50 protein-coding genes and 2 pseudogenes (1 of these 52 only partly in view) are annotated in these 57,671 nt (G+C 61.1%); 11 read left to right on the top strand and 41 right to left on the bottom strand.

Features of this window, described 5'->3' with window-relative positions; all coding sequences use genetic code 11:
• The 3 genes in view from trbB to CQ14_RS11005 are tightly spaced (at most 11 nt apart) and all read right to left on the bottom strand, a layout consistent with a single transcriptional unit that may run on beyond the window.
• A protein-coding gene (gene trbB, locus CQ14_RS11015; RefSeq protein WP_057857929.1) for a P-type conjugative transfer ATPase TrbB crosses the window boundary here: on the bottom strand, window positions 1-469 show its start. 539 nt of this gene lie to the left of the window's left edge; the window shows 469 of its 1,008 coding nt (coding positions 1-469); it begins with the start codon at window positions 467-469; its stop codon lies off the left edge, out of view.
• Window positions 462-1,016 (bottom strand): CopG family transcriptional regulator, encoded by a 555-nt coding sequence (locus CQ14_RS11010; RefSeq protein ID WP_156434881.1) that lies wholly within the window; start codon window positions 1,014-1,016, stop codon window positions 462-464. The genes trbB and CQ14_RS11010 overlap by 8 nt, the downstream gene beginning before the upstream one ends.
• A gap of 11 nt (window positions 1,017-1,027) precedes the next feature.
• Complete coding sequence (locus CQ14_RS11005; RefSeq protein WP_057857927.1) at window positions 1,028-3,055, bottom strand: conjugal transfer protein TraG; 2,028 nt, start codon at window positions 3,053-3,055, stop codon at window positions 1,028-1,030.
• 531 nt (window positions 3,056-3,586) lie between these two features.
• Here CQ14_RS11005 and CQ14_RS11000 point away from each other — a divergent pair.
• The 4 genes and pseudogenes from CQ14_RS11000 to CQ14_RS48205 form a co-directional block, all read left to right on the top strand.
• Window positions 3,587-4,273 (top strand): hypothetical protein, encoded by a 687-nt coding sequence (locus tag CQ14_RS11000; protein WP_245320292.1) that lies wholly within the window; start codon window positions 3,587-3,589, stop codon window positions 4,271-4,273.
• Window positions 4,270-4,860, top strand: a complete 591-nt coding sequence (locus tag CQ14_RS10995; protein WP_057857926.1) for an RES family NAD+ phosphorylase — start codon at window positions 4,270-4,272, stop codon at window positions 4,858-4,860. The genes CQ14_RS11000 and CQ14_RS10995 overlap by 4 nt, the downstream gene beginning before the upstream one ends.
• 239 nt (window positions 4,861-5,099) lie before the next feature.
• Complete coding sequence (locus CQ14_RS10990; protein ID WP_057857925.1) at window positions 5,100-5,654, top strand: hypothetical protein; 555 nt, start codon at window positions 5,100-5,102, stop codon at window positions 5,652-5,654.
• 113 nt (window positions 5,655-5,767) lie between these two features.
• Window positions 5,768-7,814: pseudogene (locus tag CQ14_RS48205) on the top strand (T6SS phospholipase effector Tle1-like catalytic domain-containing protein); the annotation flags it as partial.
• 590 nt (window positions 7,815-8,404) lie between these two features.
• Here the strand turns inward: CQ14_RS48205 and rlxS are convergent.
• Together rlxS and CQ14_RS43490 are read right to left on the bottom strand one after the other, a co-directional pair.
• Window positions 8,405-10,372, bottom strand: coding sequence for a relaxase/mobilization nuclease RlxS (gene rlxS / locus CQ14_RS10975; RefSeq protein ID WP_057857922.1), 1,968 nt, complete (start codon window positions 10,370-10,372; stop codon window positions 8,405-8,407).
• A 718-nt stretch (window positions 10,373-11,090) separates the two neighbouring features.
• Window positions 11,091-11,363: a hypothetical protein gene (locus CQ14_RS43490; RefSeq protein ID WP_156434879.1), complete on the bottom strand. Its 273-nt coding sequence runs from the start codon at window positions 11,361-11,363 to the stop codon at window positions 11,091-11,093.
• A gap of 170 nt (window positions 11,364-11,533) precedes the next feature.
• Between CQ14_RS43490 and CQ14_RS10970 the strand changes: the two genes are divergently transcribed.
• Window positions 11,534-12,397, top strand: coding sequence for a hypothetical protein (locus CQ14_RS10970; protein ID WP_057857921.1), 864 nt, complete (start codon window positions 11,534-11,536; stop codon window positions 12,395-12,397).
• A 1-nt stretch (window position 12,398) separates the two neighbouring features.
• Entirely contained in the window at window positions 12,399-13,559 is a 1,161-nt protein-coding gene (locus CQ14_RS10965; RefSeq protein ID WP_057857920.1) for a hypothetical protein, read from the top strand.
• Window positions 13,560-13,571: 12 nt separating this feature from the next.
• Here the strand turns inward: CQ14_RS10965 and CQ14_RS10960 are convergent, their stop codons facing one another.
• The 13 genes from CQ14_RS10960 to ku form a co-directional block, all read right to left on the bottom strand.
• A complete protein-coding gene (locus CQ14_RS10960; RefSeq protein ID WP_199805505.1) occupies window positions 13,572-14,075 on the bottom strand; it encodes a S26 family signal peptidase in 504 nt (167 codons plus the stop codon).
• A gap of 22 nt (window positions 14,076-14,097) precedes the next feature.
• Entirely contained in the window at window positions 14,098-14,316 is a 219-nt protein-coding gene (locus CQ14_RS10955) for a helix-turn-helix domain-containing protein (RefSeq protein ID WP_057857918.1), read from the bottom strand.
• A 132-nt stretch (window positions 14,317-14,448) separates the two neighbouring features.
• Window positions 14,449-15,300: a DUF2285 domain-containing protein gene (locus CQ14_RS42135; protein ID WP_082649815.1), complete on the bottom strand. Its 852-nt coding sequence runs from the start codon at window positions 15,298-15,300 to the stop codon at window positions 14,449-14,451.
• A gap of 375 nt (window positions 15,301-15,675) precedes the next feature.
• Entirely contained in the window at window positions 15,676-16,020 is a 345-nt protein-coding gene (locus CQ14_RS10945; RefSeq protein WP_057857916.1) for a hypothetical protein, read from the bottom strand.
• Between the two features lie 569 nt (window positions 16,021-16,589).
• The gene (locus CQ14_RS10940; RefSeq protein WP_057857915.1) at window positions 16,590-16,910 is read right to left on the bottom strand and encodes a DUF736 domain-containing protein; all 321 of its coding nucleotides are present in this window, start codon (window positions 16,908-16,910) and stop codon (window positions 16,590-16,592) included.
• A gap of 531 nt (window positions 16,911-17,441) precedes the next feature.
• Window positions 17,442-17,918, bottom strand: a complete 477-nt coding sequence (locus CQ14_RS10935; protein ID WP_057858104.1) for a hypothetical protein — start codon at window positions 17,916-17,918, stop codon at window positions 17,442-17,444.
• Window positions 17,919-18,149: 231 nt separating this feature from the next.
• Window positions 18,150-19,082 (bottom strand): DUF2493 domain-containing protein, encoded by a 933-nt coding sequence (locus CQ14_RS10930; protein WP_057857914.1) that lies wholly within the window; start codon window positions 19,080-19,082, stop codon window positions 18,150-18,152.
• A 333-nt stretch (window positions 19,083-19,415) separates the two neighbouring features.
• Window positions 19,416-20,441, bottom strand: a complete 1,026-nt coding sequence (locus CQ14_RS10920; protein WP_057857912.1) for a DUF7146 domain-containing protein — start codon at window positions 20,439-20,441, stop codon at window positions 19,416-19,418.
• Window positions 20,441-24,733: a strawberry notch-like NTP hydrolase domain-containing protein gene (locus CQ14_RS10915; RefSeq protein WP_057857911.1), complete on the bottom strand. Its 4,293-nt coding sequence runs from the start codon at window positions 24,731-24,733 to the stop codon at window positions 20,441-20,443. The genes CQ14_RS10920 and CQ14_RS10915 overlap by 1 nt, the downstream gene beginning before the upstream one ends.
• Before the next feature lie 236 nt (window positions 24,734-24,969).
• Complete coding sequence (locus CQ14_RS10910) at window positions 24,970-27,093, bottom strand: ParB/RepB/Spo0J family partition protein (RefSeq protein WP_057857910.1); 2,124 nt, start codon at window positions 27,091-27,093, stop codon at window positions 24,970-24,972.
• Between the two features lie 103 nt (window positions 27,094-27,196).
• On the bottom strand, window positions 27,197-28,159 hold the full coding sequence (locus tag CQ14_RS10905) for an ArdC family protein (protein ID WP_057857909.1): 963 nt from the start codon (window positions 28,157-28,159) through the stop codon (window positions 27,197-27,199).
• Between the two features lie 503 nt (window positions 28,160-28,662).
• Window positions 28,663-29,280 carry a hypothetical protein gene (locus CQ14_RS10900; RefSeq protein WP_057857908.1) on the bottom strand — a complete coding sequence of 206 codons (618 nt, stop codon included), beginning with the start codon at window positions 29,278-29,280 and terminating at the stop codon, window positions 28,663-28,665.
• A gap of 46 nt (window positions 29,281-29,326) precedes the next feature.
• Window positions 29,327-30,256 carry a non-homologous end joining protein Ku gene (gene ku / locus CQ14_RS10895; RefSeq protein WP_057857907.1) on the bottom strand — a complete coding sequence of 310 codons (930 nt, stop codon included), beginning with the start codon at window positions 30,254-30,256 and terminating at the stop codon, window positions 29,327-29,329.
• 156 nt (window positions 30,257-30,412) lie between these two features.
• On the opposite strand from ku, the gene CQ14_RS10890 reads away from it, so the two are divergent.
• From CQ14_RS10890 to CQ14_RS43485, 4 genes are all read left to right on the top strand, one after another.
• Window positions 30,413-30,811, top strand: coding sequence for a hypothetical protein (locus tag CQ14_RS10890; protein WP_199805504.1), 399 nt, complete (start codon window positions 30,413-30,415; stop codon window positions 30,809-30,811).
• A gap of 46 nt (window positions 30,812-30,857) precedes the next feature.
• Window positions 30,858-31,307, top strand: coding sequence for a hypothetical protein (locus tag CQ14_RS10885; RefSeq protein WP_057857905.1), 450 nt, complete (start codon window positions 30,858-30,860; stop codon window positions 31,305-31,307).
• A 2-nt stretch (window positions 31,308-31,309) separates the two neighbouring features.
• Window positions 31,310-31,972, top strand: a complete 663-nt coding sequence (locus CQ14_RS10880; RefSeq protein WP_057857904.1) for an SOS response-associated peptidase — start codon at window positions 31,310-31,312, stop codon at window positions 31,970-31,972.
• A 72-nt stretch (window positions 31,973-32,044) separates the two neighbouring features.
• Window positions 32,045-32,437: a hypothetical protein gene (locus tag CQ14_RS43485; RefSeq protein WP_156434872.1), complete on the top strand. Its 393-nt coding sequence runs from the start codon at window positions 32,045-32,047 to the stop codon at window positions 32,435-32,437.
• A 343-nt stretch (window positions 32,438-32,780) separates the two neighbouring features.
• Here CQ14_RS43485 and CQ14_RS10875 read toward each other — a convergent pair whose 3' ends face one another.
• The 18 genes from CQ14_RS10875 to CQ14_RS10785 all read right to left on the bottom strand — a co-directional run bounded on the left by CQ14_RS10875 (window position 32,781) and on the right by CQ14_RS10785 (window position 50,519).
• Window positions 32,781-32,978 (bottom strand): hypothetical protein, encoded by a 198-nt coding sequence (locus CQ14_RS10875; protein ID WP_057857903.1) that lies wholly within the window; start codon window positions 32,976-32,978, stop codon window positions 32,781-32,783.
• Window positions 32,979-33,113: 135 nt separating this feature from the next.
• Window positions 33,114-33,599: a thermonuclease family protein gene (locus CQ14_RS10870; RefSeq protein ID WP_057858103.1), complete on the bottom strand. Its 486-nt coding sequence runs from the start codon at window positions 33,597-33,599 to the stop codon at window positions 33,114-33,116.
• A gap of 419 nt (window positions 33,600-34,018) precedes the next feature.
• Window positions 34,019-34,555 carry a cysteine hydrolase family protein gene (locus CQ14_RS10865; RefSeq protein WP_156434870.1) on the bottom strand — a complete coding sequence of 179 codons (537 nt, stop codon included), beginning with the start codon at window positions 34,553-34,555 and terminating at the stop codon, window positions 34,019-34,021.
• Between the two features lie 40 nt (window positions 34,556-34,595).
• Window positions 34,596-35,234, bottom strand: a complete 639-nt coding sequence (locus tag CQ14_RS10860) for an acyl-homoserine-lactone synthase (protein ID WP_057857901.1) — start codon at window positions 35,232-35,234, stop codon at window positions 34,596-34,598.
• A gap of 77 nt (window positions 35,235-35,311) precedes the next feature.
• Window positions 35,312-36,097 (bottom strand): MFS transporter, encoded by a 786-nt coding sequence (locus tag CQ14_RS44580; RefSeq protein WP_199805503.1) that lies wholly within the window; start codon window positions 36,095-36,097, stop codon window positions 35,312-35,314.
• Window positions 36,070-36,546 carry an MFS transporter gene (locus tag CQ14_RS44575; RefSeq protein ID WP_057857899.1) on the bottom strand — a complete coding sequence of 159 codons (477 nt, stop codon included), beginning with the start codon at window positions 36,544-36,546 and terminating at the stop codon, window positions 36,070-36,072. The genes CQ14_RS44580 and CQ14_RS44575 overlap by 28 nt, the downstream gene beginning before the upstream one ends.
• 73 nt (window positions 36,547-36,619) lie before the next feature.
• Window positions 36,620-37,222, bottom strand: a complete 603-nt coding sequence (locus tag CQ14_RS43475; RefSeq protein ID WP_057857898.1) for a hypothetical protein — start codon at window positions 37,220-37,222, stop codon at window positions 36,620-36,622.
• Window positions 37,223-38,316: 1,094 nt separating this feature from the next.
• A complete protein-coding gene (locus CQ14_RS10840; protein ID WP_057857897.1) occupies window positions 38,317-38,622 on the bottom strand; it encodes a hypothetical protein in 306 nt (101 codons plus the stop codon).
• Window positions 38,623-39,861: 1,239 nt separating this feature from the next.
• Window positions 39,862-40,401 carry a hypothetical protein gene (locus tag CQ14_RS10830; RefSeq protein WP_057857895.1) on the bottom strand — a complete coding sequence of 180 codons (540 nt, stop codon included), beginning with the start codon at window positions 40,399-40,401 and terminating at the stop codon, window positions 39,862-39,864.
• A 116-nt stretch (window positions 40,402-40,517) separates the two neighbouring features.
• Window positions 40,518-41,156, bottom strand: a complete 639-nt coding sequence (locus tag CQ14_RS10825) for an acyl-homoserine-lactone synthase (protein ID WP_057857894.1) — start codon at window positions 41,154-41,156, stop codon at window positions 40,518-40,520.
• A gap of 233 nt (window positions 41,157-41,389) precedes the next feature.
• Window positions 41,390-42,112, bottom strand: coding sequence for an autoinducer binding domain-containing protein (locus CQ14_RS10820; RefSeq protein ID WP_057857893.1), 723 nt, complete (start codon window positions 42,110-42,112; stop codon window positions 41,390-41,392).
• A gap of 270 nt (window positions 42,113-42,382) precedes the next feature.
• Entirely contained in the window at window positions 42,383-43,378 is a 996-nt protein-coding gene (locus CQ14_RS10815; protein WP_063800336.1) for a Bug family tripartite tricarboxylate transporter substrate binding protein, read from the bottom strand.
• A gap of 60 nt (window positions 43,379-43,438) precedes the next feature.
• Window positions 43,439-44,941: a tripartite tricarboxylate transporter permease gene (locus tag CQ14_RS10810; RefSeq protein WP_057857891.1), complete on the bottom strand. Its 1,503-nt coding sequence runs from the start codon at window positions 44,939-44,941 to the stop codon at window positions 43,439-43,441.
• On the bottom strand, window positions 44,941-45,393 hold the full coding sequence (locus CQ14_RS10805; RefSeq protein WP_199805502.1) for a tripartite tricarboxylate transporter TctB family protein: 453 nt from the start codon (window positions 45,391-45,393) through the stop codon (window positions 44,941-44,943). The genes CQ14_RS10810 and CQ14_RS10805 overlap by 1 nt, the downstream gene beginning before the upstream one ends.
• Window positions 45,394-45,421: 28 nt before the next feature.
• Window positions 45,422-46,606 (bottom strand): M24 family metallopeptidase, encoded by a 1,185-nt coding sequence (locus CQ14_RS10800; RefSeq protein ID WP_057857889.1) that lies wholly within the window; start codon window positions 46,604-46,606, stop codon window positions 45,422-45,424.
• A 13-nt stretch (window positions 46,607-46,619) separates the two neighbouring features.
• A complete protein-coding gene (locus CQ14_RS10795; protein WP_199805501.1) occupies window positions 46,620-48,065 on the bottom strand; it encodes an MFS transporter in 1,446 nt (481 codons plus the stop codon).
• Between the two features lie 25 nt (window positions 48,066-48,090).
• A complete protein-coding gene (locus CQ14_RS10790; protein ID WP_156434868.1) occupies window positions 48,091-48,879 on the bottom strand; it encodes an alpha/beta fold hydrolase in 789 nt (262 codons plus the stop codon).
• A 17-nt stretch (window positions 48,880-48,896) separates the two neighbouring features.
• Window positions 48,897-50,519: an FAD-dependent monooxygenase gene (locus CQ14_RS10785; RefSeq protein WP_057857886.1), complete on the bottom strand. Its 1,623-nt coding sequence runs from the start codon at window positions 50,517-50,519 to the stop codon at window positions 48,897-48,899.
• 107 nt (window positions 50,520-50,626) lie between these two features.
• Here CQ14_RS10785 and CQ14_RS10780 point away from each other — a divergent pair, with 107 nt between their 5' ends.
• Complete coding sequence (locus tag CQ14_RS10780) at window positions 50,627-51,529, top strand: LysR family transcriptional regulator (RefSeq protein ID WP_199805500.1); 903 nt, start codon at window positions 50,627-50,629, stop codon at window positions 51,527-51,529.
• 352 nt (window positions 51,530-51,881) lie between these two features.
• Here the strand turns inward: CQ14_RS10780 and CQ14_RS43470 are convergent, their stop codons facing one another.
• The 5 genes and pseudogenes from CQ14_RS43470 to CQ14_RS10760 form a co-directional block, all read right to left on the bottom strand.
• A complete protein-coding gene (locus CQ14_RS43470) occupies window positions 51,882-52,031 on the bottom strand; it encodes a hypothetical protein (RefSeq protein ID WP_156434866.1) in 150 nt (49 codons plus the stop codon).
• Window positions 52,032-52,289: 258 nt separating this feature from the next.
• The gene (locus CQ14_RS10775; protein ID WP_057857884.1) at window positions 52,290-52,607 is read right to left on the bottom strand and encodes a DUF736 domain-containing protein; all 318 of its coding nucleotides are present in this window, start codon (window positions 52,605-52,607) and stop codon (window positions 52,290-52,292) included.
• A 1,132-nt stretch (window positions 52,608-53,739) separates the two neighbouring features.
• On the bottom strand, window positions 53,740-54,678 hold the full coding sequence (locus CQ14_RS10770) for a DUF2493 domain-containing protein (protein ID WP_057857883.1): 939 nt from the start codon (window positions 54,676-54,678) through the stop codon (window positions 53,740-53,742).
• Window positions 54,679-55,009: 331 nt separating this feature from the next.
• Window positions 55,010-56,061 (bottom strand): annotated as a pseudogene (locus CQ14_RS10765) (DUF7146 domain-containing protein).
• Window positions 56,062-56,196: 135 nt separating this feature from the next.
• Window positions 56,197-57,019 (bottom strand): ArdC family protein (locus CQ14_RS10760; RefSeq protein ID WP_245320291.1); only part of this gene is annotated, 823 nt, incomplete at its 3' end.
• Between the last annotated feature and the right edge of the window lie 652 nt (window positions 57,020-57,671).

Raw genomic sequence — 57,671 nt, 5'->3', positions numbered from 1 at the left:
TCCCACCAGCGACCAGAATGTTGCGCCCCTCCGCAACCGCTTCGCTGAGGATCTTTGCCATGGCGGGCGAGGCGATCTGCGCTCTGACATAGTCCGACAAACGGAACGTGGTTGTTGCGGGCTTGCGAATGGCAAAGCAGGCCGCGAGCGCCACCGGTGGCAACAGCCCCTCGAAACGCTCGCCGGTTTCGGGGAGTTCGGCGGAAACGATGGGAGACGACCCGCTGGCCTCGGCGCGGACGTGGCTTGCAACGAGACGGATGATCCGCTCCGCTTCGTGCGGCGTCAGGATCACGCCGGTGTCGGCCCGCCCGGAACCGTGGCGATCAAGCCATAGCCGGCCGTCGGGATTGACCAGAATTTCCACAACGTCCGGTTCATCGAGCGCCAATGCGATAGCCGGGCCCATGGCGGTGCGCAGCATGTTGCGGCGGCGCTCACGGGTCTCGGGCGAGAGGAGATCAGACATTGCCGACCTCCTCTCGTCCTTCCGGAGGATGCTCCGGCGGCTCACCCGTTGCGTCAGTTGCACGGGAATTGGTTTGGTCTCCTGCCGTCGGCTGGCCCAACGGTGTTCCCTCCTCGAGATTCCGGAGGAACAGATCCGGATTGGACGAACTGACGCGCTCCATCACGTCGGCGACGAGCTTTCCGCCCGAAGCGACACGTTTGCCGATCTGGGCAACGAACATCTCGAAGCGTTCGCGCCCCAAGGCGCGCGCGGCGTTCTGGTCACCTGACGGCAATGGCGGCGTGATGGTGAGGTAGTAGCGGACAAATAGAGCAATGGTTTCCGCCGTGATCGAAAGATCGCGATCCATCCGATCGAGCTGCCGGCTCATACGATCGAGGCGCCGCACCAGGGCTGCATCGCCGCTCTGATCGCGCTCCGGGTTGAGAAAGCGATCGAGCGCTGCGTCAACAATTGCTGACTTGTTGGTTCCTGGCCGGTCGGCTGCCTGCGTGAGCCGCTTGGCGACATGATCGGAGAGATAGACGGACAGTTTCGGTTTCATGGCTCGGTCCATCAAAAAGCTGGAAGCAGGTCATCGTCGTCGCGCGTCACCGCATGGGCGCGGCGAACCGTTGCCGACTGGCTGGCGGCCTGCTGCATCTGGCTGCGATCGGAGGCCGCGTCGGAATCGTCATCAAAGAGGCGTTCCTCTCCTAGCGGCCCCTCGCCGACGCTATGCGCAGGCTCGTCGAATAAGGTCAGTTGCTGCTTGAGCCCGCCCTGTTCTTCGGAGTCCTGCATCAGATCGCGGAACGGAAGCGTCGCCAGCCGGATATCCAGCTGCCGGAGCTGGTCCCGCCAATCATGGGTTCTCGCGGGTGGGCGATCGGCGTATAGGCCGCTATCAAGCCGTGGCGTCGGAAGCAGCCGCCAGATGAAGTTTGCGTCCTCATAGTGCCGCAGCTTTTTGGCGCGGACAGGTGCAAGGCCAGACACGAGAACGATTGCCTCATCCTGGGGGAGCTGCATCACCTCGCCCGGCGTCAGTAGCGGCCGCGCCGTCTCCTGCCGGCTGACCATAACGTGCCCGAGCCAAGGCGCGAGCCGATGGCCGGCGTAGTTGCGTTGCGCCCGCAGTTCCGTGGCGGTGCCGAGTGCATCCGAGATGCGCTTGGCCGTACGCTCATCATTGGCGGCGAACGCAATCCGCACGTGGCAATTGTCGAGGATGGCGTTGTTCTCGCCATAGGCCTTGACGATCTGATTGAGCGACTGCGCGATCAGGTAGGCGCGGATGCCGTAGCCCGCCATGAACGCCAGCGCGCTCTCGAAGAAATCCAGCCGCCCCAGTGCAGGAAACTCGTCGAGCATCATCAGGAGCTGTCGCTGCCTCGGCGCCCCGTCATTCGTGTTCAGCGTTTCGGTAAGGCGGCGGCCGATCTGATTGAGGACCAGCCTGATCAAGGGTTTGGTGCGGCTGATGTCGGAAGGCGGCACCACGAGGTAGAGCGTGACCGGCCTGTCGGCGGCAACGAGGTCAGCGATCCGCCAGTCGCAGGCCTCGGTGTTGCGGCCGATGGTCGGATCTCGATAAAGCCCAAGAAAACTTACCGCGGTCGACAGCACGCCGGAGCGTTCATTCTCGGACTTGTTGAGCAGTTCCCGCGCGGTCGCCGCGACCACGGGATGAACCTTCGGTGCGTCCGCCGTGCCAATATGGTTGGTCGCCATCATGATCCGCAATGTCTTCTCGAACGACTGGGCGGGGTCGGCGAGGATTTCGGTGACGCGGGTGAGAGTCTTATTCTCTTCGGCGTAGAGAACGTGAAGGATCACGCCGACCAGCAGTGCGTGGCTGGTCTTTTCCCAATGGGTACGGCGTTCGAGCGCTCCTTCAGGATCAACCAGGATGTCGGCGATGTTCTGAACGTCCCGGACTTCGGCAGCGCCCTTGCGCACCTCAAGCAGCGGATTGTACCGGGCGCTCCGGGTGTCGGTCGGATCGAACAACAAGCAATGCGAGAAGCGCGACCGCCAACCGGCTGTCAGGTGCCAGTTCTCGCCCTTGATGTCGTGAACCACGGCCGACGAGGTCCAGGAGAGCAAGGTCGGCAGCACAAGACCGACACCTTTGCCCGAGCGCGTCGGCGCAAAGCACATCACATGTTCTGGGCCTTCATGTCGGAGGTAGTCGCCGTCGACGCGACCGAGCAAAACGCCTTTGGCCTGGAACAGGCCGGCGTCAGCGATCTCCTTCTGTGTCGCCCAACGCGCCGAGCCGTAGGTCGTGACCAACTGATTTTGTCGGGCGCGCCAGACCGAATTGACGACCGCAAACAGCGCGCCCGCAATTCCCCCGCCGGCAGAAATAGCGCCGGCGCGCTCGAATATCTCGGGTGCGTACGCTTCGTAGGCGTACCACCACTCGAACAGCCGCCATGGCAGATAGACCGGATAGCCCGACAGCGTGAACCAGGGCGAGCCAAGACCGTCCTGATAGCCGAGCGCGCTGGCCGTCCACTGCGTCGCGCCCCACGTCGAGGTGACGACAATGCCGAAGACGACGGCGATCTGTCCCAGGTAGATTTTTGCCGGAAACATTCTCTGCCCCACTCACATCGCGACGTGAACGGGGCGATGAAAAGGACGAGAACGATGCGCATTCAATCGAAATAAAAAATGCGCTCCGCCACGAAATCTTCGTTGATCAAAACTGCTGAGAGGAGAACAGTCGTAGTCCGATTTCGGCGTAGATGGGCAAACGGCTCAATAGAATGTGAGCGGTTTGACGAATTTGGAGCTAGCTGCAGAGCGGCACGAAGCAGGACAAACCGGCGCGCGGCTGCCCCAGGCTGACCGCGATTCGGTGCATTACGACGTCAAGCGATCACTTGATCTGGGCTCGCCACAGGTGCGAATGCTTCCGATCCGTCGCTGCAACGCGACGTTATACTATTTCCGCGAAATTAGTATAAATCGGCAGCCTGACGCTCTCCGCGCCGCCCCCAGTGCCCTGCAGAGTCAGCAAAATCTCTATCAAGGACATCTGTTCACGGTATAAAAATACCGAGGCGCGTGTTGTCCAAGTTGACAAAGTTGCCTAGGATACCCACATTGCGGACGGAGGATATGATGGCACACAAGGTCCAATCCAAGCCGCCCTCCCTTGCGGCCAAAAAACCAGTCGAGCCAACCGGCACGATGACGATGCTCATGCTGTCGGGCGCGGTGCTGAAGGGCGCTCAGCTTCCTGCCGGAGCCGAGGTCGCAATCGTATCGCAAAAGCCCGGAACGGTAAGAAAGATCCGGGATCGATTTAAGGGCAACCTGCGCACCGTTTGGAAGATCCACGCGGCTGCCCTTTCCGCGACTTCCAGCAAGCGGGAAGCTGTAATCAATCAGGCAGCGTATGAGCCGGATGCCCGATCGCTCGCAATCCTCGAGGGTGTCCGTATTGCGCAGGAAGATTTGCGCGAGGCCGGTGGCGCTTACGATCTCGATCAGGTCAGAACCTTGATGCACGGCGTATCGCGTCAGGCGATCGACAAGCGCGTGCAGGAAGGCAGCCTGCTCGCCGTCCCTGGACCGAGCAACCGGCGCAGCTATCCTACCTTGCAATTCAATTCGGACGGGACCGTGGTTGACGGTCTCAAAGCGGTCAGCGAGGCACTTCCAACCCGCAATCCCTGGACGGTCCTGAACTTCCTTGCACAGCCCGACGATCGGCTATCTGGCCGGAAGCCGATCGATGTCCTTAAGGAGGGTAACGTCAACCAGGTCGTTGAGGCCGCTCAACGTATTGGCCAGCAGGGAGCGTGAGCGCGCCGCTTCCGCCATCGGATCTGGCCTCACGCAAACCGGAACTGATCAAACTGCCAGCCGGCACAATCATTCACCGGTTTTACACCAGCGGATATGAGCCGATTTTTTTCGATCCCGGCCTGTCCGGCCGCCTGAATGCGCCCGACGGCAGCTACGGGGTGCTGTACTGCGCCAAAGAGCCTTCCGGTGCATTTGCTGAGACGTTTTTGCGCACACCAGGCCGGAGATTAATTGATGCTGACATGCTACGTCGCAAGGCCTATGTCCGCTTGAGCATCCGAGCAGAACTCAACCTGATCAGGCTTGCCGGTCCTGGCCTCGCAATCGTCGGCGCAACAGCCGAGGTCGTCCATGGTGGCCTCCCCTATGATGCTCCGCAGGCTTGGTCAAAAGCCCTGTTCAGCCACCCCGTCGGTGCGGATGGCATCGCCTATCATGCACGACATGACGACGAGGCACTCTGCTACGCGGTATTCGACCGTGCCGGAGCGGCCATTAGCGAAACTGGAAGAGAAACGGATCTTGATCAGGACTGGTTCTGGCGGCTTGCGCTAAAATACCGTGTCGGAATGGCGCCTCCCTAGCAAAATACTCGCCATCAATTCTGCAGCACTCCGGGCAAACCCAGCTCCACCAGGAAGACCCTTGTCCCGGCGCCGATGAGCTGGCCGCACATACCCGACCGAGCTTTGGGTTCACGCACGCCAAAAGTATTCCACAGGTCTGTAGCCGCGTGCGCTGCACACCAATGGCCAAACAACCTATAAGTGTGACATAGTCCTGCATTGCGCGCCGGGGGGCCGAGTTTGGTTGGGGGCATTTTTTGCAAACGATCATCATTCTATTCGTGTTGACGCTCGGCTTGACGCTGACACTGAAGCTTTTCGTGACACCGAAATATGGCACGGATGTCGCAAACCGCTTCCTCGAACGCCTGAAATACATTCCTTCGCAAACCGAAGTGCTGAGCGCGATCACCCTTCGCCGTTGGCTCGCCGACAAGGCAAACGACAGTGCAATTCGCGGCTACATTTATCCGGTACTGTTCCCAATCGATATTCTTTTTCTGCTTGCACTTGGCCTTCTCCTCGGATTCGCATCTGCCGCGTTGGCCGGCGGACTCGGATTCCTGTCCAACGTTCCTCACTGGATCTGGTGGGTTTTGCCTGCCGCCTACATGGCGTCCGATCTGGTGGAAGACACCATCATCGCAGCAATCTTCAAGTCACGCATCGCGCTGACAGAGAATTCGTTCCGATTGTTGAGCGCCCTCACCGCCATCAAGCTCTCCACGGTTACCTCGGCGATCGCTCAGGTAGTGTTTCTCGGGGCACTGAATGGGCTTTTGATTTTGTTTCCCGCAAGCAAGCCGTTTTGAACTGCATGTCCGGGATCGACGCTCCCGGACAGATACATATTTCCGATATTCTGCGCGGCTCTCCGAAATGTGTCGTTTGAAAATTGATTAACACCAGTTCGCTTGGAGGCACCATGGCCAAAAAGATCATCCTGCTTTCTGACGGCACGGGCAATGCGGCCGGCAAGGTCTGGCGAACCAATGTGTGGCGGATATTTCAAGCGATCGAGCTCAAGGGCCCAGAACAGATCGCCATTTACGATGATGGCGTTGGCACATCGTCTTTCAAGCCGCTCGCCATTCTGGGCGGTGTTTTCGGATGGGGTCTCAAACGCAACGTTCTCAACCTCTACAAATTCCTTTGCCGGAATTATCAGCCGGGCGACCAAATCTATGCGTTCGGGTTCAGCCGTGGCGCGTTCACGATCCGCATCGTAGTCGGCCTTGTCCTGAATCAGGGGCTTGTCAAGTTTGCGAATGAAGACGAACTCGACAAGAAGGCCCGGGCGGCCTACCGGGCCTACGGCCACGACAAGTATCCAGCATGGAATTTGCAATACCCGTTCCGGCTTGCCTGGTTCTGGTGGGACAAGCTCTTCTACAAATCGTGCGAGAGACCCGTCGAGTCCATCGAATTCGTTGGCGTCTGGGATACGGTTGCGGCCTACGGCCTTCCCATCGACGAGATGACGCGGGGTGTCAACGAATGGCTTTGGCCGCTGGAATTGCCGAACAAGGATTTCAATACAAAGATCCGCAAGGCTCGGCACGCTCTGGCGATTGATGACGAGCGCGCGACATTCCATCCGGTTCTGTGGAACGAGAACTGCGGCAATACCGTTCCCAGCGGCACCAGCAGGCCAACGAGCGAGGAGCAACTGCTTCAAGTCTGGTTCGCAGGCGTACACTCCAACGTCGGTGGTGGCTATCCCGACGACTCCCTCGCCAACATCTCCCTTGCCTGGATGATGTCGGAAGCCAAAGCAGCCGGATTAACATTCAAGGATCTGCCTGACGCCGAGCCGGACGCCTTGCTGAGCACCGACTCCGCAAAGGACAAGGATGGCCGGCTGTACGACTCCAGAAGCGGCCTTGGCGGCTATTACCGATATAGCCCCCGGAAAATATCAGACTTTTATGACGCGATGCCGGACACCATGGGTCCGGACGGCAAGCCCTGCAGAAGGCCTGTCCCGAAAATCCATGAGGCGGTGTTCGGCCGGATAAAGACGGGCGCGCATTTCTATGCGCCGATCGGCTTTCCGACCAACTACGAGGTCGTTAAGTCGACCGACGCGACCGTCAACTACGCCGCCACCGGCCCGACGATATCGAACGTTGCTTCAACCATCGAGCCAAACGACGCAAAGATTGCAGAAGGCGCAGAGGCGACCAAGCGGCATGCCGCACAGGAGGATATCTGGGACATCGTCTGGCGCAAACGGGCGATCTACTTCCTCTTGGTCTTCGTTACCGGCTACCTGTTGCTTTATCCGGTGCTGCGAGACAGCTATGCCTTTCAGGAGCTCCGGACGCCGCTTCGCATGGTCTCCGACACGATCCGGCTACTCGGATCGGTGCTTCCAGGTCTCGCCTCCCGCTGGATCGATGCCTATGCGCGAGATCCGGCATGGTTTCTCGTATGGGCCTTCCTCGTCGGGTTTCTGACATGGATAAGCGCGCGTCTCGCTGGATCAATCAATGACCGAATGCGGATCTTGTGGACGACGTATTTGCCGGCGAGCAATAAGCCGGCAGAGCCCAGGCCACCGCTTGTCGCCTCTCATACACAGAGCGTGATTTTTGTCGGCGTCATCGCTTACCTGCTTTTGTATCCATATCTCAGCCACCTGGGCTGGTTGAGACGGCTGGCTCTGCCCGGAACCACCAACGACTTGCTGCTTGCCAATCTGGTGCAGCCTGTGCCCTCCGTGCTTGTGGCGTTCCTTGTCATTTATTTTCTGCATCGAAAGCTGGTCAGAAAACTTCGGCAGTGGTGGATCTATCAAGCGATCTTGCATGGATTCAAATACGGGATTTTTCCTGCCGTATCGGCGGCCGGGCTGCTTTACTTGGTCGTCGCGCTTGGCAGCCATTACCATTTCGCGCTCCGAGACTCCTTTGGCGAATTCTGTACCGCAACACCTGGCGTGGACGCTCGTCATGCGGGCTTTAAGAACGNTCGGCGGAAAGCAGCAGGCGGAACTTGTCTTCGATACTTCGCCCGAGGCGGTNCAACAAGCCGAGCAATCTTTGCGTCTCTACCGGCGTGTTCGTCGAAACCGGCGCTAGGTACCGCGTGGTCTTCAAGCGGTTGCCAGAAGTCGAGACCGATCCGCCTTCCGGCAAATGGACCTTCTTTGGAGAGGAATCCTATATGGGCGGCCAACCAGTCTCCCGCCTGAGCTCAGTCAAATCCATTGCGATGACGCTTCTGTTCCCATTTCGCCGGAGCTTGGACCGGCCGTGGGCCAATATCATTCTCCGGATCGGCTCGATGGGCAATGAAGAGGATTTTCTTGACCGCGCGCCGCCGAAGCAAAGCGATGACTTTCAGACGCGCGAGACCGAGTTCACGGTACCCGACAAGCCCGAAACCCTCGCCGAGGAACTCAAACCGAAGCGGGATGGCGAGCTGTTTGTCTATCTCAACAAGCCGGTCCTTGGGCTATGGGGATACCAATCGTGGCTCAGCGAGCTAATCGGCAACACGGGGCGTGCCAAAATAACGATCGAAAAACTCTAACGACGACCACCGGAGGCCAGGCCAATCATCGTCCTAGCCCGCGCTTCACCCCGATTGACCACGAGATGCCCTCACCGCCGACGACGCCGGTGACGCTCTGGCCTGCGGCGCGTTCTAGCACAGGCCGCCATGGTACGAGCCTGAAATCGCGCGCACGCTCGATCAGCGCGAAGCGGCCGCTGTTAAGCGTCAGCACGCGGCGATAGGTGCCTGTGATCCGGTCGCCCGGTTTGGTCTCGGCGTAATCGAGCCCGGTCTCGCGCATCATGCGTGCGCCGACCTCGGCTAGTTCTCGCCGCTCCAGCGTTTGGAGCAGATTGCGCGCGTAAGCGATCCGTCCGCCCTGCTCGCGCGCAAGGCCTTGCTCCAGTAGCCACTGCCGTCGCAAACGAAGCGCGCCCTCGAACTCTGATCCAAGTCCCGTCGATGGGATGACCTCCGGTGATCTGGCAATGAGTTGCTTGTCGAGCCAGGTCGCGCCAGGCGCGCCGGGCAATTCGTCAAGGCGCTGCCAGGATAGCACGGTGATCCGCGCCGGGCTGCGCGATCGCTGCGCACCCTCAAACTGACCTGCGCGTTCGAGGTGATCCGCACCAACCGACCAGTCGCCGCTACTTGAGCGCTCGACCAGGCCTTGCCGCCGCATCGCTTCCAGCCGGCGGACATGCGCCTGAATGTACTCCCCGGAGGCCCTCGGATCGAACTCTCGATGCAGTTCGGTGCTGTAGACGCCACGGTTGCGGCCGGCGACGTTCGCGATGGTTCGGTCAACGTCGCGCAGGCTGACGTCGCGCGCGCGGACCTCGACGATCGTATTTCGGATCAAGGGTTCGTCTGCGGCTTGCCGGACTCCGAGATCGACGTAATGCGTTCGCCCATCGATCCCATCCACGATCACGTACCGTCGGTCGTGCAACTCGTCGGAGACCCCTTCCGCGACCAGCCGCCCGATCACCCGCGTGGCGTCGCCCTCCCCGTCGAAGATCATATGGTCGCCGGCCGCACGGTGGATTCCTGCGGCGGTCAGATCGCGATGCATCGTCTTGATAATGTCGCCGCGCTCGCCCATCCGCCGCAGCACCGGCTCCATCTCCGGCATGACCCGCCAGACGCCGGGCGCGGTTTCCTCCGCCAGGCCCATCTGCTCCAGCGTTCGCAGCCGCCCCATGCGCATGGCGTGCCGCGGCCGATCGCGTTCTGGTTTGGCGGCAAGCCTCAAAGTTCCTCCATTCAAGTCCTGCAGGATGGCTCGATCGAGCCGGGTGAACCGCTCGGCGCCGACCTCGTTTTCAAGTTTGCGCAATGCCTCCAGCTCGCTCTCAGGTCCCAACTCGCGCGTGATAAGCTCGCTGGCGCGTGCGCGGATGCCATGGGCGATGTAATCGCGCGCGATCACAAGATCCTTGCCCTGCTCGTCCTTGCCGCGCACCACGATATGGCTGTGGGGGTGACCGGTGTTGAAATGATCAACCGCCACCCAATCAAGCCGCGTGCCGAGGTCGGCCTCCATCTGCCGCATTAAGTCACGCACGAACGGCTTGAGATCGGCGAGCTCAGTGCTGTCTTCCGGGGCGACGATGAACCGGAACTGGTGGCGGTCTTGCTCTCCCCGCTCCGCGAATGCCTTGCCGTCGGCCTGATTACTGCCGGCATCATACAACTCGCCAGGATCCCCTTCGCGGGTGACGCCGTCGCGTTGGACGTAGCGGAGATGCGCCCTGACGGCGCCGTTGTCGCCCGCCTTGATGCGGACAATGCGCGCCTTGATGACCACCCGGCGCGCCCCCGCCGAACGCGGACTCGCTGACACCGTTCCCTGGGCATGCCCACGACCGATCCGCGAGCCAATAAATGCCGAGCCTCGGCGCGTCCGTCGCGCGCCAAGTTTTGCGACGATATTGCGCACGCGTTTGACGTAACTTGTGGACTTGCGGCCGCGGCGGTTACCGATCCGTCCGAGCCTGATCCTGAATTCATCGTCGGTATCCGACATCGCCACTCTCCGCCTTCGCGCCGGAGTATGTGCGTGCTCGCCCGCCTTGCCGCAAGACGCAGACGTATTTGGTCAATCACCAAGGCGCGGCTGCCTCGTTGGCGACAATGCCGTTACCGCTGGCGACAAATCCTGGATGTGCAGACAACGACTTGGGCGCATTCAGGCGCCAGTGCTTTTATCTTGCCCTCCCGTTGACTTTTAGCTCCCGGTCGCTGGTTCCCAGGGCCCAACTTCCAAGCCAACAGACTCTCGGTACTCGCGGCGATTTGCGACAAAATGCAGTTCGGTCATTGCGGTGGATCCTCCAATAGCGCCTGCCCCAACGCATCGGCTGGTGGCCGATTCATTGCGAAAGAGCCACCGCGACTTGGCAGTTGACTTGCGAAGCCCCACTGTTTGCGAGCGTTTGCGATAGCGATCGTTACCCGAAGGGCCGAGACACCCGTAGGGTGGCTCGGTGAGGAGCGAAGCGACGAGTAGAGCGCGGGCCGAAGGCATCGCCCGTATGCCATCAGCACGTTATTATCGCACTCCTCCGCGAACTCTTGCCTCGTGAGCGAGGGTCCTTCAGTAGCAAACCCGAAAGTCTTAGCTTCATGATCGTGTTGCAGCAATTCGAATGCAAACCGGATGTCCGTCACGGGGTGTCACGAGCTGCCCGATGTGCAGCCGCCGGACGCTTACGACTTATAAAAAGTTGTTTCCCAACAATGCGTCAATTCGAAGTTGAGTTATGATTGCCTGGAATAGTTTTGACCCCGGCCTTCGCATCGATGGGGCGCAGGAAGCGCAAATAGAGAACCTGTTGAGGGACGATTTCGGCTACGGTCTTCGCCCGAAATCGGCTCAACAGACCAACTGCATTGTCCTCGAGATCCCGCACCGGTCTCGCCTTTCTAGGACAACCTACTCCCATAATCGCGAAGATGGCTGGCCAGATAAATGTTGAAGAATATTTCCAATGCAGAGCCAACGGATGGCGTTTCATCTTCAATTCCCAAACTACAATTGAAGCCCTCAACAACCGGCGCGGCGGCCTATCCAGACAACGAAATGATCGGTGCGGAGATCGGTTTCATCCGACGAAAACAACTCTGTGCGACTAGGCCCCGCCGTCGCGAGCCGTCAATTCTGAAGCAATGAACTGGAGTGTGACACATGAAGATCGCGCCATCCATCCTCGGTGCATTGATGGCGTTTGTTGCGACAGCAGCAATGGCGCAAAGCCCGGCCACTCCGAAAAAACCTCCCCCGCCCTCCGAGAACGTACCTGCGCTTGGCAAGTCCAAGTCGGTCGGGATGTGCGTCGGCTGCGAAAAGCCGTTCGATTTCCCAGCCCACAAGCAGTTACTGGAAGGGCTGGCGGATAATCCCTATATCGGCGAGCTTCGCATGGCGCTCTATGTCCAGGATATCCGCCACCAATTCGAGTCCAAGGCCCATTTCGATAACTGCCATTTTGAGGGGGCCCAGACCTATCTTATGTCCCTGATCGAGGAAGCCGGCCGCCATGCCAGCGATGCACTGGCAGCCAAAAACAGAGGCGATACCGGCGCTATGACCAGCGCGGCCAAGGCCGCATTCTTTTCGCCGGGCCAGGCTTTGCATGCCGTGCAGGACTTCTACGCCCACACCAATTACGCCGAGCTACAGGCTCCGAAAGTAAAGGAGGCCGGCGAAATCCCCGTAATCGCGCCCTGGCGCAAGGCCGATCAGGACAAGATCGCCGATTTACGGAAGGCAGGTCTCGTCTCGGGATACGTATTCTGGGGGTTTCCGCAAGACTGCCCTGCGGGCACGATTTCGCATCGCAACCTTGCGAAGGATTCGGCCGATACTGTTAGCGGCAAACGCCTCATTCCTCACCTGAACAATCTTAGCCAATTTCGCTTGGCAGTCTTTTTGGCCCGTCAGGCGTCCCTTCAACTGATGGAGGATGCGTTCCAGCGCTGGCCGGTCCTGAAGGAACTCAACGGTCCCAATGTAGCGTTCGAAATCCTGCTCGATCGCCGGGGATTGTGAGATGTGTTTGAAAGCCTTTTCCGCTGCCACGGTGTCGTTGTGCCTGCTTGCTCTTGGGGCTCTCGCGAGCGCCCAAGATGCCAGCTCCGCCCCAAAAATCCCGTCGTGCCGCCTGGACAGCTCGAAGAACGCAATCCTACAAGCGACCCTCAAACGGGCGATCGGAGCTTACGCGGCTATGGGCAAACAGTTGCCGGTCAGCAAGGTCGCGATAAACCCTGTCTCACCTTCTGCCGACCCACAAACGCTGGACGTCTATGTTGTGCTCGACGCCCCAAAGGGCGCTACCGACGCTGGCGGATGCGCCACCAGGACACCCGGCGAGGCAGACGCCGTCGACCCGTTGAGCGTTCTCGGCGGGTGCGTCGTCGCGGCCGTTGATCGGCCGGAGATGCGCTGCTCATCGAGCGCGGTACAGGTTTTTGCCAAAGCCGGGCGTAGCGAGGAGCGGGAAAGCATTGCCTTGCTCTACGTCGTTGCCCACGAACTCGGGCATCTCAAGCAAAGGCGTCTTGGAGAGTATGCAGGGCGTGTCGAACAAATTGATCTTGGCACGGCGCCATCGGCCAGGATTGACGCCTTGCGGGAAGCTTGCGACCCGGTTTCATTGAAGGTTGAGGAGGAAACCGATGCGATGTCCTTTGACGTTCTGGTGAAGCTTGTCGGAGAAGCCCCGTACCGTGAACCGATCTTGTCAGAGCGAGGTTCGGTTTATTCAAACATCGACCAGCTGGCGCTGGCGTCCAATGGTTGGCAGCTTCTCAACGCGAGGCGCGATTTTGTTAGTAAGCCCAAGGTTCATCCGTCGTTCGAACCTCAGAATTTCCCGACCCCTGACAAAGAGATTGAGAAGAACGCCAAAACATTTGTCTGTGCGGCTTTAAAAGGAAAGAAGGGAACGATCTATTATCCTGGGCGCTCGATCTCACATCCGCCGATGGAACAGCGGCTTCAGCGTATGGCGGAGAAGCTCAAACCGGTGGCCGAGGGCCTTCCAACCAAACCCGGTGACCCGAATTTCAAGCCTGTTGCAATCCTGCAAGGTGACCTTGGACCGATCCTCACGTTCATCTATCGCGAAACCGGCGTCTATATGAAGTCGCTTCAGAACAAGATTTGCACACGGCTGAATGGACCGCGGCCCGATGCCGGTTGCACATGAGCAGCGCGCCTATCAACCGGGATTCCAGGTCCAGAGCGGCTTGGCAACGCCTACAATGTCGCACCGCATCACCGGCCCGAAATATCTCGAATCGAACGACAGCGGATGCGGCTGCAGCAGGAAGAACTCCCCATCAACCAGCCTCATACATCCTTCCCAGGCCGGCAGCGGCCGTCCGTCGCGCCCCTTTTCGAAAGTCTCGGCGACCACCTTTCCGTTTATGGAAAGCACCCCGCCCGACTCGTTGGAACGGCACACTTCGTCGCCTCCGACCGCTGCGATCTGCTTGATGAGCGGGACGGAAGGCGGCAGGATTCCGCGGGAGACCAGCATCAATCCAATCAGCGGCGGCGGCTCGATCACCGCGGTTTCGCCGCGCACGGGCAATCTGCGCTCGACGCGATAGAATCCGAACGGCGCGCTGCCCGAGGCGTTGTAGACGATGAGCGGCGGATGGGGCGCCAGCGCTACGATTGTCAAAACCATTGATACAGAAATAACCGCCAGGACCACCACTTTCCCGCGCAAACGAGCAAATCTAGCGGTCATCGGAGGTCGACCTCCGCTTTGTTGCGTTCGAATAATCGACGAGGTCTTCGATGTGGTAGCGAACGTATCGGCCGTGCTTGCGATAGATCGGCCCGGTACCGTTGACCCGCATTTTCTCAAGCGTGTTCTTGGTCAGCCGCAGCCAGGCGGCGGCCTCTTTGGTATTAAGGAACGGCTTCTCGCCGTCTTTCGCATCGTCTCCGGCCATCGCCAAAGCTCCACCATTGCGCCTCGCCGGATGCGAGCGCGAGCGGCAACCTCGTCAAAAGAGAGCACAGAGGCGAGTGTCGGAAGCAGCATGGCAGACAATCGCCACCCCGCGAGGGGCAACGCGGTCCAATCAGGTGAGAAGATCGCGGTAACCGCCGCCCATCAACTCGTGGCCTTTAGCGACCAGGCGCCGGGTCCGATCTTTCAGGAATTGGCTTGCACCACCCCATTCTTCAGCGACGCGCTTTTCGCCAAAGATCGCGATTGCGATCTGCCGATAGGTCTTTCCCGCCATGCTTGCGTCAAGCGCGACGAGTGCGTGATAGAGGCGCTCATCATTGGCAAATGACGAGCCGCCATCGCTCCTAGGCGGAGGCTTCATGAACCGCTGTAGGGTTTTGAGACGCTCAGTCTGGCCATTAAGATCGTCCAGTCCGTCGAGCTCAAAGACTATCCGGGATGGTCTCGTCAGGGGTGTAGCATCATGAAGTTCAACGGCCACGTGGCTGCCTTGTCCCTTCAACATTACTACAGGAATGCCATCGACGCCGATGGCTGCCGAACGGCTGACTTGAAAGGCAGCAAGCGGTGAAGTTGCCGCTTCATCGCGATGATCCGGCTTCACGTAGCGGGCGCGAACGAGGCGCCGACTGGTCGATGGAAGCCAGAAGACCGGCGTTTCGCTGGCCGTCTTGGATGGGTTAGTGAAGGCGTAAAGCCCCCATCGTTCGGCACGCGGATAGCGCCGCCGCAGCCGCAAGACTTGGGTGCCGTCGCATAAGGTGACGTATGGAAGCTGTCTTGGGACGGAGGCACGCCAGTCGGTGGCATAGTCCTGGTTTCGGCGTAGGAACTCCCAGGCCCAGTCGCTCGGACCGTAGGGCCCCACAGTATGAGGCGTTGCGCGTATCTCCGGCGCAGTCGCGCCAGGACTTTCACGGTTCAAACAATGCCCCCAAAGGCCGGTTGTGACCAGCGGCATGATCCGAAGGGATTGAGGCGTGAAAGTGGCCCCTGCGCAGTGCGAGAGGATCGCTTATCAAGACCAGGAAGAGGTGTGGTCTGCGCCACCGGACGGCCGTCCAGGCAGTCGGTTGATGCCCATGCGCAGAGATCGCCCCGCACCATGGTGAGAACAGGAACGAGGATTCGTGTGAGCCTTCTGGTTGGGACCTCGGGTCGCCTTGGGAATCCGCCGGCATCGCTTGCGTCGCCTATGGCCCGATAATGTTTGCTATTGGTTCGAACGGTCAAGTGGCGCGCAGACCAGCGCGACTGCGCCAGGCTCTACGGCGTTGATTGCCATGGTCCTTGCCGTGTTCGATATGCAGCACCTGCTTTACGATTTTACTGTAATCTAGATGTCGCACTTGCCGATTCCTGGCTTGTGTGATCCGTTGTCAAAACGTTTGGAGAGCAAGATGGCTAAGAAAGCGAAGAAGGCCAAGAAGGTCACCAAGAAGAAAGCCAAAAAGAAGAAGTAGTTCGTCGACGAGACTGGTCCCGCCATCCGGCTAGCATCCAAGCCAACGGCGTCCTCCTGAAACGGCGCCTGCGTTTTGCTTCCGCAAAGGAACCATGCCGGCAAATGATGAAACCGGACCTTTGTGCAAGTGATGGCTATTGTACAAAGGTCCGGTTTTTCGTCGGAAGAACAGGTCAAAAGCCGGTCGAGCAGATCAGCGATGCATCGAACGGACATGATTGAGTTGCTTTAAGGAGAGCCGATCAAGAGAGGCGGCAGAATCCGGGCTAACAATACTATGGTGCCGGCGAGTGCGGAGGAGCCGACGATGATGTGCGCCGCGCATGTCCCTTTCAAACGCAGATCGGCATCGATCGCGGCATGGAATGAGTTTGGCATCGGCTGGCCCTCTTGTGATGCGCGGCTCCCGGGTTGCCTCGGAGCTATAACCCGAGTCGCAAGGCGGGTGAGCCGATCAAATCTGGCTTGAGCCAATTGACTCTTTTTGCGACTCGCCAACCCGCGAAATCGGCGCGGAAGTGGCTAAGGCGTCCGAATCAGGCACCGCAGCTGCCGGTAAACAAAAGCTTAACAAACCCCCGTCAGGGCCGATTTGCCTGGACCTGGCCAGATTGTAAGTCCCGAGCGACAACGGCCGTAAAACGCGGCAATAACCTCGCTCTAGTTACGGCCCTCACCTTTGAGGCGTTCTAGAATGAGTTTCTCCATCAGGTCTCTGGACCGCGAGTTGACCGCTGCCAGACGCCCCGCCCGGCGAACCGGACGGGGCCTTTCGGCGGACGAACTCAGTCGGCGTTCTTGCGCGGCCGCGACCAGATCAGGGTGTGGCCGTCGCCTTCCTCGTCGTCGAACAGGTTCGCGTAGATCGGCGCGTTGAACGAGGGATCATCGAGCTTGAGCGAGAGGTAGTCGCGGCCCTCCTCGGAGCGCTTCGACCAGGCGGCTCCGATCTCAGCCCGGCGCACAAAAACGCGGTGGCTCGGAGCGTTCTCGTTCGAGCGATTGGTCTCGGTGACGATCCGGACGCCCTTGGCCTGGACACTCAGGGTAACGATCTCGCCCTGAAAATCGCTGCCGACCTTCTTGAAAGAACCGATGTTAGCCATGTTACTTCTCCTTAGCTGGTTTCGAGCCGCGACCACCGCGGCCTCGATGGCGATCTACAGGCCGAAGACGATCGACGACGCACCCGCTTGCGGGCTGGAGCGCAGCGGAGGACGCCAGCGGGGAGACTTTCTTGGCTCGCGAGGAATGGGCGTCAGCCCAGGGGAAGAAAGTCTCCCAGCGGCGTTGCGTTCAGGCGATCGAGCCGTAGCCGGTCTTCGGCCAGATCAAGCCACCAAGAGGCCACGTGGTCCGTGCGCTATACGGCATTCTCGGGAGAAGTCGTGGCGAACGTCGGTTGTGCTGCACAAGGTGTCGTTGCGCTCAGGCGAAGAGACAGAAACAAAAGTGAAGGAAAAGACGGATCGATGGCCACAAACAACCCGCGATGAGGATGCCCCTGCCCGGCGTTGCCTGGTGCTATGGTCAGGTGCCAGGAGCCAAGCGCTCCGAGGCGTACCGGTTACCCGACAGTCGATCTAGCAGCCAACCAACGCCTCGATCGCAGCGGACCCTCCCGACGAGGCAGAGGCTCATTCCTGTTGCGTCGTGGCAGTGACTACTGGCTGTGGTCCGTTCGGCAAAGCTTCGATCGGTCGCGGGGATTCGGCAAAGACAGTCATCCGTGTCCAGGCCGTGCTACCGATCACTATTGCGCCCGTCCAAGAGAAGACATCACGCCAGAGCAAGGACGGCACCGCGATTTCCGATAGGCCGTGAACGATCTGATAGCCGGCGACGGCTGCTGGAACGGCAAAAGCAGCGGCGATCATGGCACGCAGAATCGCCGATCGCGTGAAAGCAAAGGCCATTTGTCCAACAACGAGGGTGAGCGCGCCGGCAACAATTGCAATAAGAACCGCGCCGGGGATGCCCGCGCCAGCATGAACTCCAGCCAGCCCGACAGAAAGCGCGGCGAAGGATGGCAGCGCATAGACGGCGAGGCTAAAGATCAGCCAGCAGATCAGGCCGATGCCAAGTGTGTTGAGAAAGAGTCCGAGGATAAGCATGGTGGTGGTCTCCGTACCAAAAGGCAAGACGGCCGCGCCTTCCACCACCACCGCGGCGCAGTCGAGAGTATAACGGAGTACGAGACGCGATGGGAGTGATAATCGTCACCCGCTGCTTGCAGCATGAGCGAAACCTTTCTGCTCGCGCCTCAAGACCCGTCGAGATCAGAGAAATTGTACCTGTACTTGGCAGCGTCGAGCCTTGATGAAAAACGGACCGCGACACGGCGCTTACGCGCCGCCGAATTTCCAGACGGGAATGCCGAGCTTCTTGGCCTTGTCAGCAAGATTGTCTTGTATCCCGGTGCCGGGGAAGTGCATGACGCCGATCGGCAGCACCGCGAGCATGGCGTCATTGCGTTTGAACGGAGCTGCCTTGGCATTCTTGGTCCAGTCGGGCTTGAATGCGATCTGAGGTACCTTGCGGTTGGCCGCCCACTTGGCGGCGATCAGTTCGGCGCCCTTCGGCGAACCACCGTGCAGCAACACCATGTCCGGGTGCTTTGTGTGAGCCTTGTCGAGCCTGTCCCAGATCAGCGCAACGTCGTTGAAGTCGAGACCGCCGGTAAGCGCGATCTTCGGACCGGCGGGCAGCATCGCTTCAGTTTCCGCGCGGCGCTTGGCTGCGAGGAAATCGCGGCTATCGATCATCGCTGACGTGAGCGTGCGATGATTGACGAGTGACCCGGAACGGGGACGCCACGGCGAGCCGGTATGAAGCTCGAATTGCTCGGTGGCCAGGTCGCGGAACAGCTCCATGGCATTGCGGCGTTCAATTAGAGTGACGCCTTCGGCCGTGAGCCGCTCGAGTTCGACCGATCGCACCTCCGATCCGTTTTGCTCTCGCTGGCTTTTCTGCTGCGCCTGCTCGTTGTCGTCGAGTTCGCGTTCAATGCGGCCGGTGGCGCGGTGAAACAGGTTGACGGTCGACCAGAGCAGGTTTTCAAGGTCGGGTTCGAGGCGCGTGTCGCTGAGGGTCGCCACGAAGGCGTCAAAGATATCGGCGATGGCGCCGGCGATGGCCTTGCCTTCGGGTAGTGGCCTCGGGTCAGGCTCGTCCTGGAAGGGACGATGGCCATAAACCTGAAGTTCATTGAGGATGTGATCGGTCGGTGATGAGCCGTGCTGCGGTTCGAACTCGGTATCGTCATGGTCGGTCGTCATGGTGAGAGGTCCTTTGCCGGATCGGCCGCGTCCATCGCGGCCTTCGTGGCGATCACCAGACGGCGGGCGGAACGGACCAGAACCCGAAGCGCCAGCGCGGGGCCGGAGCGAAGCGGAGGATGGCGTAGCCCGGCTATTTTGCTTCGCGATGCAAAGGCCCGAAGGGCCGGCGGAAAATAGCCGGGCGCAGCCATTGCCGGGCCGAACCGCCTGCGGTCCGATCGCCCTCTAGAAGGCCGGGGGCGCGACTCTGTCCGGCAACTGCCAACCACGAGCCGACTGGTGATGACGACCTCGCGATCGAAGCGCCCCGTTATCCCGTCTCGGTCATCGTCAAGGCAAGGAAGCGGCGACGTCCTGCGAGACAAGCTGCTCGCGTAACGCCACGCGAAGTTCTTCGATGCCACGCGTATGCAGGTCCTCGTTGAAGTCACCGAGCCCAGGTGACAATGCAAACGCCTCGATGCCGACCGCTTCGGCACGCGTCATCAAGGTCACCGCCGCGCTATCGCCTGCTGAATCGGCATCGCGGGCAATATATAGTCGGCGTAGCGCCAGCGGGAGCAGCATGGCCGCGAGGTGATTAGCAGAGAGCGCCGCAGCCATCGGCAAGGTCGGCAGCGCACAACGAAGCGAGAGCATGGTCTCGATGCCCTCACCCGCAACGAGCACATCATTCGGTACGCCAAAGCGAACCGCGTTTCCTAACAGATCGCCCATCGCCCGTCGCGGCGTATCGACCGGTGCCTTGTCGCCTCTAAAGGGATCGAGCCAGGTGCGGTGTACGCCCGTGATCCGGCCGTCGAGATCGGTCACACGGGCAATCATCGCCGGCCAGACTTCGGTCGGCGAGTCGTCCTCCGGCCGATAGTAGCAGCGTGGATGGAAACGGAGCGCGCCTTCATCGTGTACGACGAAAATGCCGCGTCCTCGCAAATAGGCTTCGACGGCAGTTCGGCCGATCGGCTGCGACATGCCGAACAGCCGTCGTGCAGCTTCCAATGAACCGGGTTGTATCCGAGCTCGGCCTGATGTCGAAGTCCGTTCGGCGCCGGTCCGAGGCAAGTGCAGGAAACGTCGAGCCTCCTCAGCAACATCGCGGAAATCGAGCAGCCCGCAACTGTCGCGGATGATATCGAGGAGATCACCATGTTCGCCGGTCGCAGCGTCCGTCCACTTGCCCGCAGGGCCCTTGGCCGATTCGATCAATCGCACGAACATCGAGCGTCCCGGCGTGTTTCTGCTGTCTCCGATGAGCCAATAGCGACCCTGGCGCCGGCCATTTGAGAGGTAGTGTCCGCATACCGCCTCGGCCTCGCGCGCGAGGCGGTGCGCCAGTTCGGAAGCATCGCGCGGCATCAGGCAGCCTCCCGTTCGCCGATGCGTTCGATGGGATAACGTTCGAGCACCTTGGCGAGGACGCCGATGCCGCTTTCGTCCGAGGGTACGAACATGCGTAGCTTCCAGGAGATGATCTCGCTGAAGAGCCCATAGGCGCGCAAACGATCCCGCATCGTCTCGGAAAAGTCGGACAGCTCAATGCGGTGTACGCCCATGACACGGACGCGCCGAAGTTTTGGGCCTTCGGCAAGATCGAGAACCGTGCGGCCCTCCATGAGCATTGCGAAGGCGTCCGCGGGCGTCAGCGTCGGTTGCTTGCCGAGAAGCGCGTTAGCGACCCAGGCGGATGAGACCTTTCGCCCAATGATCCGCTCGCCGACGTCGGTTTGCAGGCGATAGACGCGTGTGGACTCGTTCGGAAGCCGCTTCCAGATTGGCAGGAGAAGTCCGGCGACGACATGCATCGTGCTCTTGGTGAACTCCGGCACTTCCGAAAGCTCGGCCTGCCAGACTGCACTGAAATGCTCGCGATCCGCCGCAGTCCAGCTGCTTTCGGCCATAGTCTTCAGCGCGACGATGTGGCTCTCCATTGGCCGGATCAACCTTACGCGCTGCTCGATCTCACCATCATCGAGCATCAGGCTCGGCGCCGGGACCTGCACGGCGGCGCGCCCAGAACGTTCGTTGACCAGCGGGACGGCGCGAGGGTCAGAGAAACGGCCGAGCGCATCATCGAGGGTCACGGGCCGGTTGCGCTCGTGCTGGGCGATAGTGAGCAGCCGCGTTTCCGCACCGGTCGCGGGATGGCTGTAGATGGTGCGCCGATCGGTGATGACGAGACTCTCGGCCTGCAGTGTTTCCAGACCGGCGTCGTAGATCCCGGACGCGATGGCGCCTTCGATACGAGCGGTCAGCAGCTGCTCGAAGGCGTGGAACAGGACGTTCTGCAGGCCGATGGTCAGCGCGAGCAGACGGTTGAGGAAGGTGGTGATGGGCGGCAGCTCATCTCTCATACCGTTGCTGTCGGTGAGCTTGAGTCCGGTAGCCTCCTCAAACGCCTCGAGGGAGCAGCCTTCCACCTTGCCGCGTACCAGAAGCGTGTAGAGCTGCCGGAGAGCATCGCGGCCGTAGTTGCTCTCCAGATTGTCTTCGGACCGAAACAGTCCCTGCCCGCCGGTTTGGCGCTGACCGCGGGTAATGGCGCCGAGGGTGTCGAGCCGGCGCGCAATGGTGCTGAGAAAGCGCTTCTCCGCCTTCACATCCGTCGCAATCGGACGAAACAGCGGCGGCTGAGCCTGATTGGTCCTGTTGGTGCGGCCGAGACCCTGGATCGCCGCATCGGCCTTCCAGCCGGGCTCAAGCAGGTAATGCACGCGCAAACGCCGGTTCCGAGCCGAAAGCTCCGCATGGTAGCTCCGCCCCGTGCCGCCGGCGTCCGAGAACACGAGGATACGCTTGATGTCATCCATGAACGCCGCTGTCTCGGCGAGATTCGCTGAGCCGGCGCGGCTCTCGACCATTAGCCGGTCATTCTTGCGGATGATGCGGCGAGAGCGCCCCGTGACTTCGGCGAGCATGTCGGTCCCAAACCGCTGCACGATCTGGTCGAGCGCGCCGGGCACCGGCGGAAGCGAAGCAAGTTTCTCGATCAGCCGGTCGCGCCGGGTCACGGCTTCCCTGCTCTCGACCGGCTGGCCGTCGCGGTACACGGGCCGGGACGAGAGGTTGCCTTCGGAATCAGTGAAGGGTTCGTGGAGTTGAACCGGGAAGGAATGAGCCAGATAGTCGAGCACGTATTCACGGGGCGTGATATCGACCTGGACATCAGCCCATTCGTCGGTTGGGATCTCCGCAAGCCGGCGCTCCATCAGGGCTTCACCGGTCGAGACGATCTGGACGACGGCGGCGTGGCCCTCCGCAAGATCGCGATCGATCGATCGGATCAAGGAAGGCGTCTTCATCGAAGTGAGCAAATGGCCGAAGAAGCGCTGCTTCGCGGACTCGAACGCCGATCGAGCGGCGGACTTCGCCTCCGCGTTCAGGGTGCCAGTCTCGCCGGTGATGTTCGCTGCCCGCATCGCTGCGTCGAGATTGTTGTGAATGACGCTGAACGCGCCCGCATAGGCATCGTAGATGCGGACCTGCTCGGCGGTGAGCTTGTGCTCGATCAGTTCGTATTGGACGCCCTCATAGGAAAGCGAGCGCGCCAAATAAAGACCGAGCGCCTTGAGATCCCGCGCCAGCACCTCCATGGCGGCCACGCCGCCCTCCTCGATCGCTTCGACGAATTCGGCCCGCGTCGCGAACGGGAAATCCTCGCCACCCCATAGGCCAAGCCGCTGCGTATACGCGAGATTGTGAACGGTCGTGGCACCGGTCGCGGACACGTAGACCACGCGTGCATTAGGCAAGGCGTGCTGAAGCCGCAAGCCGGCGCGCCCCTGCTGCGAGGCCGCCTGGTCGCCGCGCTCGCCTTTTTGGCCTGCGGCATTCTGCATCGCGTGGCTTTCGTCGAAAATGACCACTCCGTCGAAGTCCGAGCCCAACCATTCGACGATCTGCCGGACGCGCGAGAGCTTCTCCCCCCGTTCGTCGGTCCGTAGCGTAGCGTAGGTCGTAAACAGGATACCCTCCGCCAGCCGGATCGGCGTACCCTGCCGGAAACGCGAAAGCGGGGTGACGAGGAGCCGCTCCATGCCGAGTGCGGCCCAGTCCCGCTGGGCGTCCTCGATCAGCTTGTCGCTCTTGGAGATCCAGACGGCGCGGCGGCGGCCCTTCAGCCAATTGTCAAGCAGGATGCCGGCAACCTGGCGGCCTTTGCCCGCGCCGGTGCCGTCGCCCAAAAACCAACCACGGCGAAAGCGGATGGCGGTTTCCGCATCATCACGCGCGGCGGTAACGAGGTCGAATGTCTCGTCGACGGTCCAGGCGCCTGCAAGGAAAGCCGAGTGCGCTTCGCCAGCGTAAATAATGCTTTCAAGCTGAGCATCAGATAACAGACCGTCTGCGACAAGGTTCGACCGAAGATGCGGCCGATACGACGGTTTTGGCGCTGCGACCGAGGCCATTGCTGCCGACTGGACGAGCCTGGTCGGATGGTCCTGCGATCCGGGAATACGGATCGATTGCAATGCGTATTCTTCATAGAGCGCGTCGGTAAGACGGGCGTCGTCCGGCGGCGTCCAATCAACCGTCTGGTAGGCGAGCTCTACTGCTTCCGATTCGGGAAGCGCGCGGCCAGGCGAAGGTCGCTTGGCATAGGCACCGACAGTTCGCGGAATTGCCGATAGTCCGGTAACAGAATTAGCAAGCGGTGACGCGAGCGCTGATCGCGGCGGCACATGCGCCAGGGCCAATGTCAGCAACGTTGCGACATCTGGTGCGACACCCGGCGAGGTTGGGAAGGCGGTTGCGTCCGGCGCAGGCTGCTTGTCGATCACGGTGAGCCGCGTATCCGCCGTGGTGCCGTGCTTGGCAAAGACCGAGCCCGCAATGGCAGCCGAGAACACGATGCGGCCCCGCTCCTGCAGATGGATGAAGGCGTCTGTCCAGGCGGGATTGTTGGGCGCGACGCTGGCGCCGGTAATCGCCACGAGACGGCCGCCGTCGCAAAGCCGAGCCAGGGCCGAGGCGACGTGGCGCAGTGCTGCATCGGCCATACGGCGATCGACATTCGCCAACGCCGAAAACGGCGGGTTCATCAGCACGACACTCGGCGCTATACCAGCATCGAGATGATCATCGATCTGCGCCGCATCGAAACGCGCGACGGCGACGTTCGGAAACAGGAGATCGAGCAGCCCGGCACGCACCTGCGCCAGTTCGTTCAATACGAGCGAACCACCGGAAATCTCGGCAAGAATGGCGAGCAGCCCGGTGCCGGCCGAGGGCTCGAGTACGAGGTCATCCTTCGTAATGCCGGCCACCGCACAAGCCACGAAGCCAAGCGGGATTGGCGTCGAGAACTGTTGAAGCGCCTCACCTTCTTCGGAGCGACGGGTGTGGGTGGGAAGTAACCTCGCGACCTTCGCCAGCTTCGAGAGCATCGAAGCCGGTGATCCAGCCTTTTGGTGCATCGAGGCGCCGTACTTGCGAAGGAAAAGGACTGTCGCGGCCTCGCAGGCCTCATAGGCGGCTTTCCAATGCCAGGCGCCGGTGGCATCCGAGGCACCGAAGGCGCTCTCCATGGCGGAGCGCAAGATCCCCGCGTCAATAGGCCGTCCACGTTCGAGATCGGAGAGGAGTAGCCGTGCGGCTTGAGCGATGGCGGACGCAGCAGCGGCGGCTGCGGAGCACGAGACTTCTATCATGTTGGGAACCTTGAGGAGAGCGAGAAAGGTCGAGCCGCCGGCTGCTCTCTCGACCCGACCGGCTCAACCCCTCCCGGCCGGCCTCTCACTCTTGTCACCCCAGACGCCTTCCGCGTGGCATTGGCGGGGGAGTAGCAGTCTCCCCAAGTGAGGAGCCCGGCGCGATGCCAGGCATCGGGAGACAGAAGTAGGGATGGAAGGGTGCGGGGCGGATCGTACCGCCCCGCACTGCGAGTTCATTCAGCGGCAAAGCCGTGTGGCAGAATCTCGTCTTCGCCGTCTGTGCTATCCTCGTCACCGGCGAGGAATTCCGGGAGCGGTCCAGCCTCGCTGTCTTGTTGTGGCGCTGGCGCGAGGTCGTCGAGCCGCAAGGGCTCCGGCAGCCATCCCGTGCCATCGAGAAGACGCTCGGCTTCCCTGGCCATATCCGTCTTCTTCAGATGGTCGATCAGTTGTGCGGAAGCCTCACCCTTTGCTTCTCTCACCGCCTCCAGAATACGCGGCTTGGTGACGCGGCCGAGATAGTTGTCGACCGTTGGCTTCCAACCTGCCTGCACCATGTCTAGTCCAACCGACCGCGCCAGCACGCCGGCCGCGTCAAGCCTGCAAGCAACGCCCTGGGCAGACACTCGACCCTGATTGTAGCGGTTCGCGGGCTCATAGAGGGCGTTAACGGCGAACGACGCGCAATGGGCGAATAACGACGCCTGTGTGGCGCCGTCCAATGCGGAGAGCGTATCCCACAGCTCCTTCTCATCGTTCGGCAGCCGCGCCTTCCAGGCTTCATGCCTGGTATCGACGGCCTTGGCCGAAGCACTTTCCTTTAATCCGGGGGCCTGAGCAGGAAATGGCGGGATATGAACCCCGATCTGGAGGCAACTGCCCGACGATGCGAACCTGTAAAAGGTCGCCAGCACAAAGTTGTGCAGCACGGCCTGGAACGCGATCGAGGGATGTTCCGCCAGGGCATTGCGCAACGCGAGCGTCCGATGCGCCGTCAGCTCGGTGACCAACCGGTCGGGCAGCGGTTTTGCTATGTCGTCCTCATCCTCTTCGGCGACCTCGGTTGATGCGCCACCAACGGTAATGGCCGTGGGCTGTGCCGGACTGGCAGTCCCGTTCGCGTCGAAGGCCTGGCCGCCCTTCCCGACTTCAGGCTCGACCACCAGGAGGTCATCCTCCGACCGAACGTAACCGCGATCCACCGATAGCCGCCCTTCGGAGTCGATGCTGATGAAGACGCCGGCACGGGCGACGTCGGCCGGATCGTAGATCATCGATCGGCCTTCGAATGTGAGCAACGCCGCCTCGATCTCACCAAGACGTTGATCGACCTCGTCGGGCAGTTCGTCGGCATCCTGATATTCGGCCTCGAGCTTTTGACGCTCGGCGTTGAGTGCATCGATGGTGGTCTGATCCTCAATCGTGAGATCAGCCGGCGCTCCATCAAGTTCCCGCAATCCATTGGTGTGGCCATATGGGAAATCGACCGCCACCGAAATCCACTTCCATCCCTCAGCGGCAATCACCTCCGCTTCGGTTTTCAGCTTCTCTGTGACAAGACGATCGAGCAGAGGAACGTCCTGCAACCAGCCGCCATCGTCGTTCTCGAACAGATCGCGCAGGATCGGTCCTCCGGCCTGCTCATACGAGCCGATCCCGACGAACCGCGCGCGTCGATCGGATGCGCGGACCGTGTTCTCGGTGAGCATACGGCGAATCTGGTATGGCGCGTCATAGCCGGAGCGGCTCACGTTGTCCCAGACTTGCTCCTGGCGGGCGTGGTCACCGTTGACCGAGAAGGCCATGAGTTGCTCGAGCGTCATGCCGTCCTCGGCATAGACCTCGCACAGCTTCGGCGAGATCGAGGCCAAACGCAGGCGCTGCTTCACGACTTGGGCGGTGGTGAAGTAGGCAACCGCGATCTCCTCGTCGGTCATGCCCTTCGCGCGCATGTCCGAGAAGGCGCGGAACTGATCGAGTGGATGCAATGCGAGGCGGTGAACGTTTTCGGCGAGCGAGTCGTCCTCTGCCAGGATCTTGGTGAAAGGATCACGCACGATGCAGGGGACGAGCCCGTTCTTGGGGAAACGCTTCGCCTTGACGAGACGCTCGATCGCGCGATAGCGGCGTCCGCCCGCCGGCACCTCGAACATGCCGGTTTCGTTCCCATCCGCGTCCAGGACGGCGCGGACATTGAGACCTTGCACGAGATCCTCACGCCGGGCGATGTCCTCGGCCAGCTCCTCGACGTTAAGGTCCGGCCTGATGCGACGGACGTTGGACCCGCTGAGCACGAGCTTGTCGAACGGGATGTCGCGCGAGCGTGAAAAGACGATTTTCTTAACAGCCTTTGCCATATCGGTTACTCCACGACGGGCAGCCGAAAGCCTCTCTCTCGGCCTCCAACCCGTCGTGGCGCTCCGCGTCGCCCTCTTCCTCTCTCACCGCTGCTGATACTCGTTAGGCTGCCTCCTGATCTGTGTCGGCAGAATCGATCGGAGCGTGCGGGGGCATTTCGGAAAGTAAGCCGAGCAGATAGTCCGCAGCCTTGCTCGCCTGCGACGCCGCCCGCACAATAGCGCGATTGTCCTCGCGCAGGACTTCCAACCAGGATCCGATATAATCAGCGTGGCGTACGGTCGGCACGATTCCCAGCGATGCGCAGGAAAACGCAGCGCACAGCTCCGCGATCAGCTCCTCGAAGGCATATTTCTTCGTGCCATAGGAGCCGCCGAGGTCTCGGTTGAGTCGCGAGGGATGGCCGCTGGCGTGGCCAAGCTCGTGGAGTGCGGTACGGTGCCAATTGATTGTCTCGAAATAGGCAGCCGGCGGCGGGACTTGCACAAAATCTTCGGCCGGCGAATAGAAAGCGCGATTACCCCCAGTGCGAAAGTCGACGCCGGTCGCCTTGATTAGCGCCTCGACCCGCGGTTCGATCATGCCGGGAAGCGGCGGTGGTGCGGTGGTTGCGATTTCCGCAGGCAGGTCGTCGCATTGATCGGTGTTGAAGACGGTAAAGCGCTTGAGGAACGGAATCGCGCCTGGCTCTTCGCCAGTTTCCGCGGCGCGTTGACGCTCGCCCTCCGGCACGAAACGATCGGCGAATACGACGGTCGTTCCCCGCTCGCCCTTCCGGACATGGCCGCCGAGCCCAAGCGCCTGACGGAAGGTCAGCCAGCTCTGACCGGAGAAACCGCGCTCAACGACGGCGCCCCACAGAATCAGTACATTGATTCCAGAATAGCCGCGCCGTGTTGAGGCATTACGCGGCATGGCGAGCGGCGCCTTTATCGCCGCCGTCCCCCACGGCTGCGCCCAGGGGATGCGGCCAGCCTCCAGGTCGGCGATGATTTTGTCGGTGATTACAGCGTAAAGGCTTGTCCGATCCTGACCGGTGCGCGCATGTGATTTCTGGCTAAGCATCGCGGTTCTCCGCGACGGGCGTCGGGAGCCTCTCTCCCAACCCTCAACCCGTCACGGCGAACCCGGTCGGCACTCTCACTCTCAAGGCGCGCTGACGCGGAACTCCACGGAGAACGATGGTCATCGCTAACAAGGGTACCGCGGAGCGCCGAAGCGAAGCGGAGCCAGAGAAAAAGGCACCCGCAGGAGGGTCAGCATAGCGCCGACGCGCAGCGGCGGGACCCGGGACCGAGTGCAGTCGTGAGACCGGTTAACAAGGCACTCGAACGCGGGACAGTGATAGCGACGCCGGCATGCAATGACGGCGGGGCCCGCGAGCGAGTGCCTCCGGCGAACGACTCATTATTGTGCGCTAGGGATTGAAGCCGGATGGCGTCCCGATCGCCGCGGTGGCGACGCCCGAAAAATTTGGAAGGCCGAAAAAGTTTCAAGAGGTCGACAAATTTTTTCTGGCAAGGAACCGCGACGGCGAACAGTTTCCGTCCGTGCTTATCCGGGCCGCCCTAGCCGCGAGCGCGCCGCAGCGCGGCTTCGAGTCGCCCCCTTTCCTTATCCCAGCGATCATCTTCGGCTCGGCACTTCTTTTCGAGAGCCGCGCGCTCGGCCTCAATTGCCTCAGCCCTCTTCGCATGTTCGCGTTTGGCCTTGTCCAACGCCGCTTGCGCCCTGTCGGCGGCCTGCTGCCGGCGCTCGCGATCCTTCCGCCTGGCGGCTTCTTCGTTCGCACGTTCGCGCTCGCGGCGCCTCTGCTCCCGTTCGTCGTCGAGAGCGGCCTTCCGCTCCGACGCCTTGTCGACGGGTCGGGACCGAGGCTTCTTCGGCCTGCGGCTTGCCGACTTGCGGGTGCCCTTCGCCTGTCTTCCCTCGCCGCCCAGATCGATGGGTAATTCCGCATGCTCGCTGAACGATCCGACGGAGCCGACCGGCCGTCTGAGCACGACGCCCGGCTTCGCCATGGTGGCGGCGATGACGTCCGGATCGTCGCTCTGCTTCGCCACGCCCTGGTGGAAAAGATTGCTGTCGGCACCCCACGCTTCCAGAGCCGACTTCATCGACGGTGCAGCGATAGCGAGATCGAAGAAGCCCAACGAGGTCTGGTAGGTCTTCAGCTTCCTCGCCATTCGGCTGCCCTCCTACGTCGGACCCCTCCGACGAGAGGGTACGCCATCAGGCCGACTTCCGCTGAGACCTGGCCACCGGCTTCTTCGCGGTGGTCTCCTTCGCCGGCTTCTTGCCGGCTATCGGCATCAGCATCTCCTTCTGGCCGGCCGCCGCCTTGCGCGGCTTCTTGGCTGACTTCTTCCCTGGTCCAGTTGCTCCCGCACCACCGCCGATGCTCTTGCGCAGCGCATCCATCAGATCCACGACATTCTCGCCCCGGGGACGCTCTTTCGCGGCAATGGGTTTGCCGGCGCGCTTCTGGTTGATGAGATCGATGAGCGCCGTTTCGTACTGGTCTTCGAACTTGTCCGGCTCGAAATGGCCTGCCTTCTGGTTGACGATGTGCTTGGCAAGATCAAGCATGTCCTTGGTGACTTTGACATCCTGGATGTCGTCGAAATACTCGTCCGCAGAACGCACTTCGTAAGGATAGCGCAGCAGCGTTCCCATCAGCCCTTTGTCCAGGGGCTCAAGCGCAATGATATGCTTCCGGTTGGTCAGCACGACGCGTCCGATTGCGACCTTGTTCATCTCGCGGATGGTTTCGCGGATGACTGCGAACGCGTCGTGCCCGACCTTGCCGTCCGGCACCAGGTAATAGGGACGGATCAGATATCTCGGATCGATTTCGCTGCGGTCGACGAACTCGTCGATCTCAATGGTCCTGGTCGATTCCAGCGCAACGTTCTCAAGCTCTTCCTTCGTCACCTCATTGAAGGTGTCGGTATCGACCTTGTAGCCCTTGACGATGTCCTCGTTGGCGACCTCCTCGCCGGTGTCGGCGTCCACTTTGGCATACTTGATGCGGTGACCGGTCTTACGGTTGAGCTGGTTGAAGGAGACTTTTTCGGATTCCGAGGTGGCTGGATAGAGCGCTACCGGACAGGTGACAAGAGAAAGACGCAAGAAGCCTTTCCAATTAGCGCGGGGGGCCATGGTGGGGAACTCCACTACTGGTGCCGGATTCAAGACGATCCGGCCAGCTTGGTTCCGACACCCCCGTTCACGCCAGCGCGGATAATTTTTAACAGGCCCCCCAGATTCCCGCTTCTGCGGACTCGACATTTGTTCTTGTTATGTTCTAATTGGGGCATGACTGACCGACCCGCAAGCTGGCGTATGCCGACGCCAAAACAAATGGAAAAGCTGGCTGCCCAAGCCGTCCGGAAGCAGCCGACCCCCGCCGCGGCGGCTTTCGAGAAACCGCTTCCGCCCAAATATTGGGATTCGGTGCTCAAGGACCCCCGCGCCGACATGACCGGCGCCCAGTTGCGCCAAAGGCGCCTCTCGGACATTCAGCGCCACGTGCTGCGCGTCAACTGCCGCCGCTGCAACCGAACGGTGGAAATCCAGACCGCCGATGCAGTTCGGCTATATGGCCAGAACGCGGCCTGGAAGGATGTCGCCCAGCGGCTGCTGGACGACACTTGCCAACAGCGTACCGGAAGACACGAAGAAGACGGGTGTTGGCCGGCGCTCGAGGCGCCCTGACCCGCACCGGATTGCCGATCCGATCTCTCTGCGCTTGGATGTCCGGATGGCTCCGAAATATCACCCCACGCCCCTGTCGGGAGGCGATCGCAAGGCTTTGTCAAAGGAGCTCGGCAAGTCGCGCGCGATGGCCAATATTCTGGCCGCGCAGTCGGCTGAGATGCGGGCTAAGGGCGAAGCGCTGATCCAGCAGGCTGACAGGCTTCTATGCGAAAGCTGGAACGAGCGGATGTGGAGCGACGGCGAACCGATCGATCCGTCGCCCACCATTGACCAGGCCGTCAACGGCGGTTTTCCGTGGCTGGAAATCCAATGTGCGAGATGCAAGACGCCGAGCGACGTCGATCTTGCTGCGATGAAACATCCTCCGACCACGTTCGTGCACGATCTCGCCAGCCGCCTGCGCTGCCGGAAGTGCGCCAAGATGGGGCGGCGTCCATCGGCGACCCTGCTCCAGCTTGCGTGGCAGGCGCGCCGCCCTCGAACCGAAGCCTGAACATGTGCAATCTCTACAGCGTCACGACGAACCAAGCAGCGATTGCTGCACTGTTTCGCGTGGTCAACCGTTACGTTGGCAACCTGGCGCCGATGCCGGGGGTGTTTCCTGACTACCCTGCTCCCGTTATCCGCAACACCGATGCTGGCACCGAGATAACCCTGATGCGCTGGGGCATGCCACCGCCGCCGCGCACAGGTGGGCCGCCGGTGACCAACATCCGAAACACCTCGTCGCCGCACTGGCGCGGCTGGTTGAAGCCTGAAAATCGATGTTTGGTCCCCTTCAACAGTTTTGCTGAATACGCGCCCGAGCCGAATCCTCAGACCAAGAAGAAAGATGTGGTTTGGTTCGCGGTGAATGAGGAGCGACCCCTGGCGTCCTTCGCAGGTATCTGGACCGAGTTCAAAGGCGACCGAGGTACAAAGTCCAAGCCGGTGCCAGGGCCGCACCTCATCTACGGCTTTCTGACCACGACGCCGAACGCAGTTATCGAGCCGATCCATCCCAAGGCGATGCCGGTCACCTTGCTGACCGATGAAGAGCGGGATGTTTGGATGCGGGCGCCGTGGGAGGAAGCCAAGGCGCTGCAGAGGCCGTTGCCGGATGATGCGCTCAAAATCGTGATGCGGGGGCCGGAGAAGGAAGACACGGTTGTTGCATGAAATATACTCTGAGCATGACTCGAGGTCCGGTCTGGAAAAGGCTTAACCCACCAGTTCGGATTACAGAGGGAATTGTCACCCGAAGGGCTGAGACAAACCGGCTCGGTGTGCACAGCACGTAAAGCGGACGCGCCCGGCCGCCGAACCAAAAACCTGTCTGTCGTGCTCACCTGGACCACGTCGAAAACGACCGGAGCGCTTCGCCTGTGGCTGGCACAGCGCCGTCCTTTTACCGTGCTCGTATCTTCGCACTGGCCCCGCCAGTCAGAAATCCAGCTATGCCGCGCCACGGCCATGCACGATCCCTACGGTCGCTCCCTGCGCAGCCTCTTCGCGCAGCGCAATTACGGTGCATGTCTTGATCTGCTCTTCACCCGGCGTGCGCCGCAGGCGCATCGCCCCAATCGAAATAGCGTGTCAGACGAAGCGCAGCGCAGTGAACCCGCGGACGCCGAGACCGGTTAACAGCGGCACCCGGCGACGGGGCAGTGATAGCGACCTGTCAAGCGCCAGCGCTTGACAGGGGCCCTTCGACGAGTGCCCCCGGCGAGGCGTTCTCTGTCTCTTGCGCGAGGGATTGTTACCCGAGGGGCCGAGACAAACCGGCTCGGTGTGCGCAGCAAATAAAGCCCGGTCCGCATCGCGGACGCCGCCAAATCGTCAAAACCGAAAACCCGTCTGTTGTGATCATCCGGACCAATCACATCGAAAAAGACCGCGACGCCGCCTCACCTGCGGCTCGACCAGCGTCATCCTTTGCCCGCGCAATCCGGTCGGGCCGGGCCGAGAAGAAAATGTTTGCGCCGATCTACACTCGCGGCAGCTGAACTTCCTCCCGGACCTTTGCCTCAGCGTCATAAATTCTTATGCAAAGAAGAGGAAAGCGCTTCTTCAATTCTTCAGCACCTGCCCTGGCGCCATCGCTGGTCGCAAACCTGGTCTTCATGAGGCCATCCACCTCGATGGCGTAACCCGAAGCCGGCAATTCGTGGACAGCAGCAACCATTTTGTTCCTTCCAGAGAGCAAGGCAGATCGACGCAAATTGCTTAGCGCGAGTCGCCCGGATCGCGCCAGCGCCGCTTCGACCGGCAAGAGCGGCGAGCAGTAACGCGGCGAGCTCGAGGATTCGCTTCAGACCATTCAAGGATGCGCGTTCGCGTCATCCGAACAGTTCGTGGGGCTGCCCTGCGCGCGGAGGCACGCGCGGTACAGCCAGGGTGCGACGTAGCTGCCTGCCCATACCCCTCGCCCCGCCCGGTCAGCCTCGCGCTGAACAACCGCGTACCTGCCTTTCGAAAATTGCGGCCAATCGAGCGCAAGGCCACTCCGCACCAGCCATTCGCCGAGATCTATTCCGTTCACGGAACAAGACGCAACCGTGCGACCATACTGATCCTGGGAGAGCGGCGCGCAGGCCACCGGTCGGCCCGCGATGAAGGCATCGAGTTCGTTGGCGGCCTTCGCACCACAGCGGTACGGTCGACTATCATCAGCACGGCAAAGCTGGGTGCTCTCAGGCGTGTCTATCCCCCAAAGGCGAATCCGCTGCCCCCGAATTTCCAGAGTGTCGCCATCGATGACGCTGGCCTGACCCGACAACTCGCCCGATAGCGCGACCCTGGACATGACAAGAAGCAGCAGAAAGGCGAGACCGACGGCCGCGCTTGCCCGAAGTCCCGTTACGTTGCTCGCCGCGATGCCAAGTCGGGGGCTGCAGCCCGGCAGATCCCGACACTTGCCCTGAATCAATTTCCCTACCCCATTGCTTTTGCGATGAAAAATACCCTTTTAGACAACGCGATGGCCACGACCAGGCCATCTAGGCCAGGCATTTTGTTCCCTCTATGTTCTAGTTCAGTCACAAGCGGTCGTCCAGCCATTTGGCGTCTGTCGAGCTGCCGTGAGTCATTTTCTCTGCAGCAAGAAGATCGATGACGATGACATTGCGCAAAACCACTACCGGCTTTCTGTAAACCGAAGGTCCAGACCGCAGGATGCCGGCTTCGCTCAGCGGGCCCGCTGCGCGCCTGCGCGCGGCCGTTCTGTCACGACAAGAGCTTGATGACCCTTTGCATGGAATCGGGATCGTCCAGACACACGGCCCACTCCAACAAAGCCTGCCGAACGGTCGTCGTGAGCACGCCGTGAAGCGCCAAGCGATCGAGAACCAGCGAGCGGTCCGCCTCGCTGCGCGCCACAGAGAGGTCGGCAAGCAAGCGCACATCGTAACCAAGCCTCACCGCCTGCAACGCGGCAATAAAAACTTCTTCTTCCAGGAAGGCTCCGCCGAGAAAAATCACGCCCACATTCGATGTCGCGATAGACGTCTTGAATCGCTCGTTTCGCCACAACGACAGACCATCACTTTCCAGCGACGAAATCGAACGAGCCAACCCGGCAGGCAATAGCGCGGCATCGAATTCTCCAATTGCATTCAGGTCGACGCCAAGGATTTCAGAGACCGCCGGCAGCAAGGCCAGACTTTCACGCCACCGGGCGATGAACTCGCCCAAAGCGGCGTGAGATCCAACACGTGCGGGATTGATCAGAACGAGCCGGCTGTGCCGTGGGTCCGCCAGCATCTGGTCGACCTATCGTTTGTGAGGTCTGAAAACATGGCCATTACGCTGCGGTCTGAATGGCTTCCGGCCGGCTGAGAACCGGGCCTTCGATGCCGGCTTGACGGTACATGCTCAAGAGCGTCTCGCGAGATCCGTGCAGGAAACCGGCAAGCGCCATGGTCTGACCTATCTTTTGGGGAGGCGCGAGACGCTCCAGCGCCCATCCCGCGCGCCGGAGAATGCGTTCCATTCTGGTATCGGTGACGGTCACGATACGGTCTGCATCCATCAGGCCGAGGCTCTCGATCATCGCGGCAAACAGCATGAAGGTCGCACGATTAAGTCCGTTCCCCGCGAGCTGATCGGCGAGCCTGGTGTCAACGCAAAACCGCGAACTTTCCAGGATCCGGTTATTTCGAGGCGGGCTAGCCCCCGTCAGCAGCTGAGGGAACGTGTCGGCGAGCATCGTAGGCCCGGTTGTGGGAAGCAGCCTGACACAACCAACAACTTCTCGTCCGGCGGACACCAGCAGGAGATAGGTTGGATTCAAGGCATCGAAGACGTCGAGTTCAAGATCACCGGTGACGGACACGGTCCACCCCAGACGATCCCTGAAAACGCGGCGGCGAAGGCGAAACATCGCGGCCAGCAGATCGAGGTTCAGCCCGAACTGATGTTGCGACAGCGCGATAACGTTCATGTAAATCTCCCGTTTAACAAAGGTGACACACAACCAGAGATCGCTTTTTGCGAAACCTGTTGTATTTTGCAGGTGGGTTAGACATTCGAAGAGGCGCGCAAGGTCCGCTTCGGGATGCGGAGAAACCAAGGAAGGGCGAACCAGAACCCCGCCACGATCTGGAGGGCCACGTTGAGAGCGAACGCGGCCTGATAGGCTACTTGCGGATACTGCCCGGCGTCGGGCGACCAGTGCTGAAGCACAAGCCCGGTTCCGATTTGCACCGCGAACGCCGCACCGATATGAAAAAAGTTGAGAAGCGCGTTCGCCCGTCCGGCAAGCTCTTTCGGAAACTGCTCGCTGAGGATCGCGTAACCGAGAACGGTTGCTGCGCCGACCGCGGCGATGACCGCCCACAGGAAATACGACGGCAATGGCCATCGCAGGATGAGCGCGAGCTGCGCTGCGACCGCGACCGTCGCGGCGAACCCGAGGAGGGCTTGCGGAGCGATGCCACGCCTGCGAAGTCGATCGGCAGCTATCCCCCACAGCATCGCACCCAGGCTGACCGCGATGGCCATGACGAAGAGATGCCACACCATAGCGGCCCGGTTGAGACCTTCGACATCGGTGAGCCACTGCGCCGCCCATAAGCCCTGCAATGCCCAGGCCGTTCCGATCGTCGTCGCCGACAGCGGCACGAAGCGCCAGAAGCGGGGATCAGTATAGACCTGGTACAGCGCTGCAGGGGCCGGGCCGGTTGCGGCCTTCGCGGCGTCGGGAACGACAAGGTAGATCACGGCCGCGCAGCCGACTGTCATGGCAGCGAACAAAGCGAACAGCCCGCGCCATCCGATCAAGGCAAGCAACAGATCGGCTGGCAAGCCGTAACGGCCCCCAAAGCGCCGAGCATGAGCATGAAGCCATTGAGAAGCGGCAGCTGATCGCTTGGAAACCACACAACGAGGGCCTTCAATCCAGCGTTCAGGGCACCCGCGACACCGAGGCCCATCAACGCCCGTGCTGCCAGCAGCAGATAAAAATCGTCCGAAGCGGCGAACAGCGCTGCACCTGAGGCGGCCGCTACCAGCAATGCGCTCTGAACCCGGCGCGGACCGTATCGGTCCAGAAGCACGCCCACAGGTATCTGCGCCGCAGCAAAGGTTAGAAAGAAAGCCGACGTCAGCAGACCAAGATCGCCGGCCGCAAATCCCAACTCCAATGTCAGCGGAGCAGCGACAAGGCCGTTGATGGTGCGAAACAGATAGGAAAGGTAGTAACCAGCCACGAACGGCAAAAGCACCCGCATGATCAGGACACGATTTTCCAGCAAAATTCGGCTTCCGTTACGGAACGCCGCCAGCCACGCCAGCGCGGCTCGCCCCGGTGAAGGCCGCAGCTCATCATCACGAATATCGCTGCCGGTAGCTGCGTCTGTGCACGGCCCGTCCAGGGTCGGCCGGAAAGTTGTCGGTGCTGCCGTCCTCCCGGACGGCAGCGGCGTTCTGAATCTCGTGGACCCAAGTCGATGCAGCGGAGCCAGTCCCGCAGGCGACGGACACATCGCCAGCAGGATCCCCCTCTACGTTTGCAGAAACAGCCGGCGCCGTGGTGTCAAGCCGGTCCATTGTCTCCTGCATCAGCGGCGTTCCCAGCTGGACACGCCGTTCCACCTGGGCCGCGAATTCGTCGAAACGCGCGGAGCCGAGCCGGCACGCGGCTGGCTGTGTCGCTGCCGGCAACTCCGGGGCAACCGCAAGGTGGAACCGGGCGTGAAGAGAGACGATCTCGCTTACGATGCCGAGATTCCGATCAAGCTGATCAACCTGGCCGCTCAAGTCGGCGAGCCGACCAGCCAGCACGGCAGCGTCAGTGGTGTCATCGGAAGCAAGAAACCGATCGATAGCGGCTTCGACCAGCGCCGATTTTGTGATTTCGCGGCGCTTTGCGGCCATCGTCAACCGCGCGGCTGTTCGCTTTGAGAGATAGACGCCGACCCTGGGTTTCATGGGCTAACCCGATTATGGAATTGGTGCGTGAATAGTCCGCCTGCGAGCGCAAGGTATGCAGAGGTTCTGCACCACGTTTTGCGCACGCGGAGTAGGGCCGCGGGAGAGTTCGAGCAAAGGCATACGATGATCCGACACCTGATCGCTTCAACTGCCAACGACGCTTCCGCAGCGGAAGCGAGCAGTGATCACGCCAACCCAGTGATGATGGGTACCGGCACCCATTTCTGATCAAAGCGCGGCAGACCAGCACCGATCCAAGCAGATTTGACGTAATCGATCAGACCGTCTCGAAGCACGCTTCTGAGCGGATCCCAGTGGCAATAGCGAAACGCGATCGAGATGCATGGACTTCAGCGTCAGTACAGAAATGATATGGGGCATCGCTTCTCTCGCTCCCTTCGAAACATTGACATCGCGGCCAACGACTCGCGCTCAAAACCGTCGAATGATCCTCAATCGGTATTCGCCTCCGACGACGGTGACTATGTCGTACCGGCCGTCCGCCGGGAGGTGTCGATTGTCGGCGCTTGACCTTTCGACACCCTCACATTTCATCAGGCGGCGGTGAACCGAGCCGATGAGCGTTGGGTGGGGATCGCTCTGTCGAGAAACACTGCTTCCACGCAGGCAGCGCTCTCCGGCCGCTCGATGCAGGCGCCGGTTAGCGAAAATGGTGATCAGTTTCCAAGAATAGAAAAAGCGGTATCCAGCTAACCCACAGGCGGACCCGATGTCTGCTGTGTCTTCGCGATCTGCAGGCTGACGCAATACTCTTCTTCTCGTGCGATGCACGCGCGGAAATCCGATTCTAGTCCAAGCCAACATCAGACAGGGCACAATGCAAATTGGACCGGCAATTACACGAGCAAGAAAGCAGCCGGCGCCAGACGTACGAAAATCAGTTTCGTGTCGTTCCTCGAGAGAGCGGCTCGATCGCCAGCCAGGCCGACGCAGCCCTGATAGAGCGCGAAACGTTCTCACTTGTGCTTTTCAGCACCGAAGCGCCCGGTCTCGATCCGATAAGTCGGCTGGCCCGGGCACGGTTGCGCAGTTGAGCGCCTCGAAATTCCGACCTGGGCGTCCCAACATCGTCAGGTCGATGACGACGGATTGTAGTCACCCCGAAAGGCGATCCATGGCGGATAGTCACCGCAAAACTCAAAAAAGTCGTCAAAATATATGAGCCCTAGCCTTGTCAGGCGAGAGACGATCGTATTCAGCGCCTCGCGTCCAAAGTGCGGTCCGAACGTAAGGAGATCGTTGCTACCGCCGAGCTGAACCTCTACTTCCATGGCGGTGAACAAATCGCGCAAATCGACTTGCCGTTCGGTCAGTGCGTTTCGACGTACGATCAAGCCGAATTCACTGGTCACGATGACGCTTGAATCATTGATCATTTGCGAGCGTGACCTCATTTGGAACGGTCAGGATTACATTGTGAATGGGCGTACTTTGAATTGGTTGCATAATCACACGCCATTCAGCTTTGCCCGTTTGGATCAGCGCAGATCGGGGGACTGCGAAGTCAACCCGTACCGGACCCGTTCCGCCGGGTTGCCTTGCCTCGGGTAAAGCAACGTATAAGCGGTCACCTCCAATCCCCGACGGAATGGCGGTTCCAGAAGTTCTCAACCAGGCTCCTGCCTCTTCCGGTGAGGCCCATCTCGATACCCTCTCGTAGCCGCAAGGAGCAGATCCGGCGGACGCCCCTCGCCCACGCGGGTACACCGTATAATAACCGCCCCTTCCGAAACAGCGGTCGAGGGATCGCAGCTTCAAACCGTCGGGAAGAGCTTCGTTGATCTCGCTCCGGAGTAGATTTCTGCATCGATGGTGGCCGCAGAGGTGATAGACCTTTGAGTCTCTGCTCCGGGAGTCGCATCGAAAGCCATCGGGAACGGCATTTCGATCTCCGTCGATCTCCACCTTCTGGTGCCACTTCACTTTACCCAAGACGATCCGAGGCATTCTGGCTTTTCCGATTCGTATTCACAGCGTCTGCACTATGGAGTAAAGATTCGCAGCTTGGGCGTGTCGATCGGCGGTTCGTTGAATTCGACACGCTTGAGCCGTGGTTCCAAGGCGTGGCTCCGCAGCGAAATGGGCGTGAAGGTGACGACGGGCGCCGTTCAAATCTTCGGTAGCTATGGCTACTCCATTGGACTTGCGGGAGGCGCCATTTAGCAAACAAGCCCAAAACCATTTCCAGAGACGCGTCCCGTTCGAAGAGTGCTTGGCGGATCGTCGTGGAGACGATTTACCAGCATGGAACGAGACCTCGGCGGCCGACGAGCAAAGACTGCGAGTTTGGCCGCTGCACCCTATTTCAGCAATCGCCGGATTTCCTCCATCAGGCAGCTATCGCAAAGGCAAACGGCCCACTCCAGCAATGTCTGGCGAACAGTCGTTACGATCATGCCATGCAGCATCAGACGGTCGAACGCCGGCTTCCGTTCGGCTTCGCGCCTCGCGGCCGGCAGATCTGACAGGACGCGTATGTCGTAGCCCCGCGCGGCCCCTCCAGAGCTGTAATAAGCACATCCTCCTCAAGCCAGCCGCCGGCGAGATACAGGAAGCGAAGGTCGTCTTGCGCCATGCGTTCGACAAGCCGTTCGTCCTTCCAAGGAAGGAATCCATCAAGCGGCATCGCTTGAACGACTTGCGGCGTGCCAGTGGCCGATGTTTGCAGCTTGGACGCTCGAGTTCATGTCTGCCAATTTCGGGAAGGCCGGGCACGCTACTACTGGATCTCGCGCGGCGTCGGTCCGTTGCCGCAGCGTCATTGCTGGCACCCCGTGTATGGCGAGCCGATCCAGAGCCAGGCTCCGATCGATTTCGAGCCGCGGGACCGAAAGATCCGCGAGCAGGCGAACATCGTAGCCGCGCCGCACGCCCTCAAGAGCTGCGATCAATAAGTCTTCCTCAAGCCACGCGCCACCGAGGAAGATTATGCTTGCGTCGGAGATGCCTGCAGATTCGCTGAAGGTGGGATCCTGCCACAAGGAGAGAGGCTTGGCATCGATCCACCTGAAGAGATCTGCACGCTCATCGCCGCCTCCATCATGGTGCCCCTCTCGTGCGGCGTGCACGGGAATGGCGAATATATCGATGGCTGCCGCCAGCAAGACAAGACTGGCGCGTATCCGCGCGCAGGCCTCGGCGCATGCCTGCTCCATGCCGCGCGCTGGGATTAATCAGCACGATTCGGCTTAGCCGCGGGTCTGCCAACATCCATGCAATTCAGAAGGCGGATTTGTTGCATTTTGAGAAGGTCAAGCATCCATCGCGCCACTCAAGCGGCGGCGCGAAGCGATTCTGCTCGCATCAGAACCGGCCCGACAACGCCGGCATGGCGATACATTGCCGCGAGTGCTTCCTCCGAGCCGTGAAGAAAGCCCGCAACCGCCATCGTGGGACCGAGCCGTTGCGGTGCGCCGATGCGCTCGAGGGGCCAGCCTGCCCGGCGAAGAATGCGCTCCATTCTTGTATCGGTGACCGTCACAATCGAGTCGGCCTCCCGAAGCCGCAGCGTTTCCAACATGCCGGCAAACAGCATGAAAGTCGCGCGGTTGAGCCCGTTTGCACCGAGCTCCGGAGAGAGGCTTGTGTCGACGCAGAAGCGGGAGCTTTCCAGGATCCTGTTGCTGCAGGGTGGATACTTGCCTTCCAGCAGCGCCGGAAACGTCCTCGCAAGCATGTTGGGACCCAAGGTCGGGAGTAACCGGACGCATCCGATGACTTCCTGGCGATCGCCGAGGACGAGCAAATAGGTCGGGCCGAGCGCGTCGAAAATGTCGAGCTCGAGATCGCCAGAGATCGACACCGACCAGTCAAGGCGCTCCTTAAAGACACGGCGGCGCAACCGGTACATCGCGGTGAGCAGATCAAAATGCTGCCCGAACTGACGATAGTTGAATGCAACAACCTTCATGGCGACCTCCTGCGAATGGCACGGTCACCACATCAGAAAGAATTTCGACATACGCCTGTAAGTTATTACAGGTGGGTGTCCTCGCCTCAACTAGAGGCTGTTTGGTCCAGTTTGAGGAAAATGCGAATTGGCAGTGCCAACGTGGAACTCCAAATCACGATTTGAAATCGCGCACATCGTTTGTAGCAAAGTGCGTGTCCGACAAAGCGGTCAGAGCTATCTCGTAGGGCGCGTCAGGGTATCAGCCCTTGGCGGGTCGCGATGACCGCACAATGGGTGAGAGAAGCGGCGTTCAACTTTCGCCGACAATTCTCAAGGTGAAAGACCACCGTCCGCGGGCTGATACCAACGATCGCCGCGATATCGACGACCGACTTTCCGCGGGCTGACCAGGCAAGGCATTGGCATTCGCGTTGGGTCAGATTGCGATGACGATGCGTCGGCCGATGCTGGCTCAACCTGATCTCGAGGTTTGTATGAAAATATAGACCGATCAGGTGCAGGATGTCGGAAGAGTTTGCTACGAGCCGGTCGATCGCGGCACTTCGCTCCTGCGAAGCCAATGTGAAGGCAGCGAGCCGACCGAAGCCGCCGACGACGGGTACCGTAACGCCTGTCCTGATTCCGAAGGTGGTCGCGTCATCAAAGAAGCTTTTCAACTTCCTGCTGCGCGGCATTTGCACCTCACCGTCCCAGCTGAATATCCGGCGTTCGGTGCGCGCGCGCCGGAGCACCGGGTCGATATCATCATAGCCGAGTTCGAAATAGCGCGTGGTCCATGAACGTGGGTAGGAAGAGATCAGCCGCGGAGTGTCGTCACTCAGCGACAGATAGGCAAACCACCGAAATCCGAGACGGTGCGCCGCTCGCTCTCCAATATTCTGGAACGCAATCTCGTCAGTGCCAGTCTGAAGCGCATCCAGAAACTCGTGAAATGAATGTTCAATAGCGGTCACGATCGGCTTCCCGACTTGTATCGAAGGTGCTTTGCTTTACGGATCAGCTGGCCGCTTGATGCCTGCCTGCCCACATAGGCGCGCATAGGCCGCCTGACAAACGGTAAGCCGGTCTTCTTCAATCCATTATGGGGAACTTTGAGGCCAGGTCCAACAAACGCAAGCCAACTTGGAGGAAGTGTTCTATACGAGCGAAGACTCACNCTGCGCTGACGACCAAGTACGACGCTCGACAGGGGGCGAACGCTCGCCGGGTNCTGGTAACGGAATTTACTCCACGACGATATTCATGCTGCGGATCAGTGGGCCGAACCGTGCGGCCTCTTCCCGATAGAGCGCGAGAAACCTCTCCGGCGTCAGCGCGTCACCGGGTATGGCACCGAGCCCGATCATTCGTTCACGATATTGTTGGCTTGTGACGATTGTGGCAATCTCGCGGTTTAACCGCTCGACGATTGCAGGCGGCGTGTTCTTCGGCGCCATCACGCCATACCATCCAAAATAGTCATAGCCAGGAAACCCCTGCTCTGCCATGGTCGGGACATTGGGAAGCGAGGGATGACGCTCGATGGTCGTAATGGCGAGCGCACGCGCCTTGCCGTTGGCTTGCACCTGTCGCGTCGAACCAACCGGTCCGGGATAGAGATCGACCTGGCCGCCCCAGAGGTCCTGCATGACCTGCGCGCCAGTGCGATAGGGCACCATCTCGACCTTGCCGCCAAAGCTGCGCAGGTAGACCTCGAAAGACAGATGCGCAAGGCTGCCCGGCGCGATGTTGGCGACCGAGAGCTTGCCGGGATTGGCCTTAATATAGGCCGTGAGGTCGGCAACCGATTTAACGCCGAGGCCTTCGCGGACAATATAGGTGAAGCCGGCCTTGGACAGCATTGCGACTGGCACGAAATCTTTCTCGACATCATACAGCAACCTCTTGAACGTGAAGGGGTTGCTGGTGATGTAGGTCGCGATCACGAAGGCGAAGTTGTAGCCGTCCGGCGGCGCGAGCGCTGCGGCCTGCATCCCAATATTGCCGGTCGCGCCTGGCTTGTTCTCCACCAGCACGCGCTGGCCCAGCCGCTCACCAAGCGTCTCCGCGATTATGCGCGCATGAACGTCGGTTGGCAGCCCCGCGGCTGACGGCACGATCAGCTTGATCATGCGCGATGGCCACGCTTCTTCGGCCAGCAGCGGCCATGAGGGCAACGCGACCCCCGATACCAGCACGGAAAACAGCGCCTGGCGTCGTGTCAATCCTGCCTGTGTCATCAAACACTCCCCTTTAAACCGCAAGCCTCGTCTGAACCGCAAGCCTCGTCGCGGCGGCGGCTAGGCCTCCCGAAACGTGTCCTCGCGCGCACGTGCAATGGACGGCACCACGACAACAGCCAGCAGCACGGCGGTCAGAATCAAAAGTGAAAGGCTGATCGGCCGCTGCAGGAACACCATGGGATCACCGCGCGAGAGCTGCATCGCGCGCCGGAAATACTCTTCGAGCTGCGGACCAAGCACAAGCCCAAGCAGGAATGGCGCCGCTTCCAGGCCGAGCTTGATGAAGACGTAGCCAAGCAGGCTAAAGCCCGCGAGCATAAAGAGATGGAACGTGCTGGCCTGCAAGCTGTAGGAGCCGATGCAGCAGAAGACCAGAATCGAGGGGTAAAGATAGCGATAGGGAACATTCAGCAGCTTTACCCAGAGGCCGACCATCGGCAGGTTGATGACGACGAGCATCAGGTTGCCGATCCACATCGAGGCGATCATGCCCCAAAACAAATCCGGCCGTTTGATCATCACGTCAGGTCCGGGCTGAATGCCTTGCAGCATCATCGCGCCGATCATCAACGCCATCACTGCATTGGAGGGGATCCCGAGCGCCAACATCGGAATGAACGAGGTTTGCGCGGCCGCGTTGTTGGCCGATTCAGGTCCCGCGACGCCTTCGACGGCGCCCTTGCCGAACCGCTCCGGCTTCGTTGATATCCGCTTCTCTATTGCATAGGAAGAGAATGCGGCGAGCGTCGGTCCGCCCCCCGGTAGTGTCCCGAGCACCGAACCAAGCGCAGTGCCGCGCAGCATCGGGGCAACGGAGCGGCGGATATCCTCGCGCGACGGCCACAGCGACGTAATCGCCGCAATCCCTTGCCGTTGATCGTGGCGTTGCTCCAAATTTACGATAATTTCGGCAACCCCGAACAGCCCCATCGCGATGGGGACAAAATCGATGCCGTCGGACAGTTCGAAGATGCCAAAGGTGAAGCGCTGCGTTCCCGAGCCGGGATCGCTGCCGACAAGGCCAATCAGCACGCCGAGCACCACCATGGCGACGGCATTTAGCACCGAGCCCTTTGCCAGCACGACGGCCGCGATCAAGCCCAGAATCATCAGCGCGCAGTATTCCGCCGGGCCGAATTTTTCGGCGACGTGAATCAGCGCTGGCGCGAAGAGAGCGATCGCGAGCGTTCCGATTGTGCCGGCCACCAGCGATCCGACGGCGGCGACCGACAGTGCCGTGCCAGCCTTGCCCTGGCGGGCGAGTTGGTAGCCGTCGAGACACGTGATGACGGAAGACGACTCGCCCGGAAGGTTGACCAGGATCGAGGTGGTCGAGCCGCCATACTGCGCGCCGTAGAAGATGCCCGACAGCATGATCAGGGCTGCAACCGGATCGACGTGATAGGTGAGCGGCAGCAGCATTGCGATGGTCGCCAGCGGACCGATGCCCGGCAGGACCCCAATCAACGTGCCGATCAGCGCACCGACGAAGCAATAGGCGATGTTCGCCGGCGTCAGCGCAACCAGGAACCCGCCGCCCAATCCGCTCAGCAGCTCCATCACCAGATCCCCGCGATAACGGGAAAATTCATGCCGAGCGCAAATTTGAACAGGGCAATGCAAAAGACGACGAGAAAGGCGGCCAGGCCGAGCGTCGGGCCCAACTGGCCATCGCGGCCGGCGAGAACGGAAAGCGCAATCAGCGCAACGATGGCCGGTAGCAAGCCGGCCGGCTGCAACACCAGCGCAAACATCACGACCGACAGCAAGATCAGGACAACCGGCCGCCATGCGATCGCACCGATGCGCTCGGCATTGGCAAAAAGACCCTTGGCCGCGATCACCGCACCGAACGCGATCAGACTCCAACCGATCGCATGGGGCACAAATCCCGGTCCCATACGTGCGGCCGAGCCGATCCGCAGGTCATGGCCGAGCGTGAGAGCAGCGACCCCGAACGCTGCAAACAGCATGCCTGACCAGAGATCCCTGGTCAGCAATATCCGTTTCAACACCATGTCTCATCCCCACTTCGAAAACTCAGGTTTTCCTTGCCATGTTCCAGCCGCGCGCGATGTCGCCGGGGGCTTCCCAGCCCTCGTCAGTGACGATGAGCGTGTCCTCGAGCTTGATGTAGCCGCGCGCCGGATGGAGCATCGCGGTCTCGATCGAGATCACCATCCCGGGCTGCAGCGGCCGGTCTGCGTCGTAGGGTGCATAAGGCACCGGCCCGTGGCCGGTGAGCCGCGGCGCCTCGTGACTGATGAGGCCGATGCCGTGCGCCGTGTAGTCCAGCACATTGCCGTGCGGCGCCCGGCGAACGGCCTCTTCTCCGGCGATGATGATGTCGCCGCCGCGCGCACCGGATCTAATTGCGCCGCGCGCTGCCTGCTGGATCTCTTCGATCTCGTGCAGCAGGTCCTGCAATTCTGCGTCTGGCTCGCCGACCACGCCCATGCGGCTGAGGTCGCCGATATAGCCTTTATAATTGCCGCCGGAATCGAGCGAGATAATGTCGCCATGCTTCAGGCGCTGATCCGAAGGCGCACGGTTGTGGCTGTTGCCGGCAGCGATCAGGCAGTACTCGAACACGAGATCTCTCTCGTGCTCCTCGCGTCTTAGCCGATCGACGATATCATGCTTGCTCATGCCCGGCGCGCAGATGTCGAAGGTCGCCATCATCGCGTCAACCACGCGCTCGGAGGCTTGGCGCACCAGGTCGAGTTCAGCCGCGGTCTTGACCGCGCGCAGCCGCTCCAGCACGAACTGCGCATCCGCCAGTGATGCGCCGAGCTCCTTGCTTAGAAGATCCTTGGCATCGGACGGCAAGAAGCTCGGCTCGATGCCGAGGCGCTTCACGCCGACGCCGAGCGCCTTGATGTGATCGATCGCGAGACTGATCGCATCCGTGCTGCCCCAGGACGCGGTCTTGACCGCGGGGGCACGAATGTGGCCAAGTTCTTTCTCGAATCCTTCCATACGGTTGCCGATATAGAGCGCGTTCTCGGGACGCTCGCGCTGGTACACATAGACTGGCAGATAGCGGCTGACGCCGATCGCCTCCATGGCGTCGAAAAAGAAGAAGCGGTAGCCGCCAAGCAGATACTGAATGTTGTGGCGGGACGTGACGACCACTGCGTCGAGCCCAGCCTCTTGCATCAGGCGGTCGAGCTTTTCAGTATCGAACGGCGCCCGCGCTAAGATCTTCCTATCCGCTACATTCATGCCCTTGCTCCAATCATGCTTGCTGGGTCGTTGCGTGCTCGCGCACCGGCACCGTTTCGCGCGGTGCTACGGCCGGATCGCCGCTCTCCAGCGCCAGCGGCTTGCCATGGGTTTCGACACCAAGCAGGCTGAAAGCGAGCCCGATTGCCAAGCCGCAGCCGGCCAGAAACAGAAACGCCGGCGTGACGGCATCGATGGTGGCCTTGGGCGTGATCAGGTTCGACGCGCCGGCGATCAGCGCGAGGCACAGCGGTCCCGAGATCTTTCCGACACCATTGGCGGCCTGCGCCAGCCCCACGCCCCGCGCGCTCAGCCGGACCGGAAAAATCTCGGCCGAATACGGCGCGATGTTGGAAAAACCGCCGTCAAAGAACAACGCGGCCGGAATCAACAGCACGACGAACGCGGGATAGCCAAATATCGTGCGGTCAAAGAACAGCGCGGCCGCGCCCAGGGAAAGCGCGATGCCATAGCCCATGATCTCACCGCAGCGCCGCCGCCCAAGCCATTGCGGCAGGAACGAGAACGCGGTGCGGCCGAGCATGCCGGTCAGGCTGACGAAGACGAAGAGATGGGCGGCCTGCATCGGCGACACGCCCATCAACAGCGCGACGATCGTGGGCCCCCACAGGAACACGCCGTAATTGGCCGTGCTCGCGCCGAACCAGACGATCACCGTGAGCCAGAACAGTTTTGGCTTGGCCAACAGATCGGTGAAGCTCGATGCCGGTGGCGCTACATGGCCGGCCGGCACGATTGCCGGCTGGGGCAAGCTGTCCGGCGGCACGTTCAATGCCCGGCCGACGATACGCCGCGCTTCAGCATGACGCCCGCGCGATACCAGCCAGCGCACTGACTCAGGCATAATGAGCCCGATGAGAATGGCCGGCGCCAGCGGCAAGAAACCGAGCGCCGCAAGGCCGCGCCACCCGATCAGTTGCAACAGCGTTGCGGCTGTCAGCGAGGCGGCGAGGATTCCGAGCGAGACCGGGATCACCGTGACGCTGGTCAGGATGGTGCGGTGCCGCGTCGGCGTATATTCTACGATCAGCGGCAACGCGACCGCCGCGACGGCACCAACGCCGAAGCCCACGACGAAGCGCAGGCACGCGAACAAGATCCACGCGCCATCCGGGATCATCGAGATGGAGCCTGCGCTCACCGCGCAGAGGACCACGCCTGCGACGGTCAACGTCTTCCGGCCAAAATGATCTGCCAGCGCGCCCCAGACCAGCGATCCGACGATCGCGCCGACCCCAGCGCTGAGCAGCATGACCGAGGTCTGGCCGAACGTCAGGTGCCATTGCGGAGCCAGCACGGCTACCAGGAACCCCACGATGAAGAAGTCGAAGAAATCGAAGATGCTTGTCGTAACAGTTAGCGCCATGCTGACCCAATAGCGGGCATTGAGCGGCGCCTCGTCATAGAGCGTGACGAGATCCTCCCCTTCGGTCTCCATGCTCATCCTCCTCCATGTTTTGTCGTTATTTTGTTTGGTCGCTTCGCAAAAATGCCTGCACCTCCTTCGCGACCGCGGCGGGATCTTGAATCGTCCCGATGTGGCCCAGGCCTGCCATGGTCACCGCTTTCGCGTCTGAGATCTCCCGCGCCAGCGACAGTGTGTGCGCTGGCGGGATCAGGCGGTCGGCACCACCAGCCAGCACCAGCGTCGGCGCTGAGATCGCGTCGGGAGCGAATGCGATCGGCCGCGTCAGGATGGCGCCGCGGCGCTGCTTCTGTTCGGCGTTACGCGTGCTGCTGGTGAAGATCGCCAGCACCTCCGGATGCGCCGCGATGTAGTCGGGCGGCACAAAATACTCGGCGAACTCGCAGACCGATTCCGGCATGCCGTTGCGCAGCGCCACAAACGCCGGGAAGCCTTCCGGATTGATCGACATCATCGACGCACCGGGCCGGAAGGTGCTCGACAGCACCAGGCGATCGATGCGCCCGGCGTGACGTGCGGCCAGCACCTGCGCGATGACCCCGCCGAGCGAGGTGCCGAACACATGGGCGCGTCGATAGCCAAGCGCTGCGATCAGCGCGGCGGCGTCGTCGGCGAGTTCCTCGAGACCGTAGGGCTGCGGCGGATTACGGGTCGCGCCGGAGTCGCGCTGGTCGTAGGCGATCACGGTGAAATGCGGCGCCAGCAGCGCGCCGAAGGCATCGAACATCGAGTGGTCGGCTTCGGCGCCATGCAGAAGCAACAGCGGTGGTCCCTTCCCGCTGCGCTTAAAGGCAATCGTGGTGCCGCTGGCTTCGATTGTATCCATGGCTGTCGTATCCACGACTAATGCAGCACGGTTTCGAGCGCGCCGGCCAATTCGCGCGCGGGATCGGAGGGGATGTAGGGCATGCGCCAGGCGACATGGCCGTCGGGACGCACCAGCACCGCGCCGCGCGGTCCCATCTGAATGCCGTCGGCGGGATGGGCGTGGGGGAGTCGCTGCAAATTGAGTTGCAGCCCGGTTTTCGCCGACACGTTGCGGCCGGCCTCGAGCCACGTCTCGCCTTGCGGACCGGCAACGACTGTAAACTCCTTGTCGAACCAGTCGAGCGTCGAGCGCTTGCGCGGCATGTCGAGCCACAGATGCGGAAAACGTCCGCCCGGCCGATCGGACGGCCGGTAGACGCGGGTCAGATGTCCGCCATGCGGCGTGCCGTCGGGGATCACCGCGCCCTCTTCGTAGGTGAAGCCGAGCGCCTGACCGATGCTGTGCAAATGATTATCGAGGTCGTTTATCCAGAAGCGGATGTGATCCTCGTTGCCGGAGCGGACCGCTTCATCGATCCGCCGGAAGCGAATCATGTTGCCGTAACTGAAATCCGCATTTGATTGCCCTACGGGGCGGCGTTCGAGGTCGTAGCTGTCGAGCAGCTTCTCCGATGCCCAGCCGCGCAGCACGTAGACGAGTTTCCAGGCCAGATTGTGGGCGTCCTGGACGCCGGAGTTGAGGCCAAAACCGCCCGTCGGTGGGAAGCGATGCGCGGCATCGCCGACCAGGAACACGCGCTGCTTTCGAAAGCTTGCCGCGACCTGTTTGCTCATGCGCCAGACCGACCGGTTGAGCAGCGTCACTTCGAGGTCGGGAACCCCGACATGGGTGCGAATGATCTCGATCATTTCGGAATCGGTCCAGGGGCGCGGCCGATCGTCCTTCTGCTCGCCGATCTGGATGATGGACAGCCAGCGGTCGCGGCCGTTGGTGTTGAGAATCCCGGCGCGCTGCGGCACGCCCGGCACTTTGGAGTAGACCTGATAGCCGGCGGCCTCCCGCGCGAGCGGAAACCGCGAAAGATCGGCGCGCCAATATTCGTTCTGCAGAACCGCCAGGCAGGCCGGTCCCACCATGTCGATGCCGGCGGCCCGCCGCGTCGGGCTGCCGGCGCCGTCGCAGGCGAGCAGATATTTGGCGTGCCAGTGTTCGCTGCGGCCGGTTTCTACCGAACGGATCTCGCAGATCACACCATCCTCGACTTCCTCGAAGGCGACGAACTCGGTGGAGAATTGCACCTGCACGAGGTTGGAATGCGCGATGACGCGGTGGATCTCCTCCTCGACCGCATCCTGCGCCACCAGGCATTTCCACGCGGGTGTCTGGCCAAGATTGGGCTCCGGGCGCGACCGGCTGATCTCGCGGCCGGCGATGCTTTCGACCTGGACGAACATGTCGGAATCGTCCTGCAGGCCGCGGTCGCGGATCGCCTGCTCGATCCCCCATTGCCGGAATATCTCCATGGTGCGGACCCAGCAGCCGCGCGATTTCGGATGGTCCGTTGTGGTCGGGCTCTTTTCGACGATGACGGCGTCGATCCCGAAACGGTCGAGCAGCAGCCCCATGGCAAGGCCAACGGGGCCACCGCCAACGATAAGTACCGACGTGCGGCGGGGTGCTTCCACGGCGATGTCCATGCTCGTTTCCTCTCGATTTTCTCTTTGCCTGCAGACTGCCCGGTTTTTGGTATCTCACAAGAATATGTTTGATATAACCTCCATCTCGATCTGAGATGGAGGTTGATATGGACCTGCGGCAGCTTCGCTATTTCGTGGCGGTAGCCGAACGAGGCGGCTTCGGCGCCGCGGCCAGCGCCCTCAACGTCGCGCAGTCGGCGCTCAGCCGCCACGTCAAGGAACTCGAGTTCGAGTTGGGTGGCGCGTTGCTTGAGCGTGGCGCGCGCGGCGTATCGGTGACCGAGTCCGGCAAGGTCCTGCTGGCGCGCGGGCGCTGGCTGCTCGGTGCCGTCGACGATGTCAAGGCGGAGGTGCGTACGGAAAATCGTGAACCCAGCGGCACGGTGCGGCTGGGAGCACCGTCGAGCCTCGCCGACATTTTCTATGCGCCGCTGGCCCAGATATTCACTAAGCGCTTCCCACGCGTCCGGCTGGAGTTGAGCGAGGGCCTGACCGAAACGATGTGCGACCATCTGCTGCGCGCTGAGCTCGACATCGCCATCGTCACCGCGCCGCAACCCAATGACCATCTCGACTACGAGACGCTCGTGGTCGAGCCGGTGTTCCTGATCGGTCCGCCGCGCGATCCCAGGCTCAAGCGTGGTCGGCTGACGCGCAAGGAGTTCAAGGATTTGCCGGCGGCCGTGGTGCCCCTCAGCCGCAACCCGTTCCCAGAAGACGTGCCGTTCTCCCTGCGCGTCGAGAGCAGCACGCCGATGAAGCGGATCGTCGCTTCGGGACTTGGCTACGGTCTGTTGCCGTTCTCCGGGATTCACGAAGAAGTGGCGGCCGGCACGCTGTCGGCGGCTCTCTTGCCATGGATGCACGCCGATCGCGTTCTCTCGCTTCCGCGGGGGCGTCCCGTTAGCCGCGCCACGCGCGAAGTCGTGACAGCTCTAAAGGAGGTTTGCAGCAATCTTATCGACGACGGAAAGATTCTGACGGCGCCGGTGCGTGCGAGCTCCCGCTGAACAATATATTCACTTTATTTTGCAACCACGAGAGCCTACCCGTTGCTCAACACTGCAGTTTCTCGAGCGGAACGACTTTAGAGCGTTGTAGCTGTAAGATGGCAAAGAAGGCGAAGAAGACTACTGTAAAAAAGGCCAAAAAGAAGAAGATGAAGAAGTAGGTCTTCAACGACCTTCTGCTCGTTCCGAACAAGATTCCTGCTGCGGCAACGTTTGGATGGTCGACGTCGCTTTGGTCTGAATGGACCGATCAATAATTGGGCGGGACCGCATGGCGCTTTGGGCACTGTGCAGTCCGGCCCTCAAATTCTTACAGCCTTTCTGCCGGCTCTGCCCTGAGTTGGCCGAGGCTCTAATACAATCCATTCATCACCGTCACGACCTTCGTTAGCAGGACGCCAGTCGAGGTCAGCGCGGCAAGGCTGATAATCATTTGCGCCAGGCAGGTGCGCTTAAGCGTCACCGTTTCTGGCTCGGGGAACAACATGAACGGACTCGCCATCGTCAGCTCCGTGAAGCCGTAAACGCGTTTGTAACGGCCGAGAAATAAGGTGAGTCGCGCCGATCGCGATGCAGTATATTTGTTGCCCGTAAGGTTGACTCTTCACCGACTCGGCTGCGGCAAACTCGCGGGAACGAATTGAGCTGCCGCGCCGAATCGGTTGCCCTAAGTTCAGGTAAACAAAAGATTAACCGGCTTCCGTCGTACGGCTAAAAGGCCCCGCCCGAGTGGGTCGGGCGGGGCTCGGTGGAGAGGACCTCAGTCGCCGCTCTTCCGCGGCCGCGACCAGAGCAGGGTATGACCTTCGTCTTCATCCTCGAACAGGTTCGCGTAGATCGGCGCGTTGAACGAAGGATCATCGAGCTTGAGCGAAAGGTAGTCGCGGCCCTCCTCTGAGCGCTTCGACCAGGCTGCCCCGATCTCGGCCCGGCCGACGTAGACGCGGTGGCTGGGCGCGTTCTCGTTTGTACGGTTCGGCTCGGCGACGATGCGGACGCCCTTCGCCTGCACGCTCAGGGTGACGATCTCGCCCTGAAAATCGTTGCCGACCTTCTTAAAGGAACCGATGTTAGCCATGTCACTTCTCCTTGAGTTTTCGAGCCCGCGACCACCGCGGCCTCGATGGTCATCGAGAGGCCGAATGACGATCGGCGACGCACCCGCTCGCGGGCCGGAGCGTGGCGGAGGACGTTAGCCGGAAGACTTTCTTGGCTCGCGAGGAATGGGCGTCAGCCCAGGGGAAGAAAGTCTGAACGGCGGCGTTGCGGCTCAGACGATCGAGGCGGAGCCGGTCTTCGGCCAGATCAGCCATCAAGAGGCAAGGTCCGTCAGTGCGCTGAACAGCCTTAAGGAGACGGGTCGGCGGGCGTCGGTCGTCCTGTATGGAAGGGTCGCGAGGTTGAGGCGAAGAAAGGAACAACGTGCGGGAAAAGTCGGCCGTCGGCGGCTCCGAAATAGCCGTTAGAGAACGCCCGTCCCGACACTACCAGCGTTGCGCGAATGTTCGGCATAATGGCTGTGTAACGCTCTGAGGAGACCGCCTCTGAGTGCGATACCCGTCGTTGGCGATCTCGACGCGCCTAACTATTGAGAGACCCTGGGCGCCGAGCCGAAGGGCTATAGCCGTCCTAATCGCGAGAATTGGTTGACGTTCGGTTCGCCCTGCCCTGACCGACTGAAGCGGGCCAAGCCCGGCCAAGACGGTCATGCGCGCCTGTTTCCGTATCACCGATACCGATGCAGCCAAAGATCGCGCCAGAGCGGGGATGGCACCCCAACGTACGATACCCGAGAATCACATGGATAGGCGGCAACCGCCGCCAGCATGGCAAAGACTGCCGCGATGGCGGCGCGCAAAACGAATGACCGCGCGATAGCAAAGATGACCGGATGGCAGCGATGCCGACCAGCAACGCACCGATGGCCCCCGCACTGGGAAATATCATTACGCCGGTACCCGGAATGGAACGACTACAGCGAGAGCAAAGATCGCAGCAAAACACCCGATGCGAAGGTATTGACGAACTCCGAGAGCAATTCGCGCGTTCCCCATGACCTGGACGCGAGCTTCCACCAAAGCCGGAAATAGGTAGAAGTGCGGCTCCTGTCTAACCGTGTACGAGGTGGCGAATGTTCTCGAGTGGCGCGATTGCCTCGGTTACGACGCTTACCCGATGCAGCGAGATTTCGAAATCAGGATGGACGGCGCTCACGCGCCGCCATCGCCAAACTTCCATACCGGTATGCCGAGTCGTTTCGCCTTGTCGGCGAAATTGCTCTGGATGCCAGTGCCGGGAAAGACCATGACGCCGATTGGCAAGATCTCCAGCATCGCATCATTGCGCTTGAACGGTGCGGCCTTGGCGTGCTTGGTCCAGTCGGGCTTGAAAGCAATCTGAGGAACCTTGCGATTCGTCGCCCATTTGGCGGCGATCAGTTCGGCGCCTTTCGGCGAGCCGCCATGCAGCAGCACCATGTCAGGATGCTTGGCGTGGACCTTGTCAAGTCGTTCCCAGATCAGATGATGGTCGTTGAAGTCGAGTCCACCGGTCAGGGCAATCTTGGGGCCGGCCGGCAGCAACACTTCGGTCTCGGCCCGGTGTTTGGCGGCGAGAAAATCCCTGGAGTCGATCATCGCCCCAGTAAGTTTGCGGTGATTGACCAGCGATCCAGAGCGAGGACGCCAGGGCGAGCCGGTATGGATCTGGAAGCGCTCGATGGATTGATCGCGGAAGAATTCCATGCAATTGCGACGTTCGACCAGCGTGATGCCTTCGGCCGTGAGCCGCTCGAGTTCGACCGATCTGATTTCCGAGCCGTCCTGCTCACGCTGGCTCTTCCGCTGCGCTTGCTCGTTGTCGTCGAGCTCGCGCCGGATGCGCTCTGTTGCACGGTGGAACAGGTTGACCGTCGACCAGAGCAGGTCGTCGAGATCCGGCTCGAGGCGAGTGTCGCTTAGGGTTGCGACGAGGGCGTCGAAGATGTCGGCGATGGCACCCAGGATCATGTTGCTTTCGGGAAGTGGCCTCGGGTCTGGCTCGTCGTTGAAGGAACGGTAGCCAAAGAGCTGAAGTTCGCTAATGACGTGATCAATCGGGGATGAGCCGTGCGTTGGTTCGAAATCGAGGTCGTTGAGATCGGATGTCATGGTCGAGGTCCTTTGCCCGGATCGGCCGCGGCCTTCGTGGCGATCACCCTGACAGCGGGCGGAACGGACCAGAACTCGAAGCGAAGGGCCGCAGCGACAGCGGAGGATGGCGAAGTCCGGCTATTTTGTTTCGCGATGCAAAGGCGCGTGGCCGGGCCCCCGCGAAGCTTTCTTCGCGGGGTGAACACCGCCGGCGGAAAATAGCCGGGCGCAGCCATTGCCGGTCCGTTCCGGTTGCTGTCCGATCGCCCTCTAGAAGGCCAGGGCGCGGCATCTCCCGGCATGGACCTCCCATCGACCTGCCGTGACGACGGCGCCAGCGACGCCGGCTTTAACCCTCCGCCATCACCAAGAAGCGGGTTACGTCCTGCGGCGCGAGCTGAATGCGCATGGCCGCTCGAAGCTCGTGGATGCCGAACGTGCGGAGATCCTCATTAAAATCTCCCAACCGAGGAGACAAAGCGATCGCCACGATACCAGCAGCCTCCGAGCGCTGCCTGAGGGCGGCCGTCGCTGAGTCTCCCGCCGCATCCGCATCCCGGACGATGAGAGACGACGCAGCGTCGGCGGGAGCAGCATGGCAGCGAGGTGATTGGCCGATAGTGCGGCGGCCATTGGCAAGGCAGGCAGTGCGTTGCGCAGCGACAGGATGGTTTCGATCCCTTCGCCTGCGACAAGCACATCATTCGCCGTACCGAAACGAACTGCGTTGCCGAGCAGATCGCCCATTGCCCGTCGTGGTGTGTCGATCGGCGCCTTGCCGAGCCTAATCGGGTCAAAACCCTCGGGATTGAGCCAGGTCCGATGCGCGCCTGTCATCCGGCCATCGAGATCGGTGACGCGGGCAATCATTGCAGGCCAAATCTCTGTCCGCGCGTCCTCATCCAGCCGATAGTAGCAGCGTGGGTGGAAACGCAGGCTCGCTCCGTGGTGCGGCTCCAAAATGCCGCGTCCGTGCAAATATGCCTCCACGAGGGTCCCCTCGATCGGCCGAGATATCGCGAACAGCCGCCGCGCCACTTCCGGCGATCCTGCCTTTACTGTTGCGCGGACGGGCTTCGTTGGGAGATCCGGATGCGCCCGAGACAGCTCAAGGAAGCGCATTGCCTCGTCCACGACATCGCGGAATTCTATGAGGCCGCAGGTTTTGCGGATGATGTCGAGGAGATCACCATGTTCGCCCGTGGCGGCGTCGGTCCATTTGCCCGCAGGTCCTTTCGGAGATTTCAGTAACCGCACGAACATCGAGCGGCCTGGCGTGTTCCGGACGTCGCCGACCAGCCAGTAGCGCCCCACGCGCCGACCATTGGAGAGATAGTAGCCGCATACCGCCTCGGCCTCACGCGCGAGGCGGTATGCTAGTTCGGAAGCATCGAATAGCATCAGGCGGCCTCGCAGTGGGCAGGCTCTTCCGCCGGGCTCAAGGCGAGATCAGGCAAGAACGCGAGCAGATAATCCGCGACTNTTGCTGGCCTGCGAAGCGGCGCGGACGATTGCGCGATTGTCTTCGCGGAACANCCTCAAGCCACGAACCAATGTAGTCCGCGTGCCGCACGGTCGGCACGATGCCGAGCCAAGCACAGCAGAATGCGGCGGATATCTCCGCGATGATTTCCTCGAAGGCGTATTTCTTGGTGCCGTAACTTCCGGATAGATCCCGGTTGAGACGAGAGGAATGGCCGCTGGCATGAGCCAACTCGTGCAGAGCCGTGCGGTGCCAATTGATCGGCTCAAAGTAGGCGGCCGGAAATGGCACCTGAACGTAGTCCTCAGAAGGACAATAGAAAGCTCGGTCACCGCCAATCCGAAGATCGATGCCGCTGGCACAAATCAGCGCTTCGACTTGTGGCTCGATCATGTGAGGTAACGGGAGAGGCGCCATAGTCGACACCTCGGGTGGCAGCCCGTCACATTGGTCGGTATTGAAGACCGTAAAACGTTTCAGAAAGGGAATCGTTTTGGCGTTGTCGGCCGCCTCAATCGCCCGCTTCATCTCCTCTTCGGGCACGAAGCGGTCAGCATAGACGACGGTCGTTCCTCGCTCTCCTTTGCGGACGTGGCCACCCAGAGACAATGCCTGGCGGAAGGTGAGCCAGCTCTGGCTGGAGAAGCCCCGCTCGACCACAGCGCCCCATAAGATCAGGATGTTAATGCCCCTATATCGCCGATGTGTTGCTGCATTGTGAGGCATGGCAAGCGGCGCCTTTGCCGCGGCCGTTCCCCACGGCTGTACCCAGGGCACACACCCCGCCTCTAGCTCGGCAATGATTCTATTCGTGATCTCGTCATAAAAATTGGCCCGGCCGGGGCTGCTCTGCGAAACTTGGTTGTGCCTGGACATCGCGGTTCTCCGCGACGGGCACCGCGAGCCTCTCTCGCGGCTACAAACCCGTCACGGCAATCCAGGCCTCCACTCTTCCTCTGGAGATCTCCTCGTCTCGGCCATCTCGGTGGGTCTGGACATTGAATGCGATCCAGAGTCCCATCCTTCTCAAAGCCCAGGTCGTGGCTAGACGGGTCGTTGCTGACCTCCCAGGTGACCATCCTGGCGCTGCCGCTTACCGCGATCACTCTGCTCGGCGCGGGACCCGCAGACCGGCTGGTAGTGGCTTTCGGTTGGGTGCCGTACCTGGTGGCGGGCCCGTTAGCCGGCGCCACCGTGGACCGCCCCCGCGCCGGTGAATCCTGTTGATCGCCGTCTTGGTCATGACGCCAACGCTGGCCTGAATTTCGCTGCTGGCCGGCCTCGGACACCTCGGAATGATCCAGCTGTGTACGGCGACGGCGCTGGTCGGGTGGTGGCGGTGAACGCCCAGGTGAGCTGTCCGGTGTGTGCGCACCAACGCTGGTGGATCGGACTCGGCTGGGTCCTGGCCGAGAATTTGTTGGAGGTCAGCCAAGCGAGCAGCGTGGGCAAGTCGGCGCGGACAACGCGCTCACCAGCCAGGAACGGGCCCGCTTGCAGAATCGGGGTGCCGAACACTGGTTAGCCT

This window comes from Bradyrhizobium lablabi (assembly GCF_001440475.1).
Taxonomy (GTDB): Bacteria; Pseudomonadota; Alphaproteobacteria; order Rhizobiales; family Xanthobacteraceae; genus Bradyrhizobium; species Bradyrhizobium lablabi.
The sequence above is the reverse complement of the archived record's forward strand: the minus strand, read 5'-3'. Positions and strand labels throughout refer to the sequence as shown.

Coding starts and splice junctions, on each gene's coding strand:
- CQ14_RS10910 (WP_057857910.1), bottom strand. CDS start 27,093: ATGGCAAAGGCTGTTAAGAAAATCGTCTTTTCACGCTCGCGCGACATC.
- CQ14_RS10930 (WP_057857914.1), bottom strand. CDS start 19,082: ATGACGACCGACCATGACGATACCGAGTTCGAACCGCAGCACGGCTCA.
- CQ14_RS10885 (WP_057857905.1), top strand. CDS start 30,858: ATGGCTCCGAAATATCACCCCACGCCCCTGTCGGGAGGCGATCGCAAG.
- CQ14_RS10955 (WP_057857918.1), bottom strand. CDS start 14,316: ATGGCCGGAGACGATGCGAAAGACGGCGAGAAGCCGTTCCTTAATACC.
- CQ14_RS10880 (WP_057857904.1), top strand. CDS start 31,310: ATGTGCAATCTCTACAGCGTCACGACGAACCAAGCAGCGATTGCTGCA.
- CQ14_RS10775 (WP_057857884.1), bottom strand. CDS start 52,607: ATGGCTAACATCGGTTCCTTTAAGAAGGTCGGCAACGATTTTCAGGGC.
- CQ14_RS10815 (WP_063800336.1), bottom strand. CDS start 43,378: ATGACACAGGCAGGATTGACACGACGCCAGGCGCTGTTTTCCGTGCTG.
- CQ14_RS10800 (WP_057857889.1), bottom strand. CDS start 46,606: ATGAATGTAGCGGATAGGAAGATCTTAGCGCGGGCGCCGTTCGATACT.
- CQ14_RS11000 (WP_245320292.1), top strand. CDS start 3,587: ATGGCACACAAGGTCCAATCCAAGCCGCCCTCCCTTGCGGCCAAAAAA.
- rlxS (WP_057857922.1), bottom strand. CDS start 10,372: ATGTCGGATACCGACGATGAATTCAGGATCAGGCTCGGACGGATCGGT.
- CQ14_RS43475 (WP_057857898.1), bottom strand. CDS start 37,222: ATGAAACCCAGGGTCGGCGTCTATCTCTCAAAGCGAACAGCCGCGCGG.
- CQ14_RS10825 (WP_057857894.1), bottom strand. CDS start 41,156: ATGAAGGTTGTTGCATTCAACTATCGTCAGTTCGGGCAGCATTTTGAT.
- CQ14_RS10840 (WP_057857897.1), bottom strand. CDS start 38,622: ATGATCAATGATTCAAGCGTCATCGTGACCAGTGAATTCGGCTTGATC.
- CQ14_RS10875 (WP_057857903.1), bottom strand. CDS start 32,978: ATGGTTGCTGCTGTCCACGAATTGCCGGCTTCGGGTTACGCCATCGAG.
- CQ14_RS10770 (WP_057857883.1), bottom strand. CDS start 54,678: ATGACATCCGATCTCAACGACCTCGATTTCGAACCAACGCACGGCTCA.
- CQ14_RS10900 (WP_057857908.1), bottom strand. CDS start 29,280: ATGGCGAGGAAGCTGAAGACCTACCAGACCTCGTTGGGCTTCTTCGAT.
- CQ14_RS10940 (WP_057857915.1), bottom strand. CDS start 16,910: ATGGCTAACATCGGTTCTTTCAAGAAGGTCGGCAGCGATTTTCAGGGC.
- CQ14_RS10935 (WP_057858104.1), bottom strand. CDS start 17,918: ATGCTTATCCTCGGACTCTTTCTCAACACACTTGGCATCGGCCTGATC.
- ku (WP_057857907.1), bottom strand. CDS start 30,256: ATGGCCCCCCGCGCTAATTGGAAAGGCTTCTTGCGTCTTTCTCTTGTC.
- CQ14_RS10860 (WP_057857901.1), bottom strand. CDS start 35,234: ATGAACGTTATCGCGCTGTCGCAACATCAGTTCGGGCTGAACCTCGAT.
- CQ14_RS10890 (WP_199805504.1), top strand. CDS start 30,413: ATGACTGACCGACCCGCAAGCTGGCGTATGCCGACGCCAAAACAAATG.
- CQ14_RS10905 (WP_057857909.1), bottom strand. CDS start 28,159: ATGCTTAGCCAGAAATCACATGCGCGCACCGGTCAGGATCGGACAAGC.
- CQ14_RS10920 (WP_057857912.1), bottom strand. CDS start 20,441: ATGCCGCGCGATGCTTCCGAACTGGCGCACCGCCTCGCGCGCGAGGCC.
- CQ14_RS42135 (WP_082649815.1), bottom strand. CDS start 15,300: ATGCCGCTGGTCACAACCGGCCTTTGGGGGCATTGTTTGAACCGTGAA.
- CQ14_RS10790 (WP_156434868.1), bottom strand. CDS start 48,879: ATGGATACAATCGAAGCCAGCGGCACCACGATTGCCTTTAAGCGCAGC.
- CQ14_RS43470 (WP_156434866.1), bottom strand. CDS start 52,031: ATGGCGAGTCCGTTCATGTTGTTCCCCGAGCCAGAAACGGTGACGCTT.
- CQ14_RS11005 (WP_057857927.1), bottom strand. CDS start 3,055: ATGTTTCCGGCAAAAATCTACCTGGGACAGATCGCCGTCGTCTTCGGC.
- CQ14_RS11010 (WP_156434881.1), bottom strand. CDS start 1,016: ATGAAACCGAAACTGTCCGTCTATCTCTCCGATCATGTCGCCAAGCGG.
- CQ14_RS43490 (WP_156434879.1), bottom strand. CDS start 11,363: ATGAAACGCCATCCGTTGGCTCTGCATTGGAAATATTCTTCAACATTT.
- CQ14_RS10785 (WP_057857886.1), bottom strand. CDS start 50,519: ATGGACATCGCCGTGGAAGCACCCCGCCGCACGTCGGTACTTATCGTT.
- CQ14_RS10830 (WP_057857895.1), bottom strand. CDS start 40,401: ATGGAGCAGGCATGCGCCGAGGCCTGCGCGCGGATACGCGCCAGTCTT.
- CQ14_RS10780 (WP_199805500.1), top strand. CDS start 50,627: ATGGACCTGCGGCAGCTTCGCTATTTCGTGGCGGTAGCCGAACGAGGC.
- CQ14_RS10915 (WP_057857911.1), bottom strand. CDS start 24,733: ATGATAGAAGTCTCGTGCTCCGCAGCCGCCGCTGCTGCGTCCGCCATC.
- CQ14_RS10795 (WP_199805501.1), bottom strand. CDS start 48,065: ATGGAGACCGAAGGGGAGGATCTCGTCACGCTCTATGACGAGGCGCCG.
- CQ14_RS10965 (WP_057857920.1), top strand. CDS start 12,399: ATGTGTTTGAAAGCCTTTTCCGCTGCCACGGTGTCGTTGTGCCTGCTT.
- CQ14_RS10865 (WP_156434870.1), bottom strand. CDS start 34,555: ATGCTGGCGGACCCACGGCACAGCCGGCTCGTTCTGATCAATCCCGCA.
- CQ14_RS10945 (WP_057857916.1), bottom strand. CDS start 16,020: ATGTCCGTTCGATGCATCGCTGATCTGCTCGACCGGCTTTTGACCTGT.
- CQ14_RS10870 (WP_057858103.1), bottom strand. CDS start 33,599: ATGTCCAGGGTCGCGCTATCGGGCGAGTTGTCGGGTCAGGCCAGCGTC.
- CQ14_RS10970 (WP_057857921.1), top strand. CDS start 11,534: ATGAAGATCGCGCCATCCATCCTCGGTGCATTGATGGCGTTTGTTGCG.
- CQ14_RS10810 (WP_057857891.1), bottom strand. CDS start 44,941: ATGGAGCTGCTGAGCGGATTGGGCGGCGGGTTCCTGGTTGCGCTGACG.